Annotated in this window: 44 protein-coding genes and 4 pseudogenes (1 of these 48 running past the window's edge); 27 read left to right on the top strand and 21 right to left on the bottom strand. The window is 38.0% G+C overall.

Going from position 1 to position 57,671, the window contains the following annotated elements; all coding sequences use genetic code 11:
* The 4 genes and pseudogenes from ACINWC141_RS19640 to antA all read right to left on the bottom strand — a co-directional run.
* A pseudogene (locus tag ACINWC141_RS19640) lies at nt 1–962 on the bottom strand (IS4-like element ISAba1 family transposase) (it extends 128 nt beyond the left edge of the window).
* 86 nt (nt 963–1,048) lie between these two features.
* Nucleotides 1,049–2,083: an anthranilate 1,2-dioxygenase electron transfer component AntC gene (antC, locus tag ACINWC141_RS11365; RefSeq protein ID WP_081400116.1), complete on the bottom strand. Its 1,035-nt coding sequence runs from the start codon at nt 2,081–2,083 to the stop codon at nt 1,049–1,051.
* A gap of 5 nt (nt 2,084–2,088) precedes the next feature.
* Nucleotides 2,089–2,580: an anthranilate 1,2-dioxygenase small subunit gene (antB, locus tag ACINWC141_RS11360; RefSeq protein WP_000076809.1), complete on the bottom strand. Its 492-nt coding sequence runs from the start codon at nt 2,578–2,580 to the stop codon at nt 2,089–2,091.
* Nucleotides 2,581–2,582: 2 nt separating this feature from the next.
* Complete coding sequence (gene antA, locus ACINWC141_RS11355) at nt 2,583–3,998, bottom strand: anthranilate 1,2-dioxygenase large subunit (protein WP_009391270.1); 1,416 nt, start codon at nt 3,996–3,998, stop codon at nt 2,583–2,585.
* A 219-nt stretch (nt 3,999–4,217) separates the two neighbouring features.
* Here antA and ACINWC141_RS11350 point away from each other — a divergent pair, with 219 nt between their 5' ends.
* The 4 genes from ACINWC141_RS11350 to ACINWC141_RS11335 all read left to right on the top strand — a co-directional run bounded on the left by ACINWC141_RS11350 (nt 4,218) and on the right by ACINWC141_RS11335 (nt 6,848).
* Nucleotides 4,218–4,568: a winged helix-turn-helix domain-containing protein gene (locus ACINWC141_RS11350; protein ID WP_009391209.1), complete on the top strand. Its 351-nt coding sequence runs from the start codon at nt 4,218–4,220 to the stop codon at nt 4,566–4,568.
* Nucleotides 4,569–4,748: 180 nt separating this feature from the next.
* Nucleotides 4,749–5,534, top strand: coding sequence for a molybdate ABC transporter substrate-binding protein (gene modA, locus ACINWC141_RS11345; protein ID WP_009391311.1), 786 nt, complete (start codon nt 4,749–4,751; stop codon nt 5,532–5,534).
* On the top strand, nt 5,531–6,223 hold the full coding sequence (gene modB / locus ACINWC141_RS11340; protein ID WP_000971585.1) for a molybdate ABC transporter permease subunit: 693 nt from the start codon (nt 5,531–5,533) through the stop codon (nt 6,221–6,223). The genes modA and modB overlap by 4 nt, the downstream gene beginning before the upstream one ends.
* Nucleotides 6,224–6,227: 4 nt before the next feature.
* The gene (locus ACINWC141_RS11335; RefSeq protein ID WP_009391271.1) at nt 6,228–6,848 is read left to right on the top strand and encodes an ATP-binding cassette domain-containing protein; all 621 of its coding nucleotides are present in this window, start codon (nt 6,228–6,230) and stop codon (nt 6,846–6,848) included.
* A 46-nt stretch (nt 6,849–6,894) separates the two neighbouring features.
* On the opposite strand, the gene ACINWC141_RS11330 is transcribed toward ACINWC141_RS11335, so the two are convergent.
* Nucleotides 6,895–8,499, bottom strand: coding sequence for a PepSY-associated TM helix domain-containing protein (locus tag ACINWC141_RS11330; protein ID WP_009391198.1), 1,605 nt, complete (start codon nt 8,497–8,499; stop codon nt 6,895–6,897).
* A gap of 2 nt (nt 8,500–8,501) precedes the next feature.
* Complete coding sequence (locus ACINWC141_RS11325; protein ID WP_009391242.1) at nt 8,502–8,792, bottom strand: hypothetical protein; 291 nt, start codon at nt 8,790–8,792, stop codon at nt 8,502–8,504.
* 413 nt (nt 8,793–9,205) lie between these two features.
* On the opposite strand from ACINWC141_RS11325, the gene ACINWC141_RS11315 reads away from it, so the two are divergent.
* The gene (locus ACINWC141_RS11315; RefSeq protein WP_009391276.1) at nt 9,206–9,937 is read left to right on the top strand and encodes a 4'-phosphopantetheinyl transferase family protein; all 732 of its coding nucleotides are present in this window, start codon (nt 9,206–9,208) and stop codon (nt 9,935–9,937) included.
* Between the two features lie 41 nt (nt 9,938–9,978).
* On the opposite strand, the gene entS is transcribed toward ACINWC141_RS11315, so the two are convergent.
* Genes entS through fes form a run of 4 tightly spaced genes read right to left on the bottom strand, consistent with a single transcriptional unit; the run spans nt 9,979 to nt 19,833 of the window.
* Nucleotides 9,979–11,229, bottom strand: a complete 1,251-nt coding sequence (entS, locus tag ACINWC141_RS11310) for an enterobactin transporter EntS (RefSeq protein WP_009391255.1) — start codon at nt 11,227–11,229, stop codon at nt 9,979–9,981.
* Nucleotides 11,226–18,377, bottom strand: a complete 7,152-nt coding sequence (locus ACINWC141_RS11305; protein WP_009391252.1) for a non-ribosomal peptide synthetase — start codon at nt 18,375–18,377, stop codon at nt 11,226–11,228. Before ACINWC141_RS11305 ends, entS begins: the two co-directional genes overlap by 4 nt.
* Before the next feature lie 11 nt (nt 18,378–18,388).
* On the bottom strand, nt 18,389–18,604 hold the full coding sequence (locus ACINWC141_RS11300; protein ID WP_009391194.1) for an MbtH family protein: 216 nt from the start codon (nt 18,602–18,604) through the stop codon (nt 18,389–18,391).
* Between the two features lie 29 nt (nt 18,605–18,633).
* Complete coding sequence (gene fes, locus ACINWC141_RS11295) at nt 18,634–19,833, bottom strand: enterochelin esterase (protein ID WP_009391286.1); 1,200 nt, start codon at nt 19,831–19,833, stop codon at nt 18,634–18,636.
* A 266-nt stretch (nt 19,834–20,099) separates the two neighbouring features.
* On the opposite strand from fes, the gene ACINWC141_RS11290 reads away from it, so the two are divergent.
* The 5 genes and pseudogenes from ACINWC141_RS11290 (at nt 20,100) to ACINWC141_RS20510 (ending at nt 24,705) form a co-directional block, all read left to right on the top strand.
* Nucleotides 20,100–20,870: an SDR family oxidoreductase gene (locus ACINWC141_RS11290; protein WP_009391309.1), complete on the top strand. Its 771-nt coding sequence runs from the start codon at nt 20,100–20,102 to the stop codon at nt 20,868–20,870.
* 44 nt (nt 20,871–20,914) lie between these two features.
* Complete coding sequence (locus ACINWC141_RS11285) at nt 20,915–22,153, top strand: isochorismate synthase (RefSeq protein WP_009391193.1); 1,239 nt, start codon at nt 20,915–20,917, stop codon at nt 22,151–22,153.
* Nucleotides 22,150–23,814, top strand: coding sequence for a (2,3-dihydroxybenzoyl)adenylate synthase (locus tag ACINWC141_RS11280; protein ID WP_009391317.1), 1,665 nt, complete (start codon nt 22,150–22,152; stop codon nt 23,812–23,814). The genes ACINWC141_RS11285 and ACINWC141_RS11280 overlap by 4 nt, the downstream gene beginning before the upstream one ends.
* A gap of 21 nt (nt 23,815–23,835) precedes the next feature.
* Nucleotides 23,836–24,486 (top strand): annotated as a pseudogene (locus tag ACINWC141_RS11275) (isochorismatase family protein); the annotation flags it as partial.
* Nucleotides 24,487–24,516: 30 nt separating this feature from the next.
* The gene (locus tag ACINWC141_RS20510; RefSeq protein WP_400198623.1) at nt 24,517–24,705 is read left to right on the top strand and encodes a phosphopantetheine-binding protein; all 189 of its coding nucleotides are present in this window, start codon (nt 24,517–24,519) and stop codon (nt 24,703–24,705) included.
* Between the two features lie 52 nt (nt 24,706–24,757).
* Here the strand turns inward: ACINWC141_RS20510 and ACINWC141_RS11270 are convergent, their stop codons facing one another.
* A complete protein-coding gene (locus tag ACINWC141_RS11270) occupies nt 24,758–27,919 on the bottom strand; it encodes a multidrug efflux RND transporter permease subunit (protein ID WP_009391307.1) in 3,162 nt (1,053 codons plus the stop codon).
* Between the two features lie 217 nt (nt 27,920–28,136).
* Between ACINWC141_RS11270 and ACINWC141_RS11265 the strand changes: the two are divergent.
* A pseudogene (locus tag ACINWC141_RS11265) lies at nt 28,137–30,097 on the top strand (TonB-dependent receptor plug domain-containing protein).
* Nucleotides 30,098–30,235: 138 nt separating this feature from the next.
* Nucleotides 30,236–30,637: a transcriptional repressor gene (locus ACINWC141_RS11260; RefSeq protein WP_005305185.1), complete on the top strand. Its 402-nt coding sequence runs from the start codon at nt 30,236–30,238 to the stop codon at nt 30,635–30,637.
* A gap of 54 nt (nt 30,638–30,691) precedes the next feature.
* On the opposite strand, the gene ACINWC141_RS11255 is transcribed toward ACINWC141_RS11260, so the two are convergent.
* On the bottom strand, nt 30,692–32,473 hold the full coding sequence (locus tag ACINWC141_RS11255) for a bifunctional metallophosphatase/5'-nucleotidase (RefSeq protein ID WP_009391248.1): 1,782 nt from the start codon (nt 32,471–32,473) through the stop codon (nt 30,692–30,694).
* A 248-nt stretch (nt 32,474–32,721) separates the two neighbouring features.
* Here ACINWC141_RS11255 and pqqA point away from each other — a divergent pair, with 248 nt between their 5' ends.
* The 9 genes from pqqA (at nt 32,722) to ACINWC141_RS11220 (ending at nt 39,063) form a co-directional block, all read left to right on the top strand.
* Nucleotides 32,722–32,796 (top strand): pyrroloquinoline quinone precursor peptide PqqA, encoded by a 75-nt coding sequence (pqqA, locus tag ACINWC141_RS19635; RefSeq protein ID WP_001982218.1) that lies wholly within the window; start codon nt 32,722–32,724, stop codon nt 32,794–32,796.
* Between the two features lie 75 nt (nt 32,797–32,871).
* On the top strand, nt 32,872–33,783 hold the full coding sequence (gene pqqB, locus ACINWC141_RS11250) for a pyrroloquinoline quinone biosynthesis protein PqqB (protein ID WP_009391254.1): 912 nt from the start codon (nt 32,872–32,874) through the stop codon (nt 33,781–33,783).
* Nucleotides 33,784–33,791: 8 nt separating this feature from the next.
* Entirely contained in the window at nt 33,792–34,550 is a 759-nt protein-coding gene (pqqC, locus tag ACINWC141_RS11245; protein ID WP_009391313.1) for a pyrroloquinoline-quinone synthase PqqC, read from the top strand.
* Nucleotides 34,547–34,831: a pyrroloquinoline quinone biosynthesis peptide chaperone PqqD gene (gene pqqD / locus ACINWC141_RS11240; RefSeq protein ID WP_004792407.1), complete on the top strand. Its 285-nt coding sequence runs from the start codon at nt 34,547–34,549 to the stop codon at nt 34,829–34,831. The genes pqqC and pqqD overlap by 4 nt, the downstream gene beginning before the upstream one ends.
* Nucleotides 34,828–35,982, top strand: coding sequence for a pyrroloquinoline quinone biosynthesis protein PqqE (gene pqqE / locus ACINWC141_RS11235; protein WP_009391256.1), 1,155 nt, complete (start codon nt 34,828–34,830; stop codon nt 35,980–35,982). Before pqqD ends, pqqE begins: the two co-directional genes overlap by 4 nt.
* Before the next feature lie 18 nt (nt 35,983–36,000).
* Complete coding sequence (locus ACINWC141_RS11230; RefSeq protein ID WP_009391188.1) at nt 36,001–37,053, top strand: dipeptidase; 1,053 nt, start codon at nt 36,001–36,003, stop codon at nt 37,051–37,053.
* Nucleotides 37,054–37,632: 579 nt separating this feature from the next.
* Nucleotides 37,633–37,809: a hypothetical protein gene (locus tag ACINWC141_RS19630; RefSeq protein ID WP_009391273.1), complete on the top strand. Its 177-nt coding sequence runs from the start codon at nt 37,633–37,635 to the stop codon at nt 37,807–37,809.
* Between the two features lie 236 nt (nt 37,810–38,045).
* Nucleotides 38,046–38,282, top strand: coding sequence for a hypothetical protein (locus ACINWC141_RS11225; protein ID WP_009391196.1), 237 nt, complete (start codon nt 38,046–38,048; stop codon nt 38,280–38,282).
* Nucleotides 38,283–38,475: 193 nt separating this feature from the next.
* Complete coding sequence (locus ACINWC141_RS11220; RefSeq protein ID WP_009391269.1) at nt 38,476–39,063, top strand: uracil-DNA glycosylase family protein; 588 nt, start codon at nt 38,476–38,478, stop codon at nt 39,061–39,063.
* A gap of 17 nt (nt 39,064–39,080) precedes the next feature.
* Here the strand turns inward: ACINWC141_RS11220 and ACINWC141_RS11215 are convergent, their stop codons facing one another.
* Complete coding sequence (locus tag ACINWC141_RS11215; RefSeq protein ID WP_009391226.1) at nt 39,081–40,646, bottom strand: phospholipase D family protein; 1,566 nt, start codon at nt 40,644–40,646, stop codon at nt 39,081–39,083.
* A 225-nt stretch (nt 40,647–40,871) separates the two neighbouring features.
* On the opposite strand from ACINWC141_RS11215, the gene ACINWC141_RS11210 reads away from it, so the two are divergent.
* From ACINWC141_RS11210 to ACINWC141_RS11200, 3 genes and pseudogenes are all read left to right on the top strand, one after another.
* A complete protein-coding gene (locus tag ACINWC141_RS11210) occupies nt 40,872–41,306 on the top strand; it encodes a GFA family protein (protein ID WP_081400118.1) in 435 nt (144 codons plus the stop codon).
* Nucleotides 41,307–41,497: 191 nt separating this feature from the next.
* Nucleotides 41,498–41,953 carry a hypothetical protein gene (locus ACINWC141_RS11205; RefSeq protein ID WP_009391272.1) on the top strand — a complete coding sequence of 152 codons (456 nt, stop codon included), beginning with the start codon at nt 41,498–41,500 and terminating at the stop codon, nt 41,951–41,953.
* Between the two features lie 831 nt (nt 41,954–42,784).
* Nucleotides 42,785–43,095 (top strand): annotated as a pseudogene (locus ACINWC141_RS11200) (hypothetical protein).
* 82 nt (nt 43,096–43,177) lie between these two features.
* Here the strand turns inward: ACINWC141_RS11200 and ACINWC141_RS11195 are convergent.
* The gene (locus ACINWC141_RS11195) at nt 43,178–44,335 is read right to left on the bottom strand and encodes a catalase family protein (protein WP_009391285.1); all 1,158 of its coding nucleotides are present in this window, start codon (nt 44,333–44,335) and stop codon (nt 43,178–43,180) included.
* A gap of 183 nt (nt 44,336–44,518) precedes the next feature.
* Between ACINWC141_RS11195 and ACINWC141_RS11190 the strand changes: the two genes are divergently transcribed.
* Nucleotides 44,519–46,390, top strand: coding sequence for a non-contractile tail sheath protein (locus ACINWC141_RS11190; RefSeq protein ID WP_034678408.1), 1,872 nt, complete (start codon nt 44,519–44,521; stop codon nt 46,388–46,390).
* Between the two features lie 229 nt (nt 46,391–46,619).
* Nucleotides 46,620–47,729 carry an S-(hydroxymethyl)glutathione dehydrogenase/class III alcohol dehydrogenase gene (locus ACINWC141_RS11185; RefSeq protein WP_009391278.1) on the top strand — a complete coding sequence of 370 codons (1,110 nt, stop codon included), beginning with the start codon at nt 46,620–46,622 and terminating at the stop codon, nt 47,727–47,729.
* 56 nt (nt 47,730–47,785) lie between these two features.
* Here the strand turns inward: ACINWC141_RS11185 and ACINWC141_RS11180 are convergent, their stop codons facing one another.
* The 6 genes from ACINWC141_RS11180 to ACINWC141_RS11155 form a co-directional block, all read right to left on the bottom strand.
* A complete protein-coding gene (locus ACINWC141_RS11180; RefSeq protein ID WP_009391295.1) occupies nt 47,786–48,739 on the bottom strand; it encodes a DUF4882 family protein in 954 nt (317 codons plus the stop codon).
* A 113-nt stretch (nt 48,740–48,852) separates the two neighbouring features.
* Nucleotides 48,853–49,881, bottom strand: a complete 1,029-nt coding sequence (locus tag ACINWC141_RS11175; protein ID WP_034678405.1) for a fimbrial protein — start codon at nt 49,879–49,881, stop codon at nt 48,853–48,855.
* Nucleotides 49,878–52,439: a fimbria/pilus outer membrane usher protein gene (locus ACINWC141_RS11170; RefSeq protein WP_009391268.1), complete on the bottom strand. Its 2,562-nt coding sequence runs from the start codon at nt 52,437–52,439 to the stop codon at nt 49,878–49,880. The genes ACINWC141_RS11175 and ACINWC141_RS11170 overlap by 4 nt, the downstream gene beginning before the upstream one ends.
* A 55-nt stretch (nt 52,440–52,494) precedes the next feature.
* Nucleotides 52,495–53,229: a fimbrial biogenesis chaperone gene (locus ACINWC141_RS11165; protein ID WP_009391205.1), complete on the bottom strand. Its 735-nt coding sequence runs from the start codon at nt 53,227–53,229 to the stop codon at nt 52,495–52,497.
* Between the two features lie 91 nt (nt 53,230–53,320).
* Nucleotides 53,321–53,854 carry a fimbrial protein gene (locus tag ACINWC141_RS11160; RefSeq protein ID WP_000731819.1) on the bottom strand — a complete coding sequence of 178 codons (534 nt, stop codon included), beginning with the start codon at nt 53,852–53,854 and terminating at the stop codon, nt 53,321–53,323.
* 492 nt (nt 53,855–54,346) lie between these two features.
* Nucleotides 54,347–54,637 carry a hypothetical protein gene (locus ACINWC141_RS11155; RefSeq protein WP_034678399.1) on the bottom strand — a complete coding sequence of 97 codons (291 nt, stop codon included), beginning with the start codon at nt 54,635–54,637 and terminating at the stop codon, nt 54,347–54,349.
* Nucleotides 54,638–56,213: 1,576 nt separating this feature from the next.
* Here ACINWC141_RS11155 and ACINWC141_RS11150 point away from each other — a divergent pair.
* On the top strand, nt 56,214–56,450 hold the full coding sequence (locus ACINWC141_RS11150) for a VF530 family protein (RefSeq protein ID WP_034678398.1): 237 nt from the start codon (nt 56,214–56,216) through the stop codon (nt 56,448–56,450).
* 212 nt (nt 56,451–56,662) lie between these two features.
* On the opposite strand, the gene ACINWC141_RS11145 is transcribed toward ACINWC141_RS11150, so the two are convergent.
* Nucleotides 56,663–57,671 (bottom strand): IS3 family transposase gene (locus ACINWC141_RS11145; protein WP_155757872.1). Its coding sequence is split into 2 segments (ribosomal slippage), with 1,010 coding nucleotides annotated over them: nt 56,663–57,486 and nt 57,486–57,671; the frame shifts between segments, so codons are not numbered across the junction. This gene is flagged as partial in the annotation.

The raw sequence follows: 57,671 nt of genomic DNA, 5'->3' as shown, positions 1-57,671 counted from the left end.
ATAAACTCATTGAGAGTCGTCCATGCTTCTTTATTTTTATCGCTTTTTTTTGATTATGTTGCCTTCACCCGTTAAGTAACACCAACAGAAGCTTATAGCTAACACCGCAATCAATTTTTTCACTCGTCTAGGGTCTGTCAAGCGCGTATTTTCAAGATTAAACCCGCGTCCTTTGAGACAACTGAATAAGGTTTCAATTTCCCAGCGTAATGCATAATCCTGAATAGCATTGGCATTAAACTGAGGAGAAACGACGAGTAAAAGCTCTCCATTTTCTAACTGTAGTGCACTTATATATAGTTTCACCCGACCAACCAAAATCCGTCGTTTACGACATTCAATTTGACCAACTTTAAGATGGCGAAATAAATCACTAATTTTATGATTCTTTCCTAAATGATTGGTGACAATGAAGTTTTTTTAACACGAATGCAGAAGTTGATGTCTTGTTCAATTAACCATGTAAACCACTGCTCACCGATAAACTCTCTGTCTGCGAACACATTCACAATACGGTCTTTACCAAAAATGGCTATAAAGCGTTGAATCAAAGCAATACGCTCTTTCGTATCTGAATTTCCACGTTTATTAAGCAATGTCCAAAGGATAGGTATCGCTATTCCACGATAAACGATTGCGAGCATCAGGATATTAATATTTCGTTTTCCCCATTTCCAATTGGTTCTATCTAAAGTCAGTTGCACTTTGTCGAATGAAAACATATTGAAAATCAACTGAGAAATTTGACGATAATCAAAATACTGACCTGCAAAGAAGCGCTGCATACGTCGATAAAATGATTGTGGTAAGCACTTGATGGGCAAGGCTTTAGATGCAGAAGAAAGATTACATGTTTGCTTTAAAATGATCACAAGCATGATGAGCGCAAAGCACTTTAAATGTGACTTGTTCCATTTTAGAGATTTGTTTAAGATAAGATATAACTCATTGAGATGTGTCATAGTATTCGTCGTTAGAAAACAATTATTGTGACATTATTTCAATGAGTTATCTATTTTTGTCGTGTACAGAGAACTTATTTATACTTTCAACGTGAGGTATTACTCTGTAAAAACTTCTCGCTGTAAATACGGTAGTTTTGCAAAGATTGCTCATCTAACCAATTTTTCACGGCTTCAATCATCGGTGGTGGGCCACATAAATACATATCAAAAGCTTGTTCAGCCAGTTGATCTTTATTTAAGTGCTCATGAATATAGCCCGCTTTACCTTGCCAAGCTTCGGTTGCTTTAGTCACAATCGGGTGATAACTAAAGTTTGGTAGCTGTTCAGCATAGGCATGTAAACGCTGTTGTTCACACAAATCAGTTTCATTATTTACGCCGTAATACAACTGAACGGCAGGTGAGTTAGGCTGTTCAACCAAGTTATCTAGCATTCCCAAGAAAGCTGATAATCCTGTTCCACCTGCTACAAAAACCAGTGGTCGCTGTACTTCACGTAAATAGAAACTACCAAGCGGTGCTTCAATAAGTAGGCTTTGTCCGACCTGACAACGATCACGCAAGTAATTACTCATAACACCGTCTGGCAAGAGACGAATTAGAAATTGCAATTGATTGGTTGCATTTGGTCTGTTTGCAAAAGAATAAGAACGCCAGTCTTCAGTATCTGGAATTTGTAAACGAGCATATTGACCTGGCAAAAACTGAAGTTGTGCAGCATGACTGCTCGCATCAAGATGCAAAATTGCAGTCGTTTCAGAAACCAGCTCAACAGCGGTCACTTTGGTTTCAATTTTTAAAGTATCACCAGCGTTACAGATCACAGAATCATGATCGAAATAAAAAGCTGCATCAGATTTCACGCGGGTCTGGCAAGCTAACATTTTTCGCTCGGCCAAATCACGTTCACTTAATGCATCTTCATCGACATATTCTTGTTCATAAATCCCAGTTTCACATTGTCCCTGACAGGTACCACAAACACCTTCGCGGCAGTCTAGTGGTAGGTTAATTCCCTGACGAACTGCTGCATCAAGCAACAATTCATCGTTATTTACCGAAATGAAAAAGGTTTTGCCATCGGCAAAGTTAAGTGCAACTGAATGTCCCATTTTCATTCCCCTTAAACGTGATAGAAGTCTAAAACGGAATCAATTTTGTCATTCAGCAAAATGCTGTGCTGACGACGAATGCGGAAACCATCTGCGGTTTGACGTAAAAGATAAGTAGCATGTCCGTAAAAACAGCCTTCTAAGCCTTGACGGTTATATAGCGTTTGCCATGCAACTTTTGCTTCAATTAGTCCGTCATCTAGTGTTTTAACTCGAATGTTGTTTATGCTGTGCAAAGTACGTGGTAACGGAGTTGCAGAAGCCGCTTTTCCGGTACGAATACGGAATACACGGTCTTCGAGTCCAGTACGGTCTGCATAATAAATATAAGACAAACCCTGATTTGGATCTTGAACATAGTTATGGTCATCAATCCACTGTGGAATATGATATTCACTATCTTCGTCGTAAAGCTCTAAATAGGCATCCCAGTCATAAGCATCACAAAGTTCTGCTTTTTTGTACAAAAACTGAGATACAGCAAAATGTAGTTCTTGTGACATGGTTACACCTCATCCATTACGGCATTGTTCTCAAAAGTAATATCCTGCATTTTCAGTGCTTTCTTATTTAAGCCATCAAGCATTAGACGTTGCCAGTGTCCATGCTGGTTTACATAGAGTCCTTCGTGGGTAAACTCACGGCCAGTAATGACGGGTTGAATGCCTAAATCTTGTGAATTTTTGGTCGCGCCATATTCCCAAGACTGATAGCCACGAGAAATATCGCTCCAACGTTCAAGTCGTGCTTGGAAACCTTTTTGCTGTTCACGGAATTCAACTAAATCATCTGGTGTACCAAGGCCTGATACGTTAAAGAAATCTTCGAACTGGCGAATACGGTTACGGCGTGCTTCAGCAGATTCACCTTTAACGCCAATACATTGACTGATGACTTCGGTTTTATTCCATGCCACTGGACGAACAATACGAAGCTGAGAACTAATTTGGTCCATAAAGAATAGGCTAGGGTACAAGTTCAAGTTTCTTAAACGGTGCATTGCCCATTCAGCATATTTGTCGCCATATTTTTCGACCATATACGGCATAACCGTGCTGTAACCCGGACGAACTGTTGGATTTGGCATGTCACTAAATAAAACACTATGGCCATTTTTAAAACTAAACCAGCCATCGTCAGTTTCTGAGTCACCTGCACCTAACTTACTGTAGTCAAGTGTGTCGAGTTCTTCACCTTTTGATGCATTGACTTGTTGGCGGTGTTGAACTGTAGAGACATAGTTATAGTGAACGGTACTTACATGATAGCCATCTAAGCCATTTTCATTTTGTAGCTTCCAGTTACCTGCAAAGGTATAAGCTGACTTACCTTGAAGTACTTCGAGCTCACCTGTTGGCGACTGATTAACCATTAAATCAAGGAACAGTTTTGCATCGCCCAAAAAGTCTTCTAGAGAATCTGTTGCTTGAGTATCGAGGCTTACAAATACAAATCCACGGTAGCTTGCAATACGGCCTTGTTTTAAGCCACGGCTTGATTTATCAAAATCTTCACAATATTCGCCAGGTGCTTTGACTTTAACTAAACGGCCATCTGACTTATAGCACCATGCGTGGAACGGACATGTAAAGGTTGACTGGTTGCCTTTAGCAACACGGGTTAAAGTCGCTCCACGATGCTCACAAGCATTGACCATCGCGTGTAATTCGCCTTTACCATCACGGCTCACAATAATCGGTTGGCGACCAATTTGAACTGTTAGGAAATCATGATTGTTTGGAATCTCACTTTCGTGACATGCATAAATCCAAACCTTTTCAAAAATAAGTTCCATTTCCAAGTCAAATAGTTTAGGCTCAGTAAACATATTACGTGCAATACGAAACACGCCATCGTTAGGACGGAAGTCGATACATCCATCTACAAAATCATTCCATTGTTTTAAATTAGATGAGGTCATTTGCTCAATCCTATTCATTCAGCTTTTAACTGATTGAACCGCGATTAGGCTTTGGCCTCTATCCGTTTTTTCCAGATCTTTATCCACTTTGTGCAGTTTTGATTTTTTAATAAGACTCTTTTTAAGAGCTCATCGAGATTTAAATTTGTATATGTCTTAGCTTGTTAAACTTCCCTATAATGTTAACGAGCATAAAATAAACTTTTGTGAACTAAGTCTATGAAAGAACAAAACTTAAAATTAAAGATTAGAATTCTTTTAGAGCAGAATATTGCATTTGGTCCGGGTAAGGCAGACTTACTTGAAGCAATTGAAAGAACGGGGTCGATCTCACAAGCCGCAAAATCTATGAATATGAGCTACCGCCGTGCGTGGCAGTTGGTAGACACCATGAATCAGTGCTTTGAAACAGCTTTAGTTGAAACTCAAACGGGTGGAACACATGGTGGTGGGGCAGCTGTTACAGCTTTAGGCCAGAAAGTTTTACAACATTATCGCCAAATGGAAATCAATGCTCGACAAGCCTTAGAACATGATTATCAAATTATGAGTAGCTATTTAAAAAAATAAGATGAGTATTATTTTATAAATCAAAGAATTTAAGAGCGAATCAATTTTATCTCCCTATAGTTTTCAGTTGCTCAGAAAAAATATCTATCTGCATAAATAATTTCTACTTTTCATTGTCGATGCTTATCGCTATATTCTTGGGTATATATCGCTGCAAAAAACGACAAAAAGGTAAATATAATGGTAAGTGATACGAAGATAAAAAAGTTGGCTTTAGCCTGTTCGGTGCTTAGCATAGGCTTGGTCTTTAATGTTCCAGCTGAGGCTGAATCGGTTACCGTTTATGCAGCAGCGAGCTTAACCAATGCAATTACTGATTTAGAAAAAATTTATGAAAAACAAAATAAAGTAGAAGTTAAAACTTCATATGCAGGCTCATCGACATTAGCGAAACAAATTGAAGCTGGGGCACCAGCCGATGTATTTATCTCTGCTGATATCCAGTGGATGGATTATCTGCAAAATAAAAAACGAGTTGCAGCAAATGACCGTATAAATTTATTAGGCAACCGTCTGGTTCTCATTACCCCTAAAGATCGACCGTTAAGCATTAAACTAGATAAAACCACCGATCCCAATAAAGTATTTACAGGCAAGATTTGTACAGGGGATACCAAAAGTGTGCCTGTAGGCAAATATGCCAAACAAGCTTTTACCAATTTAGGTTGGTGGAGCCGTATTGAGCCAAAGTTAGTTGAAACAGAAGATGTGCGAGCGGCATTAAACTTTGTTGCGCGAGGTGAATGTCAGGTTGGCATTGTCTATGCAACCGATGCTGCGATTAGCAAAGACGTGAAGGTAGCGGGTATATTTCCGGAAAATACGCATTCGCCAATTATTTATCCTGTAGGGATGATTAAAAAGAACTCAAACTCAGCAAAGTTCTATCAATTTTTACAGAGCAATCAAGCCAAAGCTGTTTTTAAAAAATATGGCTTTAGCGTGTTGGCTCCAGCAAAACCATGATGTTCTCTTTAACCCCAGAAGAGCTCAGCGTGCTACAACTTTCTTGTAAGGTCGCAGCAAGTTGTCTTGTGGTCAGTATTATTCCTGCAATTTGTGTAGGATGGTTTTTGGCACGTAAAGAGTTCTGGGGGAAGTCATTCATTGAAACATTGGTGTTTTTACCTTTAGTGCTACCACCAGTGGTGCCTGGTTATTTGCTTTTACAAGTTTTTGGAAGCCGCGGCATTATTGGACAATATTTGGCACCGCTCGGAATTGATTTTGCATTTAACTGGAAAGGTGCCGTTCTTGCCTCGGCAGTAATGGGTTTTCCGCTATTGGTACAATCTATTCGATTAGCAATTGAACTAGTCGACCAGCGTTTGGAAATGGCAGCAAAGACATTGGGTGCCTCATCTTTAGGGGCATTTTTTCATGTCACTTTACCACTTGCCAGCAGTGGTATTTTAATTGGTGCTATTTTATGTTTTTGCCGCAGTTTAGGTGAGTTTGGGGCAACCATTACCTTTGTGGGTAATATTTCAAATGAAACACGTACTTTGCCTTTGGCCATGTATAGCCTAATGCAACAACCCGATACAGAAGCAGCTATTCAAAGGCTTATCGTTTTATCGTTAAGTGTGGCTTTTTTAGCCCTATGGTTTGCACAGTGGTTTCATCGTTATCAAAAGAAGCGCTTAGGACGGTAGAAATATGTTAATTGAATGCCGTTTTCAGCTGCAAATGGGTCAATTTCATATTGAACCTAGTTTCCAGTCAGATGCTGCTGTTATTGGGTTATTTGGTGCCTCAGGGTCAGGTAAAACATCGATTTTACATGCTATTGCCGGACTAAACACACCGCATAGTGGAGTCATTAAAATACAGGGCCAAACATGGTTTGATTCAGATCAAAAAATTAACTTGAGCATGCAAAAGCGGCATGTTGGATTGGTTTTTCAAGATGCTCAGCTTTTTCCCCATAAAACAGTAAAACAAAATTTATTATTTGGTCTTAAGCACCTGTCCCAACAAGAACGTCACTTTGAAGCAGATTACATTATTGAATTATTAAAGTTAGGGCACTTATTACAACGTATGCCCATCAAACTATCAGGAGGGGAAAAACAGCGCGTGGCACTGGGTCGAGCATTGTTATATTCACCTAAGCTGTTACTACTTGATGAACCTTTATCGGCACTAGATGCAAACCATAAAGCTGAAATTATTCCTTTTTTTCAGAAAGTAAAAGAGGAAATAAAAATTCCGATGATTTATGTGAGTCATGATATTCAGGAAATTAAACAACTGACCGAAACAATGTGGGTTTTATAATTTTTCATATTTCACACATTATTTCAGTCTTGTCGATTTATGGTTGTTAGCTAGCCCATAAACTGCCAGTTGGAGCAGATTTTAGGCGGTCTTGGGCTTGTTGATAAAAACGCCAAAAAGCGAAAGCAAAAATGATAGCTAAGAAATCAACCACTAAGATTTCTCCACTATGTACCCATAAGCCACTTTGAGGAATGAAGTAAGCTAAAAGGGATGTAAGCGGAATCGCAAATAACACTAAAACCAAGGTTAACAGCAGTTGTGGTAAAGCTTTTGCATAGCCAATCACAAAGGTATAAATCAAACTCAGTAGGAAAATCGCATAATAACCATACATAAAGAGGTGATTCATACTTTCAATGTTAAGCGCTGCGAAGAGCCACCGACTGGCCAACATTGTACCCACGACTGCTAAAACACACCCTAAACATGCACCTATCGTTAAGTTCGCAAGGAACACCACATCTTTACGTTGAACAGGAACAGGGTCTTCAGCACGCTTTTGTTTACGTGCACGAGTTTCAACCCAAAGGATGTTACCTGTATAAAACAAGAAAGCACCACCGACACCTAATACAAAATAAATCCAACGTACGCCCGTACCACCAAAACTTCCAAAATGTAGACTAAACATGGCGTTGATTAACTTATTCCCGGCATCAGTCTGTGTGTTAATACCTTTATGATTAAAGTGCTCAACTGCATATGGGTTCATACGCATAAAGTCATGATTTGCACCGCGCAACATCTGATCTGAACTATAGAGGGCAATACGTGCATTGGCTTTTTCAGGTTTATCTAGGCCACTAAACTGGATATAGTCAACTGAATATTCAGGTGCTACTTTTTTAGCTTGAGCTAATATTTGCTGCACATCAACCTGTGTTTGTTTAGGCTGAATAAGGGCTGGGGGAGAACGCTGAAAAACAGGCTGTCCTTTGAGTGCAAGTTGTCCAATCGCATCATAAAAAAAGTCATGAAAAGCAAAGACAATAACGCTAATACTAATAATGATGTGGAACGGTAAGCTGGTAATTCCAATCACATTATGCGCATCTAGCCAAAAGCGCTTTTTATTTTTGCCAGGCCGAATGACAAAGTAATCCTTTACCAAGGTGGGTAAAAGAATAATCACTCCTGAAAGCAGGGCAAGAAAATATAAAATTGAAACAACACCCATCACATAAAGACCTAAACCGTGATGGCCTGCCATGCCCGGTATGCCTGCTGTTTCATGCAACTGTTCAATTAGCCAGCCTGCTTTAGATAAGTTTTCTTGAGCAACGATTAACTGACCTTTATCGTCTAAGCTTGCCATCCACGTGGTTTGAGCAGCATTAAAACCATCGCCACGTTCATGTTCGCTCCACGTAATGGGTGCATAGTGAAATTCATTGGACGATAAATTTAGTGTGAAGTTCTTTTGCGCAGCAGGATAGGCAGCCTGAACTTTTTGAATAAGCTCATTATATTGATCGGGTGAGACTTTCGGTAAAACTTGCTGTGTTGGCGTAGCCCATTTACTAATATGGTGCTGAAACATGCTGAGCCCACCAGCAAAGAAACAGATAAAAAGCAAAATCCCAGCACATACACCCACCCAAGTATGCATGCTTTTTGCTAATTTCATGATGTCTGAACGTACTTTCATGTTTAACCCCGCAATACAAAAATACAGCTATACGCTAGGGCATTGGCAGTCAATAAATAGATAAGCGCTTTTCGTCCAGTCGTAAAAAAATAACTGCCAAACATAATCGGCATCCAAACCCAAGGAACACTCCACATACCCACTTGTACCAATAAATCCATGGCGACATAAGGTTGGCCTAATAAAACAATCAAATTACCAATAGCGATAGAAAGACTTAGACCTAAAACACCACCTGCAAACGTTTTACTCCACCAGTCTGGCTGGATTGGAGACTGAATTTTAGCTTTCATGAAACCAGTTTCCGTTTAAAAAGCGCCATAAAAGGGAGGAAAGACCACGCAAAAATGATGAGCATGAACCAGCAAAAAGCGGCAACCACTTTCGGTAAGCTTGCAAAGAGCGCAATAAATCCAATGCCTAATAGCAATAGACCCAAATACTTAAAGAGAGTAGGAAGATGTTGAGACAACAGATTTTGGTTGCTATGACTACAATAGATACTGACCGCTCCCAACAGGGTCAAAAAAAGTCCTATAAGTTTCATAATCGCTGTTTATAAGTAAATTAAAGTCAAAATTTACCCAACAGTATAAGTAAATAATAATTATTATCAAATGATAAATATAATTACTTATAGAATTGCAGTAAGTAAGTTAAGATAGGAGATAACTCATTAAAAATATTTATTTTGAAGTCGAATACATTGAGTCATTATCTATATATTCCTGAACAAATCAGTAAATCAATTTATGAAATATCGAGTCCTATTTTTCTTACATCAGAGCTATTTTGTTATGGGCTAGATTTATCGCAAACAACGCATTTGCATCTAAACCAACAATTAGAGCATCCCCTAAAAATTGCTCAAGCGTGTGTCAAACGTAAAAATGAGTACTTATGTGGCAGGGTATTAGTTCAAGCTGTTTTAAATCATCATTTCGGTTTAGAGCAGCCAATAACCTCGATGTACGAACATTTGCCCATTTGGCCAACTCATGTTTTGGGGAGTATTAGTCATTCACAAAATAAGTTAATTGTTGCGCTATCTAACCATGCGGTTTATTTGGGAATTGATATTGAGCACTGGGTGACCTCAGAATTTGCTCAAGAGAGCGCACATCTTATTTTAACGCCATCTGAGTTTAATTTATGGAAAGGTAAAGCGGCAGAGTTTTTTGATTTTGCCCGTTATGTGAGCTTAATTTTCTCTGTAAAAGAAAGCCTATATAAAGCGGTTTATCCCACTGCAAAGCAATATATCGATTTCTTAGAAGCATCTATCGTTAATATTGATTTTGAAAATCAAACATTAACACTAACTTTTTTGCCAGAAATTCAGCAGCGCTATCAACTCTTAGAACAATATCAAGGTGGCTGGGCTGTAGAACAAGACTATATTATGACTTGGGTTTTTCAGGCACGAAATTTTACTTAAAGCAAAAGAAGGCAACGAATTGCCTTCTTTTTATTTAGGATTTAATTTTCTTGTAACTTAGGATCTTGGAATCCTGTTTCACGCATATCTTGAGAGTTGAATAGGAACATAAACCCTACTGCAAAGCTTAATATACCAAAGAAGAGGATACTTCCTGATATTGGTAAAAAACGCGTTAAAAGACCTAAAGTTGTAGTGGCAATCGAATCGCCTAACGCATCTTGTGCGAGCCAGATTGAATTAATACGCCCTAAATATTCATCAGGTGTATGTCCTTGCACGATGCTGTATTGAAGCAAGTTGGCAATCGACATCAAATATCCGAAAACACATAAAATTGGTAAAGTCACGATGAGCCAAGGTGAAAGTCCAATCATAATCATGCAGCTAAAAACACCTAAGCACGTATAGAGCATGACTAAGCCGGGTTTGAGTAACTTTGTTGTCCATCCACTCAGTAATGCACCTAAAGTTGAGCCTAAAGGCACGGCCGAATACATAAGTCCGAGTTCAAATGCGCCGCCGTGAAAAATTTCATCTGCCATTTGCGGAAAAATAATACGAATAGCACTGCTAAAACTGAGCAGTGTTCCAATTAAAATGGTGCTACCGACTACTTTATTTTTAAAAACAAATTTAAACCCTTGAGCTAATTGGCGAAGAGGACTTTCGCCATTTGATGCATGTTGTGGTTTAAGCGCAGGTAGCCCCATCAATAAAAACACAGTGAGTAAAGTACCCACCGTTGAGACCCAATACACAGTTGCTACACCACTAACCGCAATTAAAATACCGCCGATTGCTGGTGAAATAACAGTTGCAAGACGTACGGATACCATACTGATCGCACGGGCTTGTACGATATTTTCGCGCCCTACAATCACAGGCATGATCGCCATCATTGCCGTTACACCCAGTGCACCAAAGAAACCATCCCATGCCGATAAAAAATAAATCGCATAGAGTGAAGGGTGCTCAAACATGGCGTTGATGGCGAGGCCAGCAAAGCCTAAGCCACACACACCACGTGCCAATAAAATCAGCCATTTCCGATCTTTGCGATCTGACAGCAAACCGCCAAGTAACAAGCCAATAAACATAGCAATGCCTTCAAAAGCCATTGCGACAGCAACGTTAAGCGAGTTACCCGTAATGTCATAGACTTGTTTTGGAATAGCCACGACCAACATGCCAATTGTTAACAATGACAATGTGCGGGCAATAAATACATGTCGGAAATGAGCATTACGTTTTAAAAGACTAAAATCGGTCAATACAGATTTGAAGCTCATGGCGTGTGCTCCTCTAAACCGCGTGCCTGACAGATCATGCGGTTTAAAATCGGGCCAAGTGTTTCAAGTTGCTGCGGAGACAATATATCGGTATGGTCAGCTTCACTTAGTCGAACAATATTGAGTTTTTTAACTAAAGGTGACCATTGTTGTTCTGGTTGGATATACGGCAGTAAGTCTTTTTCAGCGACAACTAAGTGTAGTTCACCATTAAACTGCGGCATTTTATACGGTTTTAATAAACGGACGGCATCGCGATAGTTTGCAAAAATATCTTCTTGTAAACGACGGGTTTCTTCATTTAATGCCGTATCTGCATCGGCTAGAATATCATTGAAGAACTGAAGCTGTTCTTGCTCAGCTTCAGTATTCATTTCTTCTATCGATAAATCTAACCATTGATGAATTTCAGCAGGATAAGTGTCTAACAAGCCAAGATAATCAACTTTTTCACCTTGTTCAGTGAGCTTCGCTGCAACTGCATAAGCCACAGTGCCGCCAAGTGAATAACCTAGTAACGTATAAGGTCCAGTTGGTTGTTGGCTGCGAATAATCTCAAGTTGTTTTTCAACCAGTTCGTCCATATTAGCGCTATTTGCCAATAGGCCATCTGGTCGAGGTGACTGCAACCCAATAATGGGTAAATCAGAATGTAGATAACGATTCAGCACCGTATATTGCCATGCCGAACCAGAACCTGGATAGAAACAGAACAATGGATGCCCAGAGCCGGAACGGATGGGTAAAATTGGTTGCATGCCAGTTTGTTCAACTTCTGCCAAACGTTCTTGTGTAAGCAGTAAAGCTGCTAAACGTTGAATCGTGACATGACTCATCAACTGGCCAATTGGAATGGTCCGCTTGAATACTTTTCGGATTTCAATTGCGAGTTTCATCACCAAAATGGAATGTCCACCAATCGCAAAGAAATCTTCGTTCACGCCAATATTCTGATCGGTGTTTAAAACTTGCTGGAAAATACGTGTCAGTTCGTGTTCAAAAGCAGTGGTGGCGCACTGTTTTTCTATATTTGAAAGAGTAAGGTGTGGTTGCGGCAGTGCTTTACGGTCCAGCTTACCATTATGACTTAATGGGAATTTCTCAACTAATACATAGTGTGTAGGAACCATATAGGCAGGAAGCTGTTTCACCAATTGTTTCTTTAACTGCTCAATATCCACAGGTGCTGTTGTTTGCAAGTAAGCAACCAATTGAACATCAGCTTTATTTTGCTCAGAAGAGATAGGATGTACAACCACATCAAGACCGCTGATTAAACGTAATTGCTGTTCAATTTCACCCAGTTCAATACGTTGTCCACGTATCTTTAACTGGTCATCAGCACGGCCCACATATTGAATACTGCCGTCTGCATGCCAACGGGCAATATCACCAGTGCGGTACATGCGTTGACCTGCTGCAAATGGATTTGCCACAAAACGTGTTGCTGTTAAGTCTGCTCGATGCAAATAACCCATGGCCAGTTGATGGCCTGCCAAATAAAGTTCACCGTCCACTCCAACAGGAACAGGGCGTAAGTATTGATCTAAAATATAAAGCTGGGTATTCCAGACTGGATATCCAATTGCAACACTACTTTCTTCTGGGTGTAATCCTAGTGTTGCATCCATATAACTCACATCTACCGCAGCTTCTGTTGGGCCATATAAGTTATGTAGCTCACAGCTAAAGTGCTCAGTAAATGATTTTGCTAAAGCCGTTGGTAATGCCTCACCACTACAGAACACTCGGCGGATTGGTAAACTTTGACGCTGAGCAGATGACAAAATTTCGGTAGCAGCATTTTCAAAAACAGCCAACATTGACGGTACAAAATGTAATGTTGTTACCTGATATTTTTGAATGAGGCTTAATAATGCCAATGGATCACGGTGTGCATCCACAGGAGCCATAACCAATCTCGCGCCCACTAAGTATGACCAGAAAAACTCCCATACAGAGACATCGAAAGTACATGGCGTTTTTTGCAAAATCGTATCGTTGGCTGACAGTGGATATTCTGATTGCATCCATAAAATACGGTTCACAATGGCTTGGTGAGAAACCATGACACCTTTTGGCTGGCCTGTTGTACCTGATGTATAGATTAAATAGGCCGGATGCTGTGGGGTAATAACTGTCGTTTTATAGCTGCTTAAATCAATCTTTGTTTCATCAAACAATTCATTAAAAGCAAAGATGGCTATTGATGGAGGGGCAATAGCAGCTAGATCTTTTTGTTCACCAATCACAAGTTTAGATTTGGCATCCTGCAACATAAATTTGATGCGTTCAGACGGATGTTGTAAATCAATAGGTAAATAAGCTGCACCTGCTTCAATCACCGCTAAAATAGCGATACTCAGTTTGACTGATCTTGGTAGAGCAACCGCAACAATATCTCCAGCCTGTACGCCCGCTCTTTGCAATTGCTGTGCTAAAGCACAAACTTGCAAACGCACTTCACTAAAACTGAGCTGATGATTTTCATCAGATAACGCCGTTTGTTCAGGCGTAATTCGAGCTTGTTCTCTGAGTAATTGTTGTAATGTGCTCTGGCGAACATAGTATTGGGTTTGATTTGTTTTCTGGATTAAATCGCGTTCTTCGGCCAGTTGTAAGCGATAGTGAGCTAGAGAAGTCTCTGGTTCATTTAATGCAATTTCAATCAATTGAACCATTCGCTCTAAGAAATGTTCAGGTTGATCAATTACACCACGCTGTTCGAGTAATAGTTCAATTTGATGATCAGGAATAACTAACAAAGCAAGCGGGTAATGGCTATAACCACGATTTGTGAGTTTTGAAATCGCAGCATCACCAAGTTTTTGCTGTAAATACTGATTATCAGGATAGTTTTCTACGACTAACAAACTATCGAAAAGATTGCCTTGCCCCATTAGTTGCTGAATTGCACCCAGACCTAAACCATCATGTTCTAAATGTTCAACATGCAATTGTTGTAACTGAGTCAATTGCTCCCAAAGTGTTTGCTGCATGTTGAGCTTTACACGTACTGGAATCGTATTTAAAAACAATCCAATCTGCTGCTCTAAACCATTGATAGGTGCTGAACGCCCAGAAACAGGAGTACCAAAAACAATATCTTCACGATGAGCATAAATATTTAAAGTCATTGCCCAAATCATTTGCATGAAGACATTGAGCGTGATGCCTTGCTGGCGTAATTTGTGTTGAAGTTTCGCGCCCAACTCAGCACTTAAACGATATGAAGTTTCCTGTACAGCTTGCTGGGGTTGATTAAATAAAATAAGTGGCTGTAAATCTGCTAAATCACGTTGCCAAATTACTTTCGATGTTTCATGGTCACGTGCAGATAAAGCTTTAATTACTGTTTCATAACTATATTCAAGCACAGGCAATTGTTGATTAGTTTGCTGATAGGCTTTAATAAAGTCTTGTAAAAACAGCGGAGTTGACCAACCATCTGTTAACAGATGATGCACCATAATCAATAATTCGGATTGTTCTGGAGCATGTTGAATTAAGGTTGCCCGAATTAAGCCATAGGGTTGGTCGAGATGAATCGGTTGCTGCAATGTTTCTTGAATGGTTTGCTCAAGCAGATCGGGAGTGACTGAGCAAAACTGAACTGGCCAAGCTTGAGTAGGGTGTAATGAATAGATAAAAACAGGTTCTTCAGCTAATTCGCTATCAAAATGTCCGCCTAATTGAGGGTGACGTTTTAATAAGGTAATCAACGCTTGCTGCAAACGTACCGGATCAATGTCTCCATTTAAACTAAGACGAGTAAAGGCATTATAGTTCGATTGATTTTCTACTTGAGATAAAAATAGCATGCCTTTTTGCAAAGGTAGCAAAGGTAAAATAGTGCTGTTTTTTCCATATTTTTCTTGAACCTTTTGTTCTAGGTCTGCTGAAAATAACGGTTTTGAAACAGCCGTTTGTTGTTCATCTAAACGGGTGAGTTGCGGTGCCATAGCGGCGACTGTTTTACATTGGAATACATCACTTGGTCTTAAGCCGTAACCACGTTGGCGTAATTGAGTACAAAGCATAATGGCCGAAATACTATCGCCACCTGTCATAAAGAAGTCGTCATCAATTCCAATTGCGTCAAGCTTAAGAACAGATGCAGTAATTTGACATAAAAGTTGTTGTTCAGACGTTTCGGCCATTCGGCTATGGGTACGAATTTGAGGCTTTGGCAGTGCTTTTTTATCGACTTTGCCACTTACATTTCGTGGAAATTCGGACATAACAGTCAGGGCAGAAGGCACCATATATTCAGGTAAGTTTTGACGTAACTGACTTAAATATTGCTGACTTAATTGCTCACTGGTTTTTTCATCGAGTTCAATGTCTTTGACCACACAATAACCGAGTAAACGATGACTGTTATTAATCGGTTCTGCAATCACGACTGCGCTTTCAACATTGGCTAAAATCGAAAGCGCATTTTCAACTTCACCAATTTCAACTCGATAACCACGAATTTTAATCTGGTCATCACAGCGCCCCATAAATTCAAGTTTACCCGCGCTATTCCAGCGGACTAAATCACCTGTGCGGTACATGCGCTGTCCATGTTCAAATGGATTCGCTACAAAACGGGCAGCACTTAAGTCAGCTCGACCTAAATAACCATTGGCGATCCCAAAGCCAGAAATATAAAGTTCACCAATCACGCCTGTTGGGCATCGTTGCAAGTAGCGATCTAGTACGTAGGCCTGTGTATTACCAATAGGGTTACCAATGACAGGGCGAGCTGTTTGCTTTAATTCTGCTCGGAAAGTATCAACCGTATATTCTGTTGGGCCATACAAGTTATGAGCAAAAAGTTCTGGCTGAGCATTCAGCTGCTGCCATAAAGCTAACGGTGCAGCTTCACCACCAATCAAAATAAGACTTGGTTGATGTTGATTTTCAGCAAATAAACCATTCGTCATTATTTGCGCACAAAAAGATGGCGGTAAATCGAGTGTATCGATTTGTCGTTGTTGAATTTCTTGCACTAAGCCAAATGCATCACGACGCATGTTTTCATCAAAAATATGTAGCTCTTGGCCCCATAACATCCAGAAAACTTGCAACCAAGATGAGTCAAATGAGAAAGAGTGTGTATGCGCTGCACGTAACGGACGCTCAGGGAAACGCTGATTTACAGCTTCTAATACAGGCCAGTAAATAGTTGGTTTATGCGACAAAATGAGGTTGCGTAAAGAACCATGTGTATTCATTACTCCCTTAGGACGACCAGTACTTCCTGAAGTAAAAATTACATACGCGACATCTTGAAAATCAAATTTACGATTTTCGGTAGGAATATCACTCGCATCTTGCTTGCGAATTTGTGTTTGAACATCTTCATGATCAAGATATAGCTGTTGAATATTTTGTGGTAGTTGCTGTGCAAGTGCTTGTGTAGTTAATACAAATAATGGATTGGCATCTTCACACATCATCTGCATACGATCGATTGGGTAATCTAAATCGAGAGGCAAGAAACTCGCACCAGAGTTTAATACGGATAACATCACCACAACTGAGTCAATTGAACGAGGAATAGCTCCAGCAATGACAGTTTGCTTTTTGGCTCCATTTTCTTGTAAAAAACGAGTCAGTTGATTCACTTTTACAGCAAGCTCAGCAAAACTGAGATGCTGAAGGTTTGGACGTTCACCACTCACAATGGCGGTACGTTCAGGATATTTTTTCACTTGCTCATAAAAAATATCTAAAACATTATTATATTTTTCAGGGTGACTAACACGCGGACCAATACCACTTTGGGTCAGGGCAGCAAGCTCTTGTGATGTTGTAATATTAAAATTGCTACATGGCTTTTCTGGACGAATCAAGGCTTGTTCGAGCAATAACGTTAGGCGTTGACCATGGTTAAATAGCTCATCTTGTGTATAACGCTGCGAATCCGCACGTAGTTCGATAATGAGTTCATGATCTTGAACAATAAAGGAAAACTCAAAATCATCAATTGGTCCTGTAGAAATATGGTGTGTTTTGACCTTTTCACCATCTAAAACCAAGTCTTGGTCAAAAGCTTTATAATTTAAAATAGGACCGTACATTCGTTCATGAATATCGATACTATTTAAATCTCTTAAAATTTGTTCTGCATCGTATTTCTGATGCGGACGAATTTCTCGTAATTGCTCTTGTACATGTTGAGCTAAGCTCACCCAACTGTCTTTTTCAGCAACTTTAAACTTCACAGGCAAGACATTTACCGTAGGTAAGGTTGAGCGAATCGCTTTTGAACCTAAACGGCGCATAAATGGAATACCGTTAACCAAAGCAGCTTTATCGGTCATTTTGTAAATATAATGTAATGACAATGACATCATCATGTCATTCAAAGCTAATTTAGTTTGTGCAGCTAAAGCTTGAATTTGCTCTAAAATTCCTGTCGAAAAACGCAGCTGATGCTTAATAAATGTTGCGGTTGTTTTTGCCGCTAAATGATGAGTACTTAAACTAACTGGACTAGGTAAATCTTCACAATAAGCTTTCCAAAAAGCCTGATCTATTTTAAATTGATGGCTATTTTCATAAGACTGACGTTCCGAAATAACATCATTCACGCCAATGAACGGAGAAACCGAAAGTTCTTTTCCTTCTTGTAATTGTTGATATAGCTCAACAATACGTTTGGTTAGGTTAATCATGCTAAACCCATCAAGCATGATGTGGTGATAACGTTGATACCAATATACTTTGTCATGCGTCGTAAAGAGCACTTGACGGAACAGCTGAGATTCACCAGCTTTAAGTGATTTGGCACATTGACGGTCTGATGGCATCCAGTCCCATAAGCGTTGCTGAGCTTTTTTAGGCGTTAAATGACAAAAATCAAATTCTTCGATTTGAAACTGAACTTGGTTATTAAGCTCAATAAACGGTTGAGACGGGTCAGATGAATATGAGGCATTGACCGTATCGGCTTCATTTAAGCCGATCTGAATCGCTTTTTTAAACGTTGGGATATCGACAGTTTTTGGTAGTTCCAAACAATGCGCAATGGTATATAAATCTTCAATTGAACTTAAATGATCGGCAAGAAAAATACCGAGCTGAGTAGAGGCCAATTCAAAACGAGCGGGTTGTGAAAGGTCCGGAGTAAATTCATTATTTAATGCCTGATTCATGACAATACTCCTTACGCTTGTTGAAAGGGGTTAATCGCAACCCAGTGCTTTTCTACATAAGCAATGCATGAAGACCGTGTATCAGGACCATGCTGCACATCCCATCCCGATGGCACCTGATGTTGAGCAGGCCATAAACTGAACTCACCTTGTTGATTTTTTAAAACCTGAAAAGACAAACTTTCGTTATCAAAGGGATTGATATAATTTTCCTGTAAGTTGCTCATGATATTGTTATCCTTGATGAAACAAATGGTTATAGTGAAAGAATTTTTTGCAATGCCTTAAGCAAGTCGGTACGCCAGTTCACGGCATCATGTCCGCCTGAAAAACTGTGAAAGCTCACTTGATTGAATGATTGCAATTGTTGATAAAGCTGTAGGGCATCGTCCCGCATATCGGTTTCATACGTGCCAGCACTGATATAAATTTGAGTTGTTTTTGATAATGGATGAGATAGGTTTTGAAGCAGTTCTAAAATATTACCTTTATGTTTTTTCCCTAAAGTACTGTTCGAAAAATCTGACCACCAATAAGATCCAGACTGTAAAATCAGAGAAGTAAAAATGGTCGGGAACAACAAAGCGCTATGTAAAGCGCATAATCCACCTAAACTTTGACCACATAACGTAATGTCTGTTTTAGAAATAAAGGAATATTCTTTTAGAAGCGTTTCAATAAGTTCATCAACCAACGCCTGACTAAACGCATCATGACAACCATAATCTCGTTGGCGTTGCTGAATATTTAAACTATGAATAAAAGCATAAACTGCTGGGCGAATCTTATTTGAATCAGTCAAATGTTGAATTTTGGGCAAAATTGAAAGCTCTCGACTCCAGATTTGTCCATCAAGCAAAATAACTAATGGCAGATTTTCTTCTGCTGATTCACCACTAATTAAAATATCGACCAAATAGTCCTGTTGGCATAAGCGACTTGACCATTGAAATGTCTTTGTAATTGGGCAATCGTCTATGAAAGATTTTGTGCTTTCGAGTTGAATTTGATTGATGTATCGAGCCAGATGTCCCGTGTAAAACCGATGATGATTGAATGGATCAATTTGAGCACTCTGTTTAAGCTGGGTTTGCCACCATAAGCGGCGTATTGCCGCACAATCTGTTTCTGGCGCTTCTTCACTAGCGGTCACTACAACATAACTACCAGCCCAAGCTAGAGGCAACTCTATTTCAAAAAAGTACACATCTGTCCCAGCTATACGGCTAAAACGATTCCACTTTTGATAGATAGAAGGGCTTTGTGAATAGATATCGATATAAACAAAAAAGCTTTCTTTGAGTTCAGAACTACGCCAAATAAAGGTACATAGCGCTTTATTTTTTTGTAGGTTGACCAGTGGACTACCTAGTTTTTTAACGGTATTCCACCAGACTTCACTCCCAATATTGAGTTTTTGAAATAGGGGATGTAAGGGTTGAGAAAATGGCTTCATTTTGAGTCCATCTCGACAAGAAAGCGCGGTCAAATTATCAGAATGATTCTCATTAGTAAATGAAAACAATTATCATTATAATCAATAAAAAAAGATGTGTTTTATTAAAGTTATTAAAAATCAATAAAATAAGTCAAATTCTTGGTTAATAAATAACTTGATTTAGATTGTAATCTTATGTTTGATATTTATCGCACTTGATAGTAATGATAATTATTTGCAATTATGTGGCGGAATTTACTATTCGAGTCAAACTGGAGTAAAACATGAGCTCTACCATCGTAGTCACAGGTGCTGCAAGAGGTATTGGAGCTGCTATTGCAAAAAAATTATTGCAGCAAGGGTATCAAGTGATCGGCATCGACCGACAGGAAAATCCTGAACAATGGGAAATTACACAAAAGATAGAAAGTAGTGAAATATCGCGTTGGCAAGGCTTTCAGCAAGATATTACTGATCAAGAAACAACAGCGAAGCTCATTACAGATATTTTAAACAAACATAGCGTAACGGGTTTAGTGAATGCGGCAGGCGTTTTGATTATGCGTTCTATGCTTGAAGCAAAAACAGAAGACTGGCAAACACTTTTCGCTGTAAATGTCATGGCACCTATTGCGATTAGTCAACAACTGGCCAAGCATTTTTGTGAAAAAAAGCAGGGAAGTATTGTCACGATTAGCTCGAATAGTTCACGTATGCCACGTATACAACTTGGCATGTATGCAACTACAAAAGCGGCATTGAGCCATTACTGCCGTAATCTTGCGCTTGAAATCGCACCTCACCAAGTAAGGCTTAATATTGTTTCACCAGGCTCTACCCTAACTCAAATGCAGCAGCAACTTTGGACAGATAATTCACCTCCACCTGCGGTAATCGATGGAGATTTAAGCCAATACCGTACAGGCATTCCCTTAAGAAAATTAGCCCAGCCTGAAGATATTGCCAATACGGTGAGTTTCTTACTTTCTGATCAAGCTGCACAAATTACCATGCAAGAAATTGTGGTTGATGGAGGAGCCACTTTAGGCGTTTAAACATTCATTCATTACAACAAAATAACTGTATAAGGAGTTGCGAGATGTCGGCACAGCATCCGTATTTTATCCAACGAGAAAATTTTACTGAAAGCCGCGTTGCATTAGCACAAGAAATTTTAAATTGTGGAAATGATGCAGGTTTTATTTTCACAACGCCAGAATACACCATCAATAGCCATCAAAAATTACGAGATATTCAAGTCGCTAAAAATAGCCTTTTAAAAGAGTGGTTAGATGAAGCACGAGCTCAATTACAGCTTGCAATAAATGACGGTTATAAAGACGTCAAAATTATGGGTGGACTACCATTTTGCTCGGCAGCCGATGTCAATTTAATGCTCATGCAAAATGCAAAAATCTATCAGAAAGTACTCTATGCACAGTCTGATATTGATTTTGGTTCTTTATCTTTAGAAAAGGCGGATTATTTCCCTTTAGGTGAACATTACCAACAGCAAGTTGAGTATTTAGTTCAGCAAATGCAAGCAAAAAAACTTGATAAAGCCGTACTTGCTCGTATTTTGCAACTTGAGTTTGAACAAAATATTCCCGTCTCGGACTTATTTTACAACTTAGCTAAGCATAATCCCGAAGGCTATAACTATGCAGTCGCGAGGAATCCTCAAAGTGAAGGGTGGTTCGTCGGTGCAAGCCCAGAACTCTTAATTGCAAAGCAAAATACAAAAATCTGGAGTAAACCGGTTGCTGGCACATTGGCTCGTGATGACGATCCAACCCTAGACCAAAATAACGCCAGAGCATTACTTGCTTCACAAAAAGATCAACATGAGCATGCACTCGTCATCGAAATGATTGCCGATGAACTCACGCCTTTTTGTAAGCAGTTAAAAGTACCTAAACAACCATCACTCATTCGTACTAAACGCCTTTGGCACTTGGCATCACACATTACTGGCGAACTTAAGCAAGCTGATACACATGTTTTTGACTTAATTGAACGTTTACACCCAACACCTGCAATTTGTGGGGAGCCTAGTCCAATTGCGAAAGACCTAATTCAGCAACTTGAACCATTTAATCGTGAATTATTTGCAGGAACTATGGGCTGGGCAGATGAACAAGGTAACGGTGAATGGTCGGTAACTGTCCGCTGTGCCCGAATCTATCAGAATATTGCTCGTTTATTTGCCGGTGCGGGAATTGTGGAAGCTTCTCATCCACAAGCTGAACATGCTGAAACTGCCGCTAAATTTTGCACTGTGCTGGACGGATTCCAGATTTCGCCCAATCAATTGCCAATACAAGGACCAAACATATGACAACACAGGTTTATCTGGATGGTGCCGTGCCATATCCAGCAGAATTTGCTGAGATTTACCGTAAAAAAGGTTATTGGCTTGGACAAAACTTGAGTGATTTCTTGCGTGAAAGTGCTCAAAAATACCCAGAAAATATTGCGGTATATGATGGTGATAAAGCTGTTAGTTACGCTGAGTTTGATCATTTAGTTGATTACTGCACAAGCCACTTATATCAACATGGACTAAGAGCTGGTGATAAAGCGGTTGTACAAATGCCAAATCACTATCAGTTCTATGTTTTATTTTTTGCACTGATTCGGCTTGGTGCTTTACCTGTGATGTCTTTACCTGCACATCGCTATGCAGAACTCAGTAGTTTTTTTAAACAAACTCAAGCAAAAGCTTATTTCTGTGCTGATTTTGGTGCACAAAAATTTGACTACCGAGAGCTTGCCGAAAAGCTTCAGCAAACTGCTCCTTGCTTACAACATGTATTTGTACTTGGGAATGCCGACAAATTTGTAGCTATTCAAGATCTATTAAAAGAAACCCATATTTTAGATGAAGCCATCTCACCGACTACGGCAGATCAAGTTGCTTTCTTACAACTTTCAGGTGGAAGTACTGGTGTTCCTAAACTGATTCCACGTAGCCATGATGACTATCTATATAGCGTACGTGAGAGCGCAAAAATCTGCCGTCTTAATCAGTCATCACGTTTACTCATGGTTTTACCTGCGGCACATAACTTTTCAATGAGCTCGGCAGGTTCTTTAGGTATTTTTTATTCCGGCGGAGCTGTGGTTTTAGGCACTGACCCAAGCCCTGAAACTGCTTTTTCATTGATCAAAAAACACGGTGTGACTGATGCTTGCTTGGTTCCTGCTTTGGTTCGACCTTGGATGGATAAAGCGGTAAAAGATCAAGATCCAATATTGTCGACTCTACGTTGCTTACAAGTCGGAGGAGCACGTTTACCCGATGCAGTTGCCACACGCTTGATTGATGAGTTCCATGTCAATTTACAACAAGTTTTTGGCATGGCTGAAGGGCTGGTGAATTACACCCATTTTGACATGACAAAAGAGCAAATTATTCATACCCAAGGTTTAAAAATTTCACAAGATGATGAAATTTTAGTGCTGGATGATAATGATCAGCCAGTAAACGCTGGAGAGGTAGGGCATTTACTCACTCGCGGTCCCTATACCATTCGTGGCTATTATCAAGCACCAGAACACAATGCACGATCTTTTACACCTGATGGTTTTTATCGAACAGGCGATTTAGTACGTATTCGAGAAGATGGCTGCATTGTTGTGGAAGGCCGTTCAAAAGAACAAATCAATCGCGCTGGTGAAAAAATTGCGACCGAAGAGGTTGAACAAGCTTTATTAACTCATCCACAAATTCGCCTAGCAGCATTGGTTGCTATGCCTGATGAAATCATGGGTGAAAAAAGCTGTGCTTTTGTTGCATGGCAAGTACAAACCCATGATCCGAGCCCAATTCGTCTTGCAATGTCAGTTCGTCAACATCTGAAAGATTATGGACTTGCTACCTACAAAATTCCCGATCGAGTCGAATTTATCGAGCAATTTCCATATACAGCCTTTGGAAAAATCGACAAAAAAAGATTACGTCAACAATTTGAAACCAACACCAATGTTCTTGCTTAAAGATAAAAAAGGAAAAATTTGATGAGTATTCCTAAAATTGCCGGTTACAACATGCCACAAGCGCACGAATTTACTGCGAATAAAACGCATTGGCAGTTGCATACCGATCGCGCCGTTTTATTGGTACACGATATGCAGCAATATTTTTTAGATTTTTATGATCAAACTCAAGCGCCTATTCCAGAGCTTATTAAAAATACCAAAGAACTGATTGAAACTGCGCGTAAGTTTAATATCCCTGTGGTCTATACTGCACAGCCGGGTAATCAGACACCTGAACATCGCCAGTTATTAACGGACTTTTGGGGAACTGGTTTAAAAGATGACCCATATATTACCCAAATTTTGCCGGAAATTTCTCCTCAAAAAAATGATACTGTCTTAACAAAATGGCGTTATAGCGCATTTAAGTTTTCTCCACTTGAACAACTCATGCGTGAGTCAGACCGCGACCAGCTCATCATTTGTGGTGTTTATGCCCATATTGGCTGCCTCATGAGTGCCGCAGAAGCCTTTATGCTAAATATTCAGCCTTTTTTATGTGGAGATGCACTGGCTGACTTTAGCCGTGAAGAACACGATATGGCTTTAAAATACGTAAGTACACGTTGTGGGCAAGTCATGACAACTCAGCAAGTCACACGAGCTTGGGCGCTTGAACAAGCGGCATCACCACTCACTCAAGAAGGTATTGTTTTGGCGGTGAGTGAACAGCTTCAGATTCCTGCATCAGACATTCAGTTAAATGATGATTTACTCATGCTTGGACTTGATTCGGTTCGACTCATGACATTAGTGGGTAAATGGCAGGCTTACGGTGCACAGGTGAGTTTTGAAGATTTAGCTGAACAACCAACCCTAGAAGTTTGGATTGAGAAGCTAGTCGCTTAAATTGAAAGAATAAAAAAAGCAGATTTAATATCTGCTTTTTTTATTTTAAGCTTTAAAAGAATGTATTGTCCTTTTTAATACGGCTGTTAAATCTCAAAATTCTACTCAACCATGGTTTGCTTATTGACCACTGAAAACTCGGTAAACTATGAACCCCAACAAAGAAGAACACAGTAAATAACGGTACCAGTAATGTACCAAAAACGACACTACCAAATACGCTCATTCCAATTTCATATCTACTCGTAGCGCCTGCACCAGTTGCAAAAATCAAAGGAACCACACCCGCACCAAAGGCAAGAGATGTCATCAAAATCGGACGTAAGCGTAGCTTTAAAGCCTCCCTTGCAGCATCGATTTTACTTTTCCCTTGTTTGAGTGCTTGAGTCGCAAACTCAACAATGAGAATTGCATTTTTACAAGATAAGCCAATACCTGTTAATAGGGCAATTTGGAAGTAAACATCGTTAGGTAACTTAAAAATCCAAGCAAAAATAATAGTGCCTGTAATGCCTAAGGGAAGCCCTAATAAAATAATAAAAGGAACTTTCCAGCTTTCATACAAGGCAGCCAGACATAAGAAAATAAACAAAATAGAAATGAGATATAAATAGATCGCTTGGCGGCTAGATTGTTGCTCTTGTAAAGAAAGGCCACTCCATGCGACATCTATACCAGACTGTTTACCGACCATATCACTTAACTGTTGCATTGCCTGACCTGAGCTAAAGCCTGAACTTACATTGGCTTCAAGTTGAATGGCAGCTAGCCCCATAAATCGAGTAAGAGCTTCTGGGCCACCAGTCCACTGACTTTGAGCAAAATGGGCGAGGGAAAGCATGCCACCTGAGTTATTACGCACATGCCAGTAAGCTAAGTCTTCGGGTTTAGAACGAAACTCTGAATCACCTTGCATAATAATTCTCTTAATTCGACCTCGCTCAACAAAATCGCCAACATAGTTTCCACCCCAAGCAGTCGATAGTGTTGAACGAATTGCTTGTTGGTCAATTCCTAACATTTTGGCTTTATTTTGATCGAGTTGAATAAATACTTCGGCTTTATCTTCATTCACAAGAGGACTTAGATTTTCAAAGGCTGAATAATTTCGAGATTCTTTTTCTAAGGCTTTATATTGTTTAATTAATTCATCGCGCCCTTGACCATTTACATCTCTAAGCCAAAGTTCTAAAGCATCAGATTGACCTAAACCAGATACACTTGGTGGCATTCCTACCATGACTTTAGCCGGCAAGTTTTTATGTAAATATGCTTGGGCACGTTCACGAATAGCACTCGCCGTATTGGCTTCTCCTTTACGCTCATTCCAATGTTTAAGCGAAACAAAGGCCATACCTAAATTTGGACCGCTCCCTGAAAAGTTTTGTCCATTTACGACCAGTACGGTATTAATATTTTTGCCTTCATGTTCAAAGAAATAATTATTGACGAGTCTTCCAACTTCTTCGGTTTGGCTCATTGAAGCACTGTTATGCAAACTATAGGGAACAGCAAGTAATCCTTGATCTTCATTTGGAATAAAGCTTGTAGGCAAACTGCGGTAAATCATAAATAGAATAACGGCAATCCCCACAACCAACAGACTGGAAAATACTTTAAACTGGATTAAACGAACAGATAAAAAACTAAAAGCTGATCTGATTTTTTGAAGAGCAAGCTCAAGCATTTGACCCCATTTTGGTTTTTTATTATGTTTTTTTAATAGAACTGCGCACATTGCTGGCGTGATGGTCATAGCTACAAATAGCGATAACAACATAGCTGCTGCTAATGTAATAGAAAACTGATGGTAAATCATACCCGTCGAACCACTAAAAAAAGCCATTGGGATAAATACCGCGGTTAATACCAGCGTAATACCCACCAATGCGCCGCTAATCTCTTGCATCGACATTAAACAAGCTTCACGTACACTTAGCTGTTGTTCGTGCATAAGCCGTTCAACATTTTCCACGACTACAATGGTGTCATCAACCAATAACCCAATCGCTAAAACTAGAGCAAATAGCGTAAGTGTGTTAATGCTCATTCCAAACAAATACAACACCACAAATGTGCCACTAATGACGATGGGAACCGTAATGGTTGGAATAAGAGTTGCACGCCAATTTTGTAAAAAGAGATACATCACAATAACAACAAGCACGATTGCTTCAAGCAAAGTGATCATAACCTGCTTAATTGACTCTTCAATAAATGGTGTATTGTCTCGTGGATAAACAACTTTATATCCAGCTGGTAAATGCTGGCTAAGCTGAGCCATTTTTTCTTTAATAAGAGCAGAAGTCTCGATTGCATTGGCATCAGGGCTTAGAGAAATCCCTAAACCTGCCGATGGGTAGCCATTAAGCGTATTAATACTTTCGTAATTTTCTGCCCCTAATTCGACTCTCGCGACATCTTTTAAATAAACAAGGCTACCGTCAACATTTGCTTTAACCACCACCGATTTAAAGTCATCTATTGTTTTTAATCGTGAACCTGCTTTTACTTTTGCATAAATATTTTGGTCAGAAGCAGAGGGCATTGCACCAATCGAACCAGCAGCAATCTGGGTATTATAATCTTCGAGGGCCTTTTCAATATCACTCGGTACAAGTTGATAATTTCTAAGTTGGTTTGGATTTAACCAAATGCGCATGGCATAACTTGAACCAAAAACATCAACTTCACCAATTCCTTGTAATTGACTTAAAGGTTGTTCAAAGTGATTTACCATATAATCAGACAAATCAATATTGCTGGTTTTTCCTGTTTCATCATATAGCCCCACAATCAGCAGCATATCGCCAGTGGTTTTCCATATGTTTACGCCTTGTCTTTGAACTTCCTCAGGTAAACGGTTTAAAGCACCATTAATTCGGTTTTGTACTTGGAGCTGCGCTTTATCGATATCTGTGCCAATTTTAAAATGAATATCAATGCTACTCGTTCCTGATGATTCACTATGTGACGTAAAGTACAGCAAATTATCCAGACCTTTTATTTGTTGTTCTAAAATTTGGGTCACGCTTTCTTCTACAGTATCAGCAGCTGCACCACGATAGTTTGCAACAACCGTGACACCGGGCGGTGCAAGGTTTGGATAGCGTTCGACAGGCATGGCTAAAGTGGCAAAAAAACCAAAAATAAGAATAGTGATTGCAATGACACAAACAAAGATAGGGTGGTAGATAAAAAATCGAGAGAGCATTGTTATGTCTACTTTAAGATTGTTTTAAATAGGTTTTTAGGCACACGAAAGTGTAATGGTAACGCTTTTTTAAACTACAAACAATAATGATTATCATTATATAACTAATAATTATTTTTATCTTGATCAGTAAAAGTCATGCGTATATGATGCTCGGCACATCATAAATGATAATAATTATCATGTGGTAATCATTATCCAGAATAAGGGCCGAGAAATGACGTTAACGAAAAAGGCGCTGGTGGTCGCCATCTCAACACTGCTTCCTTTCGCCGTTCAAGCAAATACAGATATTGAACAGCAGGGTAATAGTGAACCAGTTCAAAAACTTAAAACTATTGTGGTTTCTGCTGCATTAAAAGAACAAGACGTAGATAAAGCACCCGCATCTATTAGTGTGATCACGAGTGAAGAGATTGAACGCAGTGCGGCGCTGAGTCTTGCTGATGTTTTACAAAAACAAGCTGGGGTTTATAACTACAATAGTGGGCAAGATAAAATCGTTATACGAGGAATGCTCAACACATCGGGAAACTACACACTCATCCTACTTAACGGTAAGCGCATGTCATCTAATGGTGCCATGTGGCGTGGTAATGACTTTGACTGGAGTGCAATTCCTTTAAATAGTATTGAACGTGTTGAGGTCATTCGCGGGCCAATGTCATCGCTCTATGGGGCAGATGCCATGGGTGGCGTAATTAATATTATTACCAAAAAAGCTGAAGACGGACAACTTCATGGTTCGGTCTTTGGGCAATATAACCGAGCAGACCGTGGGAATGGTAAAGATCAATTCCGTTACGGATTCAACTTATATGGCGTCTAACCGACAATGTAAGTTTTACTTTGGCCGGAGATGCTTATAACCGTGATGCATGGTATCGAAATGGTAAACCAGATCCAGATGGCGCTTACTTTGTAGAAAAAGACACCAAAAACGTAAATGGTACTTTAAGTTGGAATATTAATGACCAACAAACTTTAGACCTAGATTTAGGCTATAACAACGATAAGCGCCCACTTACTCAAGATGCTGCGACCTCAATTCAAGAATCGGAAATGAAGCGTACCAATGTAGGAGTTGCTCACCGAGGAAAATGGAGCTGGGGGAAAACAGAAGCTTATATTGGAAAAGAAACTGCTAAAATTTATGACTATGACAGCGAATATGATGCACCACAAAGTCGTAATTATAAGCAAGAAAACTTAATTGGCCGCGCTTTCGCGAACTTTGACTGGATCATGAATAATGCGACAGCTGGTTTTGATTATAAAGATCAAAAAATTACAGACGTTGTGAGTTATATCGGCACAGGGAAAAACCAGCAAAAAAGTTACGGTGTATTTGTTCAAAACGATACCCATATTAATGATGCACTGACCTTAACTCTAGGTGGCCGTTACGACGACTTTGATGACTTTGATGGTAAATCGACTGGTAAAGCTTATTTGTCCTATGAACTCGCTGAAGGTGTTGTCCTAAAAGGTGGTGTAGGCCAAGCTTATAAAGTTCCGGCTCCTGCTCAGTTAGACATTAACTACTCAATGATTTCATGTGGTGGTAGTTGTCACATTCGAGGCAATCCCGACCTAGAACCAGAAGAAAGCACTAACTACGAAGCATCTTTAATTGTAACCCGTCCAAACTGGAATGCCGGTGTTACCGTTTTCCAAAATGATGTAAAAAACCTGATTGAAGCCATTACCTTAAGTAATGGAGACCCACGTTTAGTGGGTGATTTTAGAAAAATCTGGACCAATGTAAGCCGTGCAGAGCTTAAAGGAGTTGAGCTTACAGGTGGTTATGATTTCACGGATAATTTAGGTGTTAAGGCAAACGCTACTTACTTAGATGCAAAAAATAAAACCACAGGTCAAGATTTAACTGAACGACCAGAATGGCTGGCTAATGGTTCAATTTCTTGGGCACCCGTTGAGGACTTCCGTGTAAATGCAGGTGTAAGCTACGTGGGTAAGCAAATGTACTCCGCAACTAAAGAGTTACCGGCCTATACCACTTACGATGTGACATTTACTTCACCACTTTCACCACGCTTAACATTGGACTATGGTGTGAAAAACCTGACCGATGTTGACCTTGAAGATAAAAACAAAACCTTTAACACCAAACTCTATGGCCGCAATTACTTTGTAAAAGCGACTTATAGTTTCTAAGTTAAAACTAAGCACAAAGCCTATTCGTAGGGGAATAGGCTTTGTTTTTTATTAAACAAATATCCATAATTTTCAAACCAGTATAGACAAAATAATTTTAAGAATTTCTATACTTTTCAACTTTAAGGCTAATTAATTATGACGGCAACTTCAAAATCATTATTAAATGGACTACCCATAAAAAAATCGAGAATACAGGTTTTTGAAATTTTAAATCAAAATCCACAAGGCTTAAGCGCGGTGAGCATTTATGCACAAATTAAAAATGAACATAAAATTACGCTCGGAACAATTTATCGAATCTTATCTGAATTTGAAAATCGCAAGCTCATCAAAAGGGTGTTCTTAGGAAAAAGTAAAAGTATTTATAAGATCAGAAAAGATAAAATGAGCTGTAACTTGATTTGTCTTAAAACCGCAGAAGCAACTAGCTATGAACATGAAAAAGTGAAAGAGCTACTGCATGAAGTCATAGATGTTATTTTTGCGAATACAGGGACTAATATCAGCAGTATTGAACTTAATCTTTATACAGAATAAAAAGTTTAGATAGAAAAAGGGACAGCCTAAACTGTCCTTTTTTTATTAAAGTTGCTATTTGATAACTTTAATTCGAGTAGTCGCTGGAATAATTAAAGGTGAATTCTTAGCGACATAGCTTTCAAGGGCATCAATATCTTGACCACCACCTACACGGTTTTGACCTTCTTTTAATACTGTAAAGTTGTCACCACCATCTGCCAAGAAGCTATTTACCGTCATGCGATATACTTTACTGTCAACCAACGGTGATCCAGCAACCATAATGTTGCTTGCTCGTGGGGAAACAGACGTATTTGTCGTATATTGATAAGTTAATTCTTTAGATGGTTGTAAAATTCTAGGTGAGTTTGCATTTGCACCAGACCATTGCTGTTCAATTACATCTCGAATCTGCTTACCTGTTAAGCTCAAAGTCACAATAGAGTTACCGAAAGGTTGCACCGCAAAAACATCACCAAAGGTAATCTGGTTACTACTGTTAATGAGCAGATCAGCACGGACACCGCCTGGATTCATTAACGTAAAATCAGAGCCTTGGTTACTTGCTTTTAGGGCAGCCGCTTGCTGAGCATCAGCAATCATAATACCTAGCGGACTTTCCCCACTTTCGACTTGAGTACGACTTACCACTGCTGTTGCAGTTCCAACCACACGGCTTGAAATGGTGGTCACAGCTTGGCGGTATTTATCTAAAATGGCTTCAATACTTGGGGTTTTATTAAATTTTTGATAGAGGTCTGTAAGACTTACAGTAGTTGTACCAGACGTATAGGCCTCACTTTGTACAGGAACTTGTTTGGCATCTTTTTTAATTACATCACCAGTTTTACCATCAAGTTCAACCTTGATGTCAGTAATGAGGGTGCCATATTGTCCAGCTGAGGTAAGTAAGAACGGTTTTGCCGGATTTTTGGTTGCATAGTCACAAATATAAGATTGATGCGTATGGCCTGAAACAACAATATCAACTGCTGGATTAAGCTTATCCAAAATTCCTAAAATCGGGCCGCTTAAGCCATCACATGTTTTTTCATTAAACTTCGTACTTGGTGCTGCACCTTCATGTACCACCACTACAATTGCTTCAATTCCTTGTTTTTGTAACTCAGGAATCAAGGCGTTTACTGTATCTGCTTCATCACGGAACTCAACATCTTTAATGCCGGCAGCAGAAACAATACTTGGCGTTGCTTTAAGGGTTAAACCAATAAATGCGACTGGAATTCCACCATAGGTTTTAACTTTATATGCAGGAAAGATCGTTTTGCTGGCATCATTTTTCATTGCTACGTTAGCTGCAAGGAAATCAAATTTTGCACCGCTAAAGTTTTTATTAATTTGGCAAGGTGCAGTACTTGTATATTGCTGACATCCGCCGTTCTTTAAACGGCGTAATTCATCTGTACCACGGTCAAATTCATGGTTACCCACAGCATTAAAGTCAATTTGAATATCATTCATCACTTCAATGGTCGGCTCATCTAAAAATAAAGAAGAAGTGAGCGGAGAGGCGCTAATTAAGTCGCCTGCCGAAACCACAGCATTATTTGGATTTCCTGCTTTAAGTTTTTTAATCGCATCGGCAAAGTAACTCACTCCACCCACAGGAATACGAACAGATTGAGCAGCATCATTTGGATTTGGTGCCTCAATATAACGCTTAGGCGGCTCAAGATTTCCGTGAAAGTCATTAAAAGCTAAAATATTTACGGTTTGATTGCTTCTTTGAGCAGGTGGTGCAGTGTCATTATCATCATCGTCATTACATCCCGCCAATAACGCTACTGCCAGAGAAAGTGTTGTTACTTTAAAAAGTATTGTTAAATTTTTCATTTTTTTATCATTTGATCAATTAAGACGGATAAAAAATACGCTTTTAGTATGAATGTTTGATGAAACATCCAATAAGCAAATATGTTCGAAATATTAAAATTTGGACAAAAAACACAATTATCGAACAATATCTTGGCTAGGGGTGGTCTACAAACCCGAATTTTTTATTTAGAATAAATTTTTAATGACCTTATAAGATTTAATCAAGTGATTCATTTCACGAGATTAATATGAACCGGAGATAATTTATGCAATGGACTAAACCAGCTTTTACTGATTTACGCATTGGTTTTGAAGTTACGATGTACTTCGAAGCGCGTTAATCAGTTTCATCCAAATATGTCATAAGCCCTAGTCTTGTTCTAGGGCTTATCTCTTTCTAATAAGATATTAATTTTATGTATATTTATGTTTTAGGTTCAGCTGCCGGAGGCGGGTTCCCGCAGTGGAATTGTAATTGCCCGAATTGTCATGGTGTACGCACAGGTACAATCCAAGCCAAAGCTCGTACTCAATCATCAATTGCTGTTTCTGAAAATGGGACAGACTGGGTTTTATTAAACGCATCACCTGATATCCGTCAGCAACTTTTCGAATTTAAAGCAGCTCAACCAGCGCGTAAATTGCGTGATACAGGAATAACAAGTGTTATTTTAATGGATAGTCAGTTAGACCATACGACTGGACTTTTAACCTTACGTGAAGGTTGTCCAATGAATGTATGGTGTACAGAAATGGTCCACCAAGATTTAACGAGCGGCTTTCCAGTATTTAATATGCTCAAACACTGGAATGGTGGTCTTCAATACAATGAAATTAATCCTAAACAAGCTTTTAAAATTGATGGTTTCGAAAATTTAGAATTTTTACCTTTAATTATTAAAAGTGCTGCGCCACCATATTCACCGCATCGAAATGACCCACATGACGGCGACAATATTGCTTTAATTATCAAAGATCATAAGACACAAAAGCAGTTGTTCTATGCGCCGGGTCTTGGAAAAATTGACGATCAAATCATGCAGATTATGCAGAGTTCAGATTGCGTTATGATTGATGGTACGCTTTGGACAGACGATGAAATGCAGCAAACAGGGGTTGGAACTAAAACTGGCCGTGAAATGGGACATTTATATATTAGTGGCGAAGGTGGTTCATTATCTTATTTAAATCAGCTGAGTACACCTAAAAAAGTGCTGATTCATATTAACAACACCAATCCAATTTTAAATGAAAACTCTATTCAGTTTGCTGAGCTTAAAGCAAATGGTGTAGAAGTTGCCTATGACGGCATGCAGATTGAACTCTAAGGTGAAACATGACTCAAACACCTGAAGCTTTAACGACCGAACAATTCCAACAAGCCATTATCGATAAAGGCCAGTATTATCACATCTATCATCCATTTCATGTGATGATGTATGAAGGTCGGGCAACTCAACAGCAAATTCAGGCTTGGGTGGCAAACCGGTATTACTATCAAATTAATATTCCGCTTAAAGATGCGGCCATTATGGCGAATTGCCCAGATCAGCGAGTCCGTCAAGAATGGATTCAACGCATGATCGATCAAGATGGTGAATATCCTGATGGCGGTGGTCGAGAAGCATGGTTACGCTTAGCCGAAGCTGTGGGCTTGAGTCGCGAGCAAGTGATTTCTGAAGAACTGGTATTACCGGGCGTTCGTTTTGCAGTAGATGCCTATGTGAACTTTGCACGCCGTGCTTCATGGCGTGAAGCAGCCAGTAGTTCTTTAACTGAACTTTTTGCGCCACAAATTCACCAATCACGACTTGACTCATGGCCGCAGCACTATCCATGGATTGATGATAAAGGTTATGAGTATTTCCGTTCTCGTTTAAGTCAGGCACGCCGTGACGTTGAACATGGTTTAACAATTACGCTTGATTCATTTACAACTTTTGAGCAACAAGAACGAATGCTTGAAATATTGCAGTTTAAGCTGGATATTTTATGGAGCATTTTAGATGCTTTAACTTTGGCATATGTTCACAACGAAGCACCATATCACAGCGTAACGTCTGATCGGGTTTGGCATAAAGGACTATTTAAATGAATAAAGAGCAGTTTGATTTAAACCTTGTGCCGACATGGCGACAGGGTTACCGTTTTCAGTTCGAGCCAGCTCAAAATGGTTTTGTGATTTTATATCCTGAAGGCATGATCAAGTTAAATGAAAGTGCAGGGGCAATCGGACAATATATTGATGGGCAGCAAAATGTCTCTGCAATTATTGCGCAGTTAAAGCAAAAATTTGGTGATATTGCTGAGATTGATCAAGATGTAGTGGATTACATGCTCGTTGCCAAGCAGCAACACTGGATTGATTTAGTATGACAGAAGGTGTTGGCCTGCCTTTATGGTTATTAGCGGAGTTAACTTATCGTTGTCCGCTACAATGCCCATATTGCTCAAACCCATTAGATTATGCTCAGCATAAAAATGAGCTAACCACCCAAGAGTGGTTTGATGTTTTTGATCAGGCACGTCAGATGGGTGCTGTTCAACTGGGGTTTTCTGGCGGTGAACCATTGGTACGTCAGGATTTAGAACAGCTTGTTGCACATGCTCATCAACAAGGGTTTTATACCAACTTAATTACCTCAGGCATGGGGCTTACCGAACAACGTATTGCTGATCTAAAACAAGCGGGTTTAGATCACATTCAAGTGAGCTTTCAAGCCAGTGATCCTGTTGTAAATGATGCCTTAGCAGGTTCAAAGCATGCTTTTGAACAAAAGTATGAAATGTGCCGACTGGTTAAGAAATATGATTATCCAATGGTACTTAACTTTGTTATTCATCGACATAACATTGACCAGATTGAACAAATCATTGAGCTTTGCCTAGAGCTGAATGCAGACACAGTCGAGTTGGCAATTTGTCAGTTTTATGGCTGGGCTTTTCTAAACCGCCAAGGTTTATTACCAACACAAGAGCAACTGACCCGTGCAGAACGGATTACCAATGAATATCGAGAAAAATTAAAAGCGCAAAATCATCCTTGCAAACTTATTTTTGTAGTGCCTGATTATTATGAAGAACGGCCAAAAGCTTGTATGAATGGCTGGGGTAAAATCTTCTTTACAGTTGCTCCAGATGGTATGGCGCTACCTTGCCACGCAGCAAGACAATTGCCAATTTCATTTCCAAACGTCCGCGAACATAAATTGTCAGATATTTGGTACAAATCAACTGGATTTAATCATTTCCGTGGTGATGCATGGATGCCAGAAGGTTGCCGTAGTTGCCCAGATAAAGATCGAGATTTTGGCGGATGTCGCTGTCAGGCCTATATGTTGACTGGAGATGCAGCTAATGCCGATCCTGTATGTGGAAAATCGCCATATCATCAAATGATTGAACAAGCACGTACAGAAAGTCAGTTGGCCGCACCACTGCAAAATTTAGTATTCCGTAATAGTAGAAACTCCAAATCTTTAAGCGCCACACAAAATATTCCGGTCCACACGATTACCGATATATAGCAATCAATAGGGATACTCATGAAGCCTAGCCATATTCCAGTTTTTGATGGGCATAATGATGCTTTAACGCGTCTATGGCTAAGTGATCATCCAGATCCTGTACATGCTTTTATTCATGAACGTTTAGCGGGTCATCTCGATTTAAAACGCTGTCAAGCAGCTGGTTTTGTCGGGGGAATGTTTGCTATTTTTTTACCGCCATATAGCTATGTTCAACAGTATCATCCCAATAAACTCTTTGATCCAAATGCTACTGATTTTACCCAACAGCAAATTGAACAAATTTGCTTGGAACAACTCGATTTAGCTCACCAACTCGCTGAGCGCTCTAAAAATATTGAAATTTGCACATCGGTTCAAGATATTCAGAGTTGTGTAGATACGCAGAAATTAGGCATTGTATTGCATATGGAAGGTGCTGAAGCTTTACAGCAAAATCCGGATTTACTCGATGTGTTTTATGAAAGAGGCCTGCGTAGTATCGGCCCACTCTGGAATAGACCTAGCCGCTTTGGACATGGTTTAAATGCTAAGTTTCCTCACTCACCTGACACAGGAGCAGGTCTCACGAGTCATGGCAAAGATTTTATCAGACGCTGTGCCGATAAAAAGATAGTGATTGATGTTTCACATATGAATGAACAAGCTTTTTGGAATACGGTTGATATATTGCAGCAACCAATTGTAGCAACACACTCCAATGTGCATGCGTTATGTCCCCAAGCACGCAACTTAACTAACCACCAGCTTAAAGCAATTCGAGAAAGCAAAGGTATGGTCGGGGTGAATTTCGACGTCGCTTTTTTACGTTCGGATGGACAACGAAATGCGGATACATCTATAGATGTAATTTTAGATCATTTAGAGTATTTGATAGATCACTTGGGCGAAGAACACGTAGGTTTTGGTTCTGACTTTGACGGCGCACTGATTGGTACAGAGCTTGATGATGTTATGGGGCTACATAAACTTATTAATCGCATGCAACAGAGAGCTTACTCAAGCAAACTTATTGAAAATCTATGTTTTACTAACTGGCTAAACGTGCTTTCTAAAATTCTTGAAAAATAAGTCCAAATACCTAAATATACTGAAATTAATCATTTCTTGGCATTTTTTTATTGACCGAAATGACTAAAAAAAATGCAAATAGATTAATTGTTAACCACCCAATACATTCATTACACTCTACCTTACTGAATGTACGAACATTTAGTATTTCAGGTTTTTTGTGGTTTTCACATTACCCATTTCTTTATGAGAAGTAGAAATGGGTTTTTTCTTATCCTAACCAAACAAACGTGATATTCATCACAATAATCACTAATTATTGGTAAACCCCCTCAATCCTATCTTGACTAAAAGTTCAGCATTAAATACATTTGTAGTGTATTTAAAGATAATAAGATTGCTTAAAGCAATTCATAATACTGCTTAGTCCTGAAATACAGTAAAAAGCCTATTCAAAAACAGAATAGGCTTTTTGCTTTGTATCAAAATTTATTTTTTTAACTATTACACTCTTCAATTAACATAAAAATTAAATACCTTACAAAAGCGGAGCAAATGAACGCCGTTAAATAACAAATTATGTGCTATTAATTTAAGCTGATTTCTCAAAAGTTACTCCGTCAATCGAAGAGGTGCAAAATGTTAAAGTCAATTTTAGTGATAGGAACAGGTATTGCGATTGGGATGTGTATGTACAAGAAAAAGCAGAAAAACAGTAAGAGTTTTAACACAGATAGCGATACTGACTCAGTGATTAGTAAAGACAGTGCTAAAAATCAAGATGACGGTTCAGTGGATAATGCTGTACAAGTTTAAGATTAAATAAAAAGGGTTCAGATAATGAGCCCTTTAATTTTTATTAAGACTTATAATTATTTTGTATAGATTAACTTAAAGATAAGATTTAAATTAAATAATTACTCAACTATTCATTTAATTATTACAAAAATGTGATTAAAACAAAAAAAACACTTTCATTATTAAAATTTACATATTGTATCAGTGGAGTCCTTATTATTATCGATGCGGATAATAAAAAAATGGAGACTAGAATGTCAAAGCGCCATATTTTAAAAGAAGTAAGTGCCAAAAGTATGTGTGGTATGGAAATCGTTGTTGAACAAATTTATGAAAATATTTATGAAAAAAACTTTGTCGAAGCTGGAATAGAGCAAAATTGGTTGCCACTATCTAAAATTGTGATTTCGGATAAAGTCATTAATTTAGATCCAGATAATACTTTTGCTCATCCAAGGACAGGGAAGGTCTTTAAAGTCCTTAATTCTTAATCGATTTTAATCCTTTACACACTTTGTAAGTTAGTAAGGTGATACTTATAGGGGTTCGCCTTACTCTATTTAGTTCAGAGCTAATTTTCTTTCTTTAACGCTTTAATCATGAGAAATTGCATTTCATGACTCGTGATTAACAAAAAAATAGGTTAATTTAATTATAAATATTTTAAGTAACTACTGATTTTTTATGATAATCGAGATAGAAACACATCCACTTGAACCATTTTTGCCAGAGAATGCCCGTTTATTAATGTTAGGTAGCTTTCCACCACCACGTAATAAATGGAAGATGGATTTTTACTACCCGAATTTCCAAAATGATATGTGGCGAATTTTTGGTTTGATCTTTTTCCAAGACAAAACTTACTTTTTAAGTGAAAACCAAAAAAACTTTAATGAAGAACGTATCCGAAACTTCTTAATTGAAACTGGTATTGCGATTTTTGACACGGCTTACCAAATTAAGCGATTAAAGGGAAATGCCGCCGATAAATTTCTTGAAATCGTAACGCCAACAGATCTTGCTGTACTGCTTCAGCAGATCCCGCTCTGTCAGACCATTATGACTACAGGCGATAAAGCCACTGACACTTTAATTTCTGTTTTACCAGAAAACACTGAAAAACCGCTTATAGGGACATCTACGTCGACTTACTTTGCAGGACGGGATATTAATTTATATCGCTTACCATCTTCTTCTAGAGCTTATCCATTGGCACTAGAGAAAAAAGCAGAGGCTTATCAAAAATTCTTTAAAGAGATTGGAATTTTATAAGCTGAGCTAGAGCGCTCCTACATCATCCATTCAACGGGTAAATATGAAACCGCTCTAATCATTGTGCGTTGGAACAGGCTCGTATCCGGGTCTTTTTCATATTCAACAATTTTCCCATCCGACTGATAATCTAACCAAATAATTTTTCCTTCACTATTTAACTTAAGTTGATAAGCAACTTGTGGTAGGTGCTGATCGAGCATAACCGAAACTTGAGCCTGTAATTGACTCGATTCAATCACAAGGCCAACCTCAGTATTTAAAAAAGTCGAACGTGGGTCAAAATTAAATGAACCAATAAATACTTTACCGTCTACATCAAAAAATTTGGCATGTAAACTTGATTTATTTTTACCTTTTGCGGGAATAACGCTTCCGGTCACTACCTCATACCATGTTCTACGTCTACGTTCCAAAAATGGATTAAACTCAAATAGTTCTACACCGCTTTTTAGCATTTCAACTCGATATTGACTATAGAAAGCATGCACAATTGCCACGTCATTTGCAGCAAAAGAATTGGTTAAAACCCTGACTTTAACTCCTTGTACCTTTAGCTGGTTTAAATAGTAAGCTCCTTGCTGTGTAGGAACGAAATAAGCTGAAGCTAATTCGATATGTTGCTTTGGTTCCCCCATAATGGCCATGACTTGCCCATACAGCATCTCTTCTTTAGAGGCTTGCCCTAAGATTTTTTTAGGCGAATCTGCAACAAAATACGCTTTTGACCATTGAATTGGATAGTGTTCTAAAAGTTCTTTTAAATAACTTTGCGCATTGTAAAGTTTATCTTCGGTTTGAGTATGATGTTCATTTTCATGAAGCAGGTCATGATAATGCTCTCGTAAAGATTGCAGGTGGTGGACAGCACAAGTTCCGATCAGCTCAGTTGCGTTTTGGCTTAGCTCACTTTGCCAAAAATCATTAAAAACCGCTTGAGCGTGCTGTACCGTATGCCCATAAAATAAAATATCTAAATCTGTAAACTGAAACTTACTGCTTGCGTCAAAATACTCACTACTGATATTTCGGCCGCCTGTTACTGCAATCACGCCATCAGCAATAATTAATTTATTATGCATACGATGGTTTACTTTTTTGAACCGAAAAATATAGTCTAAAATTCTTAAGTATCTAAATTTATATGGGTTAAATAAACGAATTTCGAAATTAGGGTGGTGGAGAAGGCTTCTTAGCACACCATCAAGCTTTATTCCATTTTGATCGTCAATGAGCAACCGAACTTTTACACCACGATCTGCCGCCGTTAACAACTCGTGCAGCATTAAATTTCCAACAAAATCATTTGTCCAAATATAATATTGTAAATCGATTTTTTCTTTTGCATTTCTAATCAAGTACATACGAGAAGCGATACTAATAAAGGCATCATCTAATGCCACAAAAGCGGTTAATCCTTGTTTAGTTTTTTCTGTAGCTTGCTCATCATTCAACCAATTAAATCTTTTCGTCACTATTTCATTCTCATCAGGGTCGTATGTACCGTTATACGAAGGTGTATGTGTAAAGCCCCAAGCATTTAATGCCATACTACTGTACTGCTGATAGAGTTGATTAATCATGTAAGCTTTTAAGTCGCATCCAAGATAAACACATCACAGCATTTTTATATTCAATTTATATGTCAAAATTCATATTAAACAGTATAAGTGCATTCTGCCAACCCTCAACTCTAGCAATTCCTTATTTTTATAGACCTTCTAAAAGAAAAGATATCTATTTAAAATTTGAAAGTTAAATTTAACACTCTTAAGCCAAATGCTATATTCGATATTATTTTTCACAGGATGCTCGAGATGAGTCATGTGGGTTCTTGTCTATGCAATGAAGTCAAATTTTCTATAAATAATGAAATAAACACGGTCTATCATTGCCACTGTAGTCTATGCCGTAAACAAACTGGAACAGGAGCAAATGCAGCCACTTTAGTGAGTAAGGATAAATTTGAATGGCTATCAGGTTTTGAGTTGATTCGGACTTATAAAAAAGAAACAGGCTTCACATCATCATTTTGTAGTAAATGCGGATCGTCAGTACCCAACTTAGTGGGAACTACTCATTTTATGTGGATTCCATTGGGTTTATTAGATGAAGATATTACTGTGCTAAAAAAGCTCAATTTTTGTATGATTTCAAAGACAAACTGGGCAAATACAATAGATGCAGATCAATCTTATTCCCAGCTTCCAACTTTAGATGAGCTAAAATTATTTTTTGATTAAAATAAATTTTCAAAAAAATGTGACTCTGTTTGCATTAATTTTATTTTTTTCGGATGGTTATGCTTGCAGGTTTCACAAAAACACATTACTTACAATTGGCAGCACAACAATTACATTAGAAAACATGATATCTATCATACTTCCTTAAAAGGCTGAGTGAGTAGCTTGACAATAAAAGGGAGAAAATAGAAATGCCACAATATTTAATCATCGCTGAGAACGTGTACAAAAAGATTGAGGACAAAAAATTATTTTCTGAAAGCTCAGCAGAGAATTTAAATCATTTAGTGAGTACTATTCGTAATGAAATTAAAGGTACCAAATTTAAACTTAAATATAATTTTATAGATTTTGAGGAGTGCTTAACTAAGCCGCTAGAGGAATGTGCGATTAAGTTGGACATGAGCCTCATGCCTAAATATAAAAATAAAGATGAGTATATACTCTGGCTCGCAGGCTTTATTGAAAGAATTACGACAGGAGGAGAGGCTAAACTTCCACCCATCTCAAAATTTATTCCGCCAGACTTTAAATTTAACTATGACGAAACTCCTAAAGTGCCACCCGCCACAGGTGATGATGGTGAGATGATTATTAATTATTTCAAATCAGATGCTTTTACTAAAATTATAAAAGAAGAAAAATAAGTTTATAAAAAATATAGAAGTGATCGTCCACTACACTTCTATATGTCGCTGTAAATTCAGCAACCGCCTTCTGGGGCGGTTTTTTAATTCAACCCGCCTTATTTTTATAAAATATATTGTTATAACCTGTCACAAAAGTTTGCATAACGCACAGAATCAGCCTGAATGGCCTAAAAACAGATACATCTTTCAATGTTAATTTTAAATTTACCTAACTAACTTTTGGAGATACCGATGTTCAAAGCTATATTTTTCTTTAGTGCTGGTGCTGTTTTTGGGTATTGCTGTAAACACAAGGATGAGAAAGCTAAAGAGGAAAATTCATCAAAATAAGCGAAGTACATTCCTAAAGAACTTGCTGATGAGTTGGTTTTTTATAAGGAGGTGTCTATGCTCAGCAATCTTAGACAAATTTTCTGTATTCACATCTGGGAATATGATTTTGATATTGCCCATGACGAAATTAAAGAATGTAGAAAATGTGGAAAGATTCATAAAATGAAAAGTTTCCAAAAGCTTACTTAAGATTTTGCCTACTTTCCATCTTAAGTAATATTAACAAATAAATAGGCTTAATAATTTAAGTATATTGAGCCTATTTAATAAAATTTAAATCTGAGTGCGGCAGTTGGTATTAAAAAACCTACTGTTTTAATCAGAAAAATAATCAAACTAAATCACATTTTAAAGAAATAAATAGTGAGATTCGGCAGAATTTACCAATAAAAATTAAAAAAATAGAAACAATTTAATTAAAATTAAATACTTATTTTTATAACTTTAAACTTATACTTAAATTCTATTAATAATTAATTTAATAAGGAGATAGAAATGCCAAAATACTTATTATTAGCAGAAAAAATTAATAAAAATATTAAAAGTAAGTCTTCAAACAATCACTTTAAAAACTTAAATAATCTCATTATAGAAATTAAAAAAGCCATTACGGGTACAGAATTAAAATTTTTATATAACTTTGTAAATTTTGAAGGTACAGTTGTGAGTGTAAAAAATGAGTTACCCATTAAATTAGATATGAGCTTGATTCCAAAACATAAAAGTGAAGATGACTTTATATTTTATGGTTAGCAGACTTTATTGATCGAATCACCATAGATACAAGTAAAGAATCTATTAAGTAAAAGGTGCCTTCAAGGCAAGAGCATTTGAATACTGCCATCTTTAAAATATTTTTTAACTTTCATACCAAGATGGATAAAGTATTTAAGGTTCTTGCCTAGGCGCTGAATTCATATCATGTCGAACTCTACTTATGTTTTCATAAATAATTTTACGCATTCTATTTACTGCACCCAAGGGTTTATGCTCAGGAAGGGCATGCCACGGCGTAAAAGACAGATTTTCACAGAATTTATTTTGCTCAGGCGTATCAAAGTCCTGCTTTGGTATATGAATAGTAGCTACTTGATAAAAAGGAGCTGCATTCTCATCCCATTCTGTCATTGAATCTTCTACTAACATTTTATTTGAGGTTCTTGGCTGAATAAGAAACTCCATACATGCATCTGTTTGTTGCAAAGTAGTCTTTAAAGCCTCTCTTAAAAAATCATGACTAGGGTTTTTAGGTAGATTATTTGGTGTCACTGAACAAGCACGAACTGAATATTTAACTGCTTGTCGATCATTACCAAGTCCTAATTGATAAGGAACCATAGACCAATAACGCGCATAGAGTGGATTTGCAATTTGTGAGTTACGTGCTCCGAGTGCATTCATTGTTCCTTTAAAACTTAAGGCAAACGGAATATGAAGTTTTCGAATCATATTGTGGCTATTCACATCATCCATAAATGAAAGATATCGTTTAGCATTGTTGGCAAAAAAGACCGGATGATTAATCATAATAAAGTCTTGGGTAGTTGCTTGCTTTTCACTTTCTAAAATTTTCTGCCCAGATACACCTAAAAGTTTTATCGCTATGCCACGTGCATCTTTGTCAATGTCGGCACTAGAGGCATCCTTAGAAGCATTGGAAAAGCGAATCCATGCTCGATAACTTTGATCTGGAATAAAAACTCCTTTAGCTAGCTGAGCTGGTATATTTTTTGAGACATGAAACTCGGCTCGAACACAGCCATGTGCTTTAGGATGTGCATCACGTAAAGCATTTCCCGCCGTATATTGTTCACGAATTGACTTTTCAATGACTTGAGCTATGTTCTGGGCTAAGCCTTCTTCATTAGGCTGTAACTTTTCTCCTAAAAAAGTATCAACTTTTGGATAAGCGATATTTTCTGAAGATAGCTTTCTTGGTGTCATTCTTTGGGAATGTAAAGCTTCACTACAACCTGTTAGTGCAATCACAAGAGGAGTAAATACAAACAACGCCCTAAAGTATATAGGCTGCATAAAACTTGACATTTATTATCTCCATAGTGCAAAAATATTTCAGGATAATATTAGGTTTTCTTCTTTAATATTATTTTGATCTTTATAAAAAATATTAACTGTAAATAATTTAAACGTCCTTGTTACTTATCCGAACAATAAAGAAAGAAGAATTATTTAATATGAAACCTCTTAATACATTAAGAGAATGACGACATGATAACTAATCGACAAAATGTGCAAAATAATTCTAATTCATCACCCCATCCAATCACTCAAAATACACTTATTGATCGATTTAGTCCTATTTATTGGAGAATAGACGGTCCACAAACCATGTCTTTTGCCATTACAAATTATGGGAATGGATTTGAGGCATCTTTTAGATCACGTATGGCAAATGACTTAGTAGGAATTAGTTGGGATTCTTCCGATACTAAAGACCATAAGTTTTTAGCGTATGAAACCAAATATAGCTATGCAGGGGTAGTTTGGGATTTCGATATTGAATTATCTGCCTCTATGCCAGTGCTAAACAATCCGAGTTTAACCCCGACTTTAACGGTGTACTATAAAGATAATGGTGTAGATAAAGTTGCTTATGTTGTCTTATTTAATTACGCAAATAATCCTTCATCTCGCACGGCGCATATCCATATTAATTGGGATACAGTAAAAGCTGGTTTTTCTGCTACAGACAGTTTTCCGGTCACGAACATTCAGCGCATCTCTTTTTCAGGTTTCACCAGCCATTATAATGGCCAATCAGCCACACCTTTAAGCCAACCAGAAGACGGTTACATTCGTCTGACCAATTCCGCTGTAACCGGCACCAATGCAAAGTTAAATTTGAGCCGCGTTGTTGTACCTCCGCATAATTATGGTATCTGTACAAGCTATGACAACCATTACGATTTAAATCCACAGCGCCTCGTCAATAATATGGCTGCTTTGGGATATCAAGGTTTGGTTAATCACTATTGTGGAATGTCGCATTATCCTGAAATGACATGGAAAAGTGATATTAATAAATGGCAAATACCAGATACGTTGGTAACAGGTGAGGCAGTCGTTAACTCATGTACCCGTAAATGGCATGAGAAATATGCTCAGGCATTACATAGCGCAAGTATGCAACCCATCTTTGGGGTAAGCTTTGAAATGTATTCCTTGGGGGCCAATGAATATTGGGCACAGCGTGACTGGAATAATAACTTAGGTCGTACAGGTTACGAGCCTCCCAGTTATTTCTTTAGTTTAAGTGACAAAAATGCATTGGCATATCTACATAAAGTCTTTATTGAATTTGCAGATACAATGGTTGCAGGGGGATGTGATGTAAACATGCAGATCGGTGAACCTTGGTGGTGGTATAACACTGGCACAAATCTACCTTGTGTATATGACTATCCAACTAAACTGGCATTTAATGCTGATACAGGTTTATATGCGCCCGATTTAGGCACAATTTATGAGGCAATGAATAAAACAGGCACGCCTTATGATGAGTTTAAAACGTGGCTTAGAAATAAATTAGGACAAACCTGTCAAGACATTCGTACCGTTATCAAAGCAAAATATTCTAGTGCCAAAGTGAGCCCACTCATTTTCTTTCCTTCCATTCAATCTCCAATTCAGACATTAGCAACTTATATTAACTATCCAAGTCAACATTACGCATATCCTAACTTTGATTATATGATGACAGAAGCCTATGACTGGCTATTAGAAGCTCGCTTAGACTTGGCACATCAGGCAGTTTCCCAAATCCCTATACAAAGTCTAGGTTATCCCGCAAATAAAGTCATTTACTTATCTGGATTTGTTCCCGATGCCTCTATTGCTTATATTTATGGGTTCGACAAAAACAAACCTTATCGCACACCTATCTGGCAAAGAATTTTTGGTGACATGAAAAACAATATTTCTTTAGGTTTAATGAAGCAATTTATCTGGGCATATCCACAAGTTATGTATGATTCAATTACCATCGATACCACTCAAGCCCCAAATGGCTTCTTTGTTGAAAATACGTTGTATTCGCCAATTAGCGATAACACACCATATCCACCAGATATTTACCTCTAAGTAAACATAACCCTTTTATAAAATAAGTGATTTGATAAGAAACCTCTTCAAGTAAGAGGTTTTCTTCTTTTTTAAATGTAGGCTTGCTTAGACGTACTTGACTGGCTATGCTGTGATGGATTGTCATGAAAGCCAATTTTAATTTAAGCAAAATTAAGCTCTTGTATTACTGTTACATAATTTATTTTGCTCGACTATAAATACCGAATGATTTAAAGGAAACCCAAAGATGAAATCTCGTGCAGCTGTCGCCTTTGCCCCAGGAAAACCTTTAGAAATTGTTGAAGTTGATGTTGCACCACCTCAAGCGGGTGAAGTTTTAATAAAAATTACCCATACAGGGGTATGTCATACCGATGCTTTTACATTATCTGGCGATGACCCAGAAGGTGTTTTCCCAGCGATTTTAGGTCATGAAGGCGCAGGTGTTGTGGTTGAAGTGGGTGAGGGCGTAACAAGCGTTCACCCAGGGGATCACGTGATTCCACTTTATACAGCTGAATGTAAAGAATGCTTATTCTGTAAATCTGGAAAAACCAACTTGTGTGTTGCAGTACGTGCAACCCAAGGAAAAGGTGTCATGCCAGATGGAACCACACGTTTTTCTTACAATGGTGAACCGATTTACCACTACATGGGTTGTTCAACCTTTAGTGAATATACAGTAGTTGCGGAAGTCTCTTTAGCTAAAATCAATCCTGAAGCGAATCACGAACAAGTTTGTTTACTTGGATGTGGCGTGACGACTGGTATTGGCGCCGTGCATAACACAGCAAAAGTACAAGAAGGTGATTCTGTTGCCGTATTTGGTCTAGGCGGTATTGGTTTAGCTGTTGTACAAGGTGCACGTCAAGCGAAAGCAGGGCAAATTATTGTGGTAGACACCAACCCAGATAAATTTGAACTCGCTAAGCAGTTTGGTGCTACAGATTTCTTAAACCCTAAAGATTACGATAAGCCAATTCAACAAGTCATTGTAGAAATGACAGGTTGGGGTGTAGATCATTCGTTTGAATGTATTGGTAACGTCAATGTTATGCGTTCGGCTCTAGAGTGTGCACATCGTGGTTGGGGACAATCCGTTATTATTGGTGTTGCGGGTGCAGGTCAAGAGATTTCAACTCGTCCATTCCAGCTAGTTACTGGCCGTAAATGGTTGGGTACTGCGTTTGGTGGAGTAAAAGGTCGCTCACAACTTCCTAAAATGGTCGAAGATGCTATGAAAGGTGAGATTCAACTTGAACCTTTTGTGACTCATACTATGCCTCTACAAGACATTAATACCGCTTTTGATTTAATGCATGAAGGTAAATCAATTCGTACTGTCATTCATTTCTAAATGAAATAAAGAAGGGCTGTGATTCAGCCCTTTTTTACGACTTATAGTTTTATATCTTAAATAGCATTACCACACATGTCAGTTGTGCCTTGAGGGTAACTAAACTGTAGCGCATTACGGTCAGTAATGAGTTCGTTAGACAACTCTTGTCCAAATAAATTCGTAGAAAGAATATTTATATTTCCATTCATTGAGAAAGCTATTTTCTGTAATGCACCAGGTAATTTAAATTGATATCCTTCATCAACGCCATTAGAAATAAATCCGACTTGCTTAGTATCCTGATTAATGTAAACACCTAAGCGTTGATATTCATTTGTATTATCTGTCATTTGCTTGTTTTTAAAGTACCTATCGATAAGTTCATAATCTCCCACTTCCGATGATAAGCTATGATATAAACGAGGTGGATTCTCACCAAATTCAAAATCATGAGCACCAATATCAAAATGATAATTTGATCTAATTGTATAGCCATTATAAGTTACACCATTAAAACTAATGTCGGCTGAGTAAGAGGAACTGCTCGAAGAAAGGGTGGGTACTTTAAGCTCCATCTCAAAAGCAACAATACCTTTACTAGGTAATAAGAAATCACCTTCATAACTCGTTGAATTCACTTTTGCCTTACTTTTTGCATTGTAATCAAGATAACCGTAATTATTTTCAGTGACAGGCTCTACTTTAAAACCAAATTTTTGACCATTTATCAATGGAAATATTTGCATAGGTGGTCGATCTGGGTCCTGAGTGTTCAATAGATCATAATCTTCTTGAGTCGCATCAAAATTGTATTTGCAGACTGGGGCTGAAGAATTAAGGGAAGTAGTTTGAGCCAAAAGCATTTGAGGTGCTAATTTTTCATTCTTTGCTGTTGATGAAAAGTTTTTAGATGTGACTTTTTGGCTAGATTCGTTACGTCGTACTGTATTCGTATTGTCAGAAGTTACCTCATACATTGCCCAACATAATGTCACTGCACTAACAGCAACTATACCTATTTTTTTCATAAATATTCCTATTAAGTTAAGTATTAAGTTTTTAGAAAGTAGTGATAAAGTAAAATTTATTATTAATATTTATGATTTTGAATTTTATTCCACTTAATAACGATTCAATATGATTAATCATATTGAATCGTTACAGTAGCCATTGCACGAACTTTCCCAGCAGTCACATTTGTTGCTGTTTGATAGTAGCGGGCAGTCATCGGTACGTTATACTGAATTGTCTGGTTAGAAGACAATGTACCTAGTGCTAATTTGTCACCTTTTTTGATGACCTGATTCTTATTTTGATAGTTCCAAAGTAACTGTACACCTACGCCGTTTGCTTTTTCAGATGTCGGAGCAGTATTTGCCAATACCTGATTATTTGTTCCGTCTTGGGTAAAGTCGTAAGTTAAGCTAATCAGGTTCTTCTCTTCATAACCTGTTGGATTAATACCACCATTACAGAGAATGTTCATATCGAAGGTTTGTTCGCCTTGAGTTGAGCCAATGCCTTTAAAACCAGCCTTGGTAACTGTTGGCAATTGTACAACTTTATTAATATTACCTTGAATTTCACATGAAGAAGAGGCGATGGTAATTGCATCACCGTTAACTGTACTGGTTAAAAAAGGGCGGTTCATATAACCACTTACATAGTATCGACTATATAAACCAGGCACTAATGCACCCGAACCAGTCTGTGCAGCAGTTTTCACAATTTCGACAACAAAATATCCCGAAGCAAGAGTATAATAAGTGCTTGGTGTTAAACTACGAGTATATGGATAATACCCTGAAAAGTTAGTTGCATTTTCCGCTTCACGGTAAAGACGAATACCAATCCCAGGAATGTTGGTAGAATAGATATTATTCCCTAGTGGGCTTAATGCATAACCTTGAGTAAGTGCGGCAGTAATAGTATCACTATAAGACGTACATTTAGCTCTTGAACCATTGTCGGTAATTGGAAAAGTTGCTTTTCTTAAAACCATTCCAACAGGATCACTTGGTCTTACCACAACGCGACCTACGGCCATGGAAATGTCAACCGTGCTAAATGAGCCTCCATTCTTATTGTCTAAAGTACAGTAAGCATTAGCTTCGCTATACACGCCAAGGCCAGCCGTAAATATAGCACCCGTTAATAATATTCTTTTCATTTGCAGACAGCCTCAGTCATTACCATGCTTTGTTGCTTACTTTGCAACTGATTACTGATGTTGTACTCAACCGAACAACGCTCATTACCTTCATCGCCCCATTTTACATAGAGACGATCTTGAGCAAGTGGGGTACGTAAGTAAATCATACTACCTTGCGCAACAATACCTACAGCTTCATCTTTTTGGTTAAAGACTTGAGCTGCAAACGGTAAACTGTTGCCATCAGCAGTTTTACTATTAATGTAGACTGCATAACCTGTCTTAGTCGCAAAATCTACTTTCGCAATTGCACCAGCAAAAGGTGCGATACGTTGACTAGTTTCTTCAAGCTCTACTTGGCTCGACATTTCTTGTGGGTCAAGCGTAATATCGTTTAGGCGATAAGGTGTAACATACGGGATAACCGCATAACCAGCCTTATTTACACTTAAACCAACGGTATTATTAACTTTTGCCCCAGCTGCATCAGGTGCATGTACAAGTACCATCGTTTGGCCTTGCTCAGGTCCAAATAAAATACCATCTGAATGTGCAACCACACTACCACTTAAGCTAACCATTGCTTGTTGGTAAGAGTCAGCAATACTATAAGAACCACCAACAGTTGCATAGTTAGTACGGTAACGTCCATTTGCGTTAAATGATGGATTTGCATAGTCCTGATGCGACACAGAGGCACCATAACTAAAGCGATCACCCACCATTCCGCTTGCGCCAACAGTACGGCTATCTTCAGAAGCAGTAACGTTGACGTTAACTGAGTTCTTCTTAAAGTTAATTGGGAATGAAAGCGTCATTAAATATTCAGTATCATGAGACGTATCATTTGAACCGTACTCAACTTTACGGTTAATTGCAGACAAACCATAAGTTAAACCATGGTAGTTATTGCTATAACCAATTTGGTACTGTTTAGTACTTTCACTACGGTTCCAATAGTCAACCCATGAACCCACTACATAGAAGTTACCCCAACCTTCAGGAAGACCTTGGTTTAAAGTAATTTGGAATTCACTACGCTGATGACCCGCAGCAGCATAGGTATTTACGCCTTTTTCTTCTAAATCGCGAATAAGCAGAGCATCACGTAATTTATAGAAGTTTTCTGTCGAATAACGATAAGCTGCTAGTGTTAAGTTTGTGTTGGTCGGAGAGATCAACTTACTATAACTTAAACGGAAACTTTGCCCAGATTGTGATGACTGCTTTTCAAAGTCAGCTTCTGAGTGGGTAACATCTAACGCGACGGCACCAATTGGTGTAGCAAAAGCAGCACCTAATAAGACAGCAGCATAGTTTTCCGTTGCTTGGATACCTGTGTAACCTGTTAGGTAGTTGTTAATCCCTTGTTGATATTTCCCTTGAACAACCCAAGGATTAATATCAATATCTTGATCTCGGAACTGACCTACGGTTAAAGAGTAACGGTTTACGCCCGGACGGAGCATCTGTACAACTGAAGCATATGGAACAGAGAATTTTTGTACTTGGCCATTTGCTTCAATAATAGAAACTTCAATTTCTCCACCAAAACCAGTAGGGTAAAGGTCATTAATCTCAAAGTTACCTGGTGCAACAGTTGTTTGATAAATAAGTTGGCCTTGTTGACGAACTTCAACCTTTGCATTGGTTTTTGCATTACCACGAATACGAGGGGCGTAGCCCAACATACTATTTGGTAGCATGCGATCATCGCTTGAGAAATCAATACCGCGATAACCAATAGAGTCAAATACTTCACCGTTGGTAAAACTATCACCTAGCGTTAAAACACCACGGTATTTAGGGAAAGCTCTTTGTAAGTATGTACTTGTTTCTTGATAATTCGATTTTGATTGATTTTCAGCAGGGGTATCTTGCCATTGCCATTGGCCATTATGACGTAATTGCCAGCCAGCAATATTTAAACCAGCTGTAACGCCCATAAATGCGTTTGTAGTTTCGCTTCGGTCACCAGACTGATTAAATGTTTTATAGGCACTACCACTATAAGATAGAAAACCAGCATTAATGCCTCGATCCCATACGCTTGGGTCGACATAGCCTTGCGCATTTTTTTGCAATGCAACTTGTGGAATAGAAATATCTACACGTAAACGAGAGGTATCAAATTCATAAAATGCATTTTCAACCCACTCTTCAATTTTATAACAACTATTATTTTCTTTTTGAAGGGTCGTGTGCTTAGACAAAACGTCTTGTTTAACGCCGTACTCGAGGAGGTTCATTCCTGTAAAGCAAGTTACTGCATTTTTATTTGGGTCTAAGGCTTTAAAGACCATGCGGCGTTTACCGAACCATTGACCGTTTACATATAGATCAACGTTGTATTCGCCCGGTAAAACCGGGTTACCATATTTAAAACGAGAAATGTCAACTTTTTGAGCATCTCCAATTAAAAAAGCAGAATCAAATTCAGCCTCTACTGGAGCACTCGTAGTTGTTTCTTCAGCATGCACGAATACAGGCATTGTCATTGTGACAACACCAGAAGCCAAGTAGTAACAAATATGGCGTTTTAATAATTTATAAGATTCTTGCCTTTTTTTTGGCATAGCTAAGTCCGCCTACACATATAGGTGCTTAAATTTATTAAAAAGATAAATCTGATTACTGAAGTTTTATTGGGTGTTCGACTCGACCACCGTAGTCATTGACATTAATAAAACTCATATCTTGAAGATTGCCATTCTTAAGTTGAACTGACGCTTCAGAAAAAGGCTTAATCATTAGCCCTTGAGGTAATAAATCAACTTTTTTATCACCAGCCTTTTGGTAAACAGAAGTCAGCGTGATATGAAAAGGGGTAGGATTTTTTACCGTTAAACTTTGACCAGATTTAATCCATTGAAGCTTATCTGATGCTAAATTCGCGTCTTCTTTAATCGATGATGGACGATAGAAGAATTTAATCCGTGAACGAATTGCAAGTTGCAGGAAATTATCAGGTGTCGTATCTTCACTTTTTGAAGTGGGTCTAGGCGGAATATCCAAAATATTCAACCACAAAACCGTTTCTTGCTTCTGATTTAGTTGAGAAGCATTTGGCAAAGCAGTAATACGAAGGGTCTGACTTTTCGTTGCTTCAACACGAGAAATTGGTGGAGCAATCATAAAAGGAACTTTTGATTGGTCCGGTGTACTTTTTGGGTCACCTTCATCAATCCAAGCTTGGACAAGTGCTGGCTTTGAACCGTTATTGCTAACTTGTAGCGTAACTTCTCTAGCATCCGACGGATAAATTACACGAGTGCCATGAATTACAATTTCTGCTTGAGTAGCAGGTGCGACAACTGCTGAAGCAAATGCCAAACCTAACAAAAAATTATAACTGTTCAATTTCATTTTTCGAGTTCTCAACCAAGAAAGATTCGGGAAAGCGGTACACAAAAAAACAGGGTTTCCATGCGGACATAGAAACCCCGCTATCAATTAATTATTGATAGATAATTGTGTATTGAACAGAAGTAGTTACTTTACCAGCAGTAGAAGCGCCAGTTGCATAGTATTCAGCATAGTAGTTAAGGTCAGCACTTGCGCCTTCAGCTACGTCAACCCACTGAGAGTTAGCTTGAGCACCGTTTGCACCCGCAGCAAGAACTGGGATGAAATTGTTGTTGCTACCTAAAAGTTGAACGTTAACGTTTTTAGCACCAGTAGCGTCTTGGTTAAGTAAACGACCAGTATTAAAGTCAACAGTTGCACCTGGTTCGAAGTAAGTAGCTACTTTACCTTGTGAACAGTTAGCTAAGTTGATTTGGAAAGGAGTACGACCAGCAACATCCCCAGCAACAGCTAAAGTTTGTTTAGAAACAGTTGGAAGAGTAACTGTGAAGTCTTTACCAGCAGGGGTAACGATGTCACAAGTTTTGTCTGTAACTAAACCATTAATTGTAATTGTACCATCAGCAGCTTGAGCATTCGCAATCCCTACAACCGAAAGAGCAGCGATCAAAGCAAGTTTTTTCATAGTGTTTTCTCAAAAGTCTGGATAAAAGTTTTAATTCCTTACTTTTCCAGTGTTTGACATCTTGAAAAGTAATGCGGCGATATTAACACTTCTTAAACAAAATGCAAACTAGATCACATTATTTTTTAATAATTTTAATTGAACCACATTCTTTATTTAGAATGCAGAGTGGGTAATTACAGCTTATATAGCTGTTTATGAAAGTTTTTTTGTTTTATGAAAAAGAAAAGCTATGAAAAGAAGCAAGTTACATAAGAACACTATACAAATAGAAAAGAATTAAACCATTTATGTGAAAAATGATCTTAAATTCTTAGAATACAATTATATAGAATAAATTATGCATATGTATACAGAAGAAATAAACAAATAGTCATTTTTTATAGAAAAAGAGCGATTCATCTATTTCATCAAAATATGCGATGAGTTCGACAAATCACTCTTTAATTTTGAGCTTACTGCAGGAATAGCCTCAATGATATGCGTAATAAGTTAATGATAGTTGATAAGTACGACTTTGTGATTTGAACCTATGCTTTCAATGCTAGTGTCCATTTTCTCAGTATGTTGAGCCAACTTAAAAAGACTATCTCTATTTAAATATTCACTATCAAGTTTAATATTTAAATTGTTTACCTCAACACATTCTATTTCGCTATGTTGTGTTGAACATGTATCTTCAACAATATTTCCTCTTATCATTATTGTGTTATTTGCATAACAAAATAGTGGGGAAGTGGAAACAACCATCAGAATAAGAAGTTTAAAAATATTATTTTTCATTTTATATGCCTATTTATAAAATAGTTTATATATTTGATACAATATTTTTAATTTAAAAACAATAATTAAGTTTAATTCAATAAAAAATTATTAATTTTCGCGTGATATAAATCACATTAATTGTTTTAAATAATGTAATGGTTAAAATTTCTAAACCATATTAATAAATATAATAATCATAATGACGTAAAATTAATCACACCAAATTAAGTTGTTGATATTTAATTAAATATAAAAACAATAGCTCAATATTGCAACAGAATAAAATTAAAGGACCAAATGATATATAGTTTAATATTTAAATAATATGTAAATTATATATTGAGATTTTAGGTTTTGTATTACAAGGCTATTACAGAGATATAAGATACTTATTTAGTTTAAAATGTGATTAATTATACTTTTTATTTTAATTTGTAAGTTAAATTCACCTTATTGGTTAAATATGTGAATGTTATATCTTATAAATTGAAATTCATCACATACTTTTAGTATTTAAATATACGGGGACACTAAAAGAAAGCTAGTTTTAGCTTCTAAGATTTCTTTAAATTTTTATGCAGTCAAACATGCACGATATTTTCAACATCAAACTATATCAAGTTGAAATATGAGCTAGAGAAAAAGCATAGTAATATTCAAATCAGATGAAGATCACCATTTACTTAAATTTTATTTGGATGATGAAGTCTTTATTCTTGATAAAAATTATCTTAGGAAAATAAACATCCTTTAAAGCTGTCATCGACATACAGCATTGCTTAAGCGCTAGCACGAGAAAAATAAGTATTAGAGTTTAAGTAAAGCGTAGTACTAAGGGCTTATTACCGAATTATATAGCTGTTCGTATAATGTATATTATGTTAAATAGAAGATTTGGAAACCTACCATATATAAGGCCCTGGCTACTCTGTATTGTTACTACGCTATATCTATCTATGCTTCATTACACTGAATTGTTAAAAGCTTTCCCAACTGTATTTGTTGCTCAAGCAACTTACTAAGCTGTGGTACTCTTAACGGCTTAAATTGATTTAACCCTATTTCTAATCTTCGCCGGAACAATTCTCTAGGTAATTTCCGATAAGTTGTAATTGCATTTTTATATTTACCCTAGTGAACTGCACATCACCTTTACGAGCTGTATTTTGTGACTACTACTGGCTGCCATATAGATTTCTTTTCTAAATCGCCTTTTAAACATCAAAATTATTAACCTGCCTAAGCTCTTATTTAAAACTCATATAACCACTTATCCCATTGAAATTTAATTAAAAAAATAAAAAATACTGCTATGCATGCTTTTGAAAAACTTATATAATTTATGTGTACAGCTATTCTTTAGATTTCCATCCCCACAATACATACAACATTTCAAATACTCACACTAAGGCATTAAAAAATATTCCAGAAATCTTTCTCTTTATCTGGCTTGTTTAAGTCTAAAAACTAAAATCAGCCAGTTTCGATAATCAATTACAACCTAATAAGCTTCGGGATGTGTTTCCGCAATCACTCTCACTTTCCAACTAGCTCAGGTTATAATAATGGACTCCCAAAATATTGTTGATCTATTATGAACGCCTCCAATGACCCTTTACACGGCAAAAAACTTGCTGACATTTTGGATGAATTATTGGATTACTACGGTGGATTTGAAGGCTTAAGTCGTAAAATTGAAATTAGATGTTTTTGCATAGATCCAAGTGTTAAATCCTCATTACGATTCTTACGTACCACACCATGGGCACGTGAAAAAGTAGAAAACTTATATTTGTATGTCTTACGCCAAAAAAACAAACAGAAATCCTAGCCTCAGCATTTTAATGAGTGGTGGACCACCACCGCTCTCCTAGAAAAAATTAGTCTATTCTTAAGACCTTTTTAGTAAGAAAATATGTATTCAATAATTCTCTAGACAGCGTACTAACAACTAAGCCCTATAAGTTAAATATTTAAACTATTTACTTAAGAAACATATACATCGGTAATCCTCCCATAAATAACCGAAGTTAAAAGTAGAGGTTAAGCAGCCATTAGAGGTGGCTTTCCTTTGTTAGCTTGATGTGGTCTTTCATGGTTGTAATGCCACAACCAGTTTGTTGCATAATCTTGTACTTCATCCAAAGTATCAAATAAATGCTTGCTCAGCCAACTATAACGTATGGTCCGATTATAGCGTTCAATATACGCATTCTGCTGTGGCTTACCCGGTTGAATATATTCAATACGAATACCGTGCTCAGTAGCCCAGCGCACAAATTCGTGACTGATAAATTCGGGACCATTATCGCATCGGATCACTAACGGTTTTTCTCTCCACTCCAGCAATTGATTCAACGTACGAATAACCCTGATTGTGGGCAATGAGAACCCTGCTTCAATGGCTAGGCCTTCGCGGCGGTAATCATCAATCACATTCAATAATCGAAACTTGCGACCATCGGAAAGCTGATCATGCATAAAATCTAATGACCAAACCTGATTTTCTCGGATTGGTTCTTTCAATGGTTCAGGCGCATGCCGTTTTAGTCTTCTTCTCGGTTTAATACGCAGATTCAGTGCCAACTCACAGTAAATGCGGTAAACCCGCTTGTGATTCCAGCAGCAACTCTCAACATGCCGTAAATACGAGAAGCACAAACCAAAGCCCCAATCGGAATTTTCCTCAGTGAGTTCAATGAGCTGTTCAGCAATGAGTGCATTGTCATCGCTGAGTTTGGCTTGATAGCGGTAGCAGGTTTCACTAATGCCAAATGCTTTACAAGCCAAACGAATACTAATGGCATGCTGGGCAACTGCCTGTTGTGCCATCTTACGCCGGCAAGATGGCTTTACCACTTTTTTGCCATCGCTTCCTGGATGATTTCGGCCTTTAATCGCTCTTCCGCATACATCTTTTTAAGTCTGGTATTTTCGGCTTCTAGCTCTTTCAGTCGAGCCATTAATGATGTATCCATACCACCATATTTGGCACGCCATTTATAAAAGGTAGCATTACTCATGCCGTGTTCACGGCAAAGGGTCGCTACAG

Origin of the sequence: Acinetobacter sp. WC-141 (genome assembly GCF_000313935.1) — a bacterium.
Classification (GTDB): domain Bacteria; phylum Pseudomonadota; class Gammaproteobacteria; order Pseudomonadales; family Moraxellaceae; genus Acinetobacter.
Note: the sequence above shows the minus strand (reverse complement) of the source record. Positions and strands in the feature narration are given on the sequence as shown.

Excerpts from the sequence above, each read along its gene's own strand:
- antC (WP_081400116.1), bottom strand. The coding sequence starts at position 2,083 with ATGAAAATGGGACATTCAGTTGCACTTAACTTTGCCGATGGCAAAACC.
- antB (WP_000076809.1), bottom strand. The coding sequence starts at position 2,580 with ATGTCACAAGAACTACATTTTGCTGTATCTCAGTTTTTGTACAAAAAA.
- antA (WP_009391270.1), bottom strand. The coding sequence starts at position 3,998 with ATGACCTCATCTAATTTAAAACAATGGAATGATTTTGTAGATGGATGT.
- ACINWC141_RS11350 (WP_009391209.1), top strand. The coding sequence starts at position 4,218 with ATGAAAGAACAAAACTTAAAATTAAAGATTAGAATTCTTTTAGAGCAG.
- modA (WP_009391311.1), top strand. The coding sequence starts at position 4,749 with ATGGTAAGTGATACGAAGATAAAAAAGTTGGCTTTAGCCTGTTCGGTG.
- modB (WP_000971585.1), top strand. The coding sequence starts at position 5,531 with ATGATGTTCTCTTTAACCCCAGAAGAGCTCAGCGTGCTACAACTTTCT.
- ACINWC141_RS11335 (WP_009391271.1), top strand. The coding sequence starts at position 6,228 with ATGTTAATTGAATGCCGTTTTCAGCTGCAAATGGGTCAATTTCATATT.
- ACINWC141_RS11330 (WP_009391198.1), bottom strand. The coding sequence starts at position 8,499 with ATGAAAGTACGTTCAGACATCATGAAATTAGCAAAAAGCATGCATACT.
- ACINWC141_RS11325 (WP_009391242.1), bottom strand. The coding sequence starts at position 8,792 with ATGAAAGCTAAAATTCAGTCTCCAATCCAGCCAGACTGGTGGAGTAAA.
- entS (WP_009391255.1), bottom strand. The coding sequence starts at position 11,229 with ATGAGCTTCAAATCTGTATTGACCGATTTTAGTCTTTTAAAACGTAAT.
- ACINWC141_RS11305 (WP_009391252.1), bottom strand. The coding sequence starts at position 18,377 with ATGAATCAGGCATTAAATAATGAATTTACTCCGGACCTTTCACAACCC.
- ACINWC141_RS11300 (WP_009391194.1), bottom strand. The coding sequence starts at position 18,604 with ATGAGCAACTTACAGGAAAATTATATCAATCCCTTTGATAACGAAAGT.
- fes (WP_009391286.1), bottom strand. The coding sequence starts at position 19,833 with ATGAAGCCATTTTCTCAACCCTTACATCCCCTATTTCAAAAACTCAAT.
- ACINWC141_RS11290 (WP_009391309.1), top strand. The coding sequence starts at position 20,100 with ATGAGCTCTACCATCGTAGTCACAGGTGCTGCAAGAGGTATTGGAGCT.
- ACINWC141_RS11285 (WP_009391193.1), top strand. The coding sequence starts at position 20,915 with ATGTCGGCACAGCATCCGTATTTTATCCAACGAGAAAATTTTACTGAA.
- ACINWC141_RS11280 (WP_009391317.1), top strand. The coding sequence starts at position 22,150 with ATGACAACACAGGTTTATCTGGATGGTGCCGTGCCATATCCAGCAGAA.
- ACINWC141_RS11270 (WP_009391307.1), bottom strand. The coding sequence starts at position 27,919 with ATGCTCTCTCGATTTTTTATCTACCACCCTATCTTTGTTTGTGTCATT.
- ACINWC141_RS11260 (WP_005305185.1), top strand. The coding sequence starts at position 30,236 with ATGACGGCAACTTCAAAATCATTATTAAATGGACTACCCATAAAAAAA.
- ACINWC141_RS11255 (WP_009391248.1), bottom strand. The coding sequence starts at position 32,473 with ATGAAAAATTTAACAATACTTTTTAAAGTAACAACACTTTCTCTGGCA.
- pqqB (WP_009391254.1), top strand. The coding sequence starts at position 32,872 with ATGTATATTTATGTTTTAGGTTCAGCTGCCGGAGGCGGGTTCCCGCAG.
- pqqC (WP_009391313.1), top strand. The coding sequence starts at position 33,792 with ATGACTCAAACACCTGAAGCTTTAACGACCGAACAATTCCAACAAGCC.
- pqqD (WP_004792407.1), top strand. The coding sequence starts at position 34,547 with ATGAATAAAGAGCAGTTTGATTTAAACCTTGTGCCGACATGGCGACAG.
- pqqE (WP_009391256.1), top strand. The coding sequence starts at position 34,828 with ATGACAGAAGGTGTTGGCCTGCCTTTATGGTTATTAGCGGAGTTAACT.
- ACINWC141_RS11230 (WP_009391188.1), top strand. The coding sequence starts at position 36,001 with ATGAAGCCTAGCCATATTCCAGTTTTTGATGGGCATAATGATGCTTTA.
- ACINWC141_RS19630 (WP_009391273.1), top strand. The coding sequence starts at position 37,633 with ATGTTAAAGTCAATTTTAGTGATAGGAACAGGTATTGCGATTGGGATG.
- ACINWC141_RS11225 (WP_009391196.1), top strand. The coding sequence starts at position 38,046 with ATGTCAAAGCGCCATATTTTAAAAGAAGTAAGTGCCAAAAGTATGTGT.
- ACINWC141_RS11220 (WP_009391269.1), top strand. The coding sequence starts at position 38,476 with ATGATAATCGAGATAGAAACACATCCACTTGAACCATTTTTGCCAGAG.
- ACINWC141_RS11215 (WP_009391226.1), bottom strand. The coding sequence starts at position 40,646 with ATGATTAATCAACTCTATCAGCAGTACAGTAGTATGGCATTAAATGCT.
- ACINWC141_RS11210 (WP_081400118.1), top strand. The coding sequence starts at position 40,872 with ATGCTCGAGATGAGTCATGTGGGTTCTTGTCTATGCAATGAAGTCAAA.
- ACINWC141_RS11205 (WP_009391272.1), top strand. The coding sequence starts at position 41,498 with ATGCCACAATATTTAATCATCGCTGAGAACGTGTACAAAAAGATTGAG.
- ACINWC141_RS11195 (WP_009391285.1), bottom strand. The coding sequence starts at position 44,335 with ATGTCAAGTTTTATGCAGCCTATATACTTTAGGGCGTTGTTTGTATTT.
- ACINWC141_RS11190 (WP_034678408.1), top strand. The coding sequence starts at position 44,519 with ATGATAACTAATCGACAAAATGTGCAAAATAATTCTAATTCATCACCC.
- ACINWC141_RS11185 (WP_009391278.1), top strand. The coding sequence starts at position 46,620 with ATGAAATCTCGTGCAGCTGTCGCCTTTGCCCCAGGAAAACCTTTAGAA.
- ACINWC141_RS11180 (WP_009391295.1), bottom strand. The coding sequence starts at position 48,739 with ATGAAAAAAATAGGTATAGTTGCTGTTAGTGCAGTGACATTATGTTGG.
- ACINWC141_RS11175 (WP_034678405.1), bottom strand. The coding sequence starts at position 49,881 with ATGAAAAGAATATTATTAACGGGTGCTATATTTACGGCTGGCCTTGGC.
- ACINWC141_RS11170 (WP_009391268.1), bottom strand. The coding sequence starts at position 52,439 with ATGCCAAAAAAAAGGCAAGAATCTTATAAATTATTAAAACGCCATATT.
- ACINWC141_RS11165 (WP_009391205.1), bottom strand. The coding sequence starts at position 53,229 with ATGAAATTGAACAGTTATAATTTTTTGTTAGGTTTGGCATTTGCTTCA.
- ACINWC141_RS11160 (WP_000731819.1), bottom strand. The coding sequence starts at position 53,854 with ATGAAAAAACTTGCTTTGATCGCTGCTCTTTCGGTTGTAGGGATTGCG.
- ACINWC141_RS11155 (WP_034678399.1), bottom strand. The coding sequence starts at position 54,637 with ATGAAAAATAATATTTTTAAACTTCTTATTCTGATGGTTGTTTCCACT.
- ACINWC141_RS11150 (WP_034678398.1), top strand. The coding sequence starts at position 56,214 with ATGAACGCCTCCAATGACCCTTTACACGGCAAAAAACTTGCTGACATT.